Genomic DNA, 57,671 nt, shown 5'->3' on the forward strand with positions numbered 1-57,671 from the left:
GATTGGCATGATGTTTGGTGGTTGATTGTTATCCATGATTGGCATGATGTTTGGTGGTTGATTGTTATCCATGATTGGCATGATGTTTGGTGGTTGATTGTTATCCATGATTGGCATGATGTTTGGTACTTGAATATTTGGTGGTATTACTTGTGGAATAACTACATTTTCTTTCGATACATTTGGTGACACAATATTCCCTACGTTTTCTTTCTTCACTTGCGGTGACACGATATTTCCTACGTTTTCTTTCTTCACTTGCGGTGACACGATATTTCCTACGTTTTCTTTCTTCACTTGCGGTGACACGATATTTCCTACATTTTCTTTCTTCACTTGCGGTGACACAATATTCCCTATGTTTTCTTTCTTCACTTGCGGTGACACAATATTCCCTACATTTTCTTTCTTCACTTGTGGTGACACGATATTCCCTACATTTTCTTTTTTCACTTGTGGTGACACGATATTCCCTACATTTTCTTTCTTCACTTGTGGTGATACTATATTATCTTTTTTCGTTTGCGGAGAAATAATATTGTTAGGTTTCATTTTAGTAATTTGAGGAGCTATTAACTCGCTTCCTTTTTTAATTACATCTGAAATTTTATATTCTTTTTTCGGTTTTATTGGTGGTTGTGGCGGCTGTGGTAATACATTTATCGAAAACTTTGTGTTTTCTTTTTCCGCCGGTTTTTGTTTTTCTATCACAGCTGGTTTTTGAATAACAGACGGTTTTTCAATTGGTTTTTCAATTGGTTTCTCAATTGGTTTTTCTTTTTGAACTGGCTTTTCTTTCTGTACTTCTTTTTGCGGCTTCACTTGCATTTCCTTCTGCGGTTTTACCTGTACTTCTTTTTGTGTTTGTTGCATAGCAGGCTGCTGTGTAATTGGTGCTGTTTGATACGTAACTTCTTCCTCATCTTCTATTCCAAGTGGAGTTGGTGTTGCTGCAAATTCTTTTTGCTGCACTTCTTTTACGTATTGTTTTGGATGTGCTGAACCTGCCCCAGCATGTTGTTTCACATGAACGCTGTTTGATGGTACTTTAATTTTCATACCTGGCATGATTAAATCTGGATTACTAAGTTGTGTATTTGTTTGTTTCAACGTATCAAAATCCACTCCATACTTTTTCGCAATTTTCCAAAGGGTATCCCCTTTTTGCACAATATGAATTTTCAAATTTTCCCCCTCCTGTATAACTTATCTATAAGTAACAAATCTCATGAAGTAACCCTTTCACGTTAACTTCTTTTCACTTTTATCACTTCTTCTATTTTCAATATAGTTAGAAGTGGAATAAGTATAGAAAAATCACAATGATTTCTTCAAAACAATGTATGCCCATTTCGTTCTCGTTATGATTATATGCATGAAAAAAAGCAACGGGAATCCCGCTGCTTCACACGCGCTCTAACATACGATTTAATGCGAGAATTGCTTCTTCCGTGACTTGTTTATCTACGCTAATAACGTTAATTTCTTCTCCTCTTTCTACCGTTTCAAGCACCCATAATAAGTGTGGCAAGTCGATTCGGTTCATCGTTAGGCACGGACACATAAATGGATTAAGTGAAACAATTTCTTTATCTGGATGTTGCTGAATAATTCGGTTCACCAAATTCATTTCTGTACCAATTGCCCATTTGCTTCCAGATGGGGCTGCTTCAATCATATCAATAATATATTTCGTTGAACCCGCATAATCCGAAGCAGCTACAACTTCATAGCAACATTCCGGATGTACAATAATATTCATATCCGGATGATTTTTTCGTACGTTCTCAATGTTTTTCACAGTAAAGTTTTGATGAACAGAACAATGCCCTTTCCATAAAACCACTTGAATTTCTTCTATATCTCCATCGTACTCTAATGAACCTGTATGTGGGTCCCATACTGCCATTTTATCTAACGGGATACCTAAATCGTATGCTGTATTTCTTCCTAAATGTTGGTCTGGTAAAAAGACGAGACGTTCTTTTTGTGTAAACGCCCAAGATACCATTTGTTTTGCATTAGAAGAAGTTACTGTTGCTCCTCCGTTACGACCACAAAACGCTTTAATCGCAGCTGTAGAGTTTACATACGTTAACGGAATCATCGTATCTCCAAATAATTTTGTGAGCTCTTTCCATGCCCTTTCTGTTTGTTCAATGTCTGCCATATCTGCCATCGAACAACCTGCACGCATATCTGGTAAGATGACAACTTGTTCATCTGTCGTTAACATATCTGCTGTTTCTGCCATAAAGTGAACGCCACAAAATACAATATATTTTGCCTCTTTATTACTCGCTGCAACTTGTGCAAGTTGCAGTGAATCCCCTGCTGCATCTGAAAATTGTACAACTTCATCTTTTTGATAATGATGCCCTGGAATAAATAACGTTTTCCCCATTTTTTCTTTAATTTCACGAACACGCTTTTCCATATCTTCCGTTGACATCGTGTAATAACGCTCTGGTAACACCGTTTCAATTGGCTGTACTTTTTCTAAAATACTCATATACCGTTCTCCCCCTCTAAGCCACTTTCCTTACTCCTCAATATTGAAACTAATATCAAGTGCTTTCACTGAATGCGTTAACGCTCCAAGTGAAATATAATCTACCCCTGTTTTTCCGTATTTCGCTAAATCTTCAATTGTAATGCCTCCTGAAGCTTCCGTAACGATGGCGCTTGGCACAATCTTTGAAAACTCCCGAATCTCATCTGGCGTACGATTATCGAACATAATAATATCCGCACCAGCAGCTACAGCCTCTCTCACTTGTTCCTCAGTTTCTGTTTCTACTTCTACTTTCACCATATGTCCTAATTTTTCTTTCACCGATGTAACAGCTTTTGTAATCGATCCAGCAAAAGCAATGTGATTATCTTTAATCATGACACCATCATATAAACCGAAGCGGTGGTTAAATCCACCTCCGCACACGACTGCATACTTATCAAACATACGTAGTCCTGGCATCGTTTTTCGCGTATCGCAAATGCGTGTATGACTGCTATCTAAAGCAAGAACAGCTTTACGTGTCATCGTCGCTATCCCGCTCATGCGCTGAATAACGTTTAATATAACGCGCTCTGCTGTTAATAACGACGCGATTGGGCCTTGAACCGTTGCTATTATTTCGCCTTTTTCTACAAGATCCCCATCTTTTTTATGCAGCTCAACTTCAATTCTCTCATCAATTAATTTAAATCCCGTTTCAATTACTAAACGTCCCGCAAAGACCCCTGTATCCTTCGCAAGAAACGTTCCTTTCGAAAGCAAGTTATCTGGAAAAATAAGCTGAGATGTTACATCTCTTTCTCCTATATCTTCTAGAAAAAATCGATTTAATGCTTCTTTAACTTTTATCGTGTTCATAAAACCCCTCTTCCCCTCATCACACAAATTGTAGTTTTCTTTTTACTCGAACGACCTCTTTCTTTACTGCATTTCTATCTGGATAATCACTTCGATAATGCCCACCAATGCTTTCTTCTCTTTGCAGAGCTGATATGACTATAAGCTCACAAACCGTTAACATATTTATAAGCGTGATTTCTTCATTTGTAAGAGCATTATGTTGCAATATCATATTGCGAACACCGTACTTACTAAGCCATTTCCTTGCATAAGATAAACTTTGCTCTGTTCGCACAATCCCAACATATTTCATCATGCATCCTTGTATTTCTTCTTTCGCCGGTAAATCATTGAGAACGATAAATTTTTCTTCCTTCTCAGCCAATACGTTTGATCTTTCTTTTGTCGCTTTAGATAAAATGTGTTGTCCGATTCTTTTTCCAAACACAAGACCTTCTAATAATGAATTACTTGCTAATCTATTTGCGCCATGCACACCATTACAAGCTACTTCACCAACTGCGTATAAGTTCGGAATGGATGTTTCCCCATCACAATTCGTTTTCACGCCGCCCATATGAAAATGAGCACCGGGTACGACCGGAATGCGTTTTTCATTTATATCGACACCATTCCTTTTACATATTGATGACACGGTCGGAAAGCGTTGCTCAAAGTCTTGAATCATTTCGATGTTTAAATACACTTTTTCACCCGCAAGTAGCTGTTCATGAATAGCTCTTGCCACTACATCACGAGGCGCTAGATCCTGTTCTGAATGTATATCCATCATAAAACGCTGCCCTTTTCCATTAATAAGGACAGCTCCTTCGCCGCGGACCGCTTCAGAAACGAGGCCGCAACATCGCCCACCCGCGTATAACATCGTCGGATGAAATTGTATAAACTCTAAATCTACAAGCTTCCCGCCCGCGCGGTATACCATTGCAAGTCCATCACCAGTAATTGTCTTATCATTAGAAGTGAAGGCGTATAAACCGCCAATTCCTCCTGTTGCTAACACCGTATAATTTGCATCGTAACGCTTCAGTTCTCCTTCACTATTTCGTGTTAAAACTCCAGCACATTTATCATTTTCTATAATAAAATCGAGCACCATTTCCTGTTCTACTACCGTAACGTACGGAGCTACTTCTTGAATGAAATGCTCTAATAAATTCTTTCCTGTTGCATCGCCACCTGCATGTAAAATACGGCGTTTTCGATGTGCTCCTTCTTTTCCAAGATGAGGACCCGTTTCATCTCCATCAAATTTCATTCCATCGTCAATGAGATTATTTATTTCTTCCAGTCCTTCCTCGACTAAATAACGGACCATTTCTTCATCGTTATAATGACATCCTGCTACTAACGTATCTTCAAAGTGATCATGAGGATCATCATATGTAGCAACAGCTGCCGCAATTCCACCTTGGGCTAAATGTGTATTATTATTACGTTCTGTCCCCTTTGTGATAATAATCACATTCTTTTCGTGACAAATCTCTTTTGCAACACGAAGTGCCGCAACGCCGCTTCCAATAATTAAGACATCTGCACTTGGCATAATTGTTGCCCCCTACTTTACACTTTTCAACTGTCTTGACACCTATATTTACATAGTTTTAAAATAATGACAAGAGTTTTTTTATAATTCTTATTTTCACTACCATTTAAAAAATACAAGAAATGTAACTCTTACTAGAGAGAGGAACTTACACGATGATATATCTTGACTATGCAGCTACTACACCTATGAGCAAAGAAGCGTTACAAACATATATGAGGGCAGCAACACAATACTTTGGAAACGAACAAAGTTTACATGATATTGGAGGAACAGCCTCTTCCTTATTACAAGTTTGCAGAAAAACATTTGCAGAAATGATTGGCGGAAAAGAACAAGGGGTATTCTTCACAAGCGGCGGATCAGAATCGAACTATCTCGCCATTCAATCCCTTCTAAATGCGAAAAGCGGAAAACATATCGTTACGACCCCTATGGAACACGCATCCATTCGAAGTTATTTTCAATCTTTAAAAACGAAGGGCTATACGATTACAGAAATCCCTGTTAATAAAGGTGGGCTTATTGATTTAATAGATTTAGAAGCAGCTATTACAGAGGATACTGTTCTAGCAAGTATACAGCACGGAAACTCTGAAATCGGAACCGTTCAAAACATAGCAGAGATTGGGGCAATTTTAAAAAAACACAATGTTTTATTTCATACGGATTGTGTGCAAACGTTTGGTAAACTTCCTATCCATGTTTTTGAGATGGGGATTGATAGTTTGTCTGTATCAGCACATAAAATATATGGACCAAAAGGTGTCGGCGCTTGCTATATAAATCCGCAAGTTCGCTGGGAACAAATATTTCCAGGAACTTCTCATGAAAAAGGATTTCGCCCTGGTACAGTGAACGTTCCCGGCATCGCGTCTTTTTTAACAGCTTCTGAGAATATATTAAAAAATCAACAAGCAGAGAGCTTGCGTTTTAAAGGGTTACGATCCTACTTTTTAGAGCAATTACAAACACTTCCGCTAGAAATTGAAGTAGAAGGTCATTCTGCTTCTTGTTTACCACATATTATTGGGGTTACAATAAAAGGAATAGAAGGTCAATATACAATGCTAGAGTGCAACCGCCGCGGTATTGCTATTTCTACCGGAAGTGCTTGCCAAGTCGGTAAACAAGAACCTTCGAAAACAATGCTTGCAATTGGAAAAACGTATGAAGAGGCAAAACAATATGTCCGCTTCTCTTTCGGACAACAAACAACGAAAGATCAAATTGATACTACTATTCATGCACTACACACAATTGGAAATCAATTTTATAGAGGTGTTAAATCATAATGAAACAAAATGAACAAAAAAAGATTTTAGGTGAAGAAAGACGACAGCTTATCCTTCAGTGGCTTCTTGCTGCAAATGAACCATTATCGGGAAGTGAACTATCAAAAAAGACGAACGTAAGTAGACAAGTTATCGTGCAAGATATTTCCTTGCTTAAAGCAAGAAATGAACCAATTATTGCAACTGCTCAAGGATATTTATATTTAAAACCACAAACGAAACAACAAACTTTTGAACGCGTAATCGTATGCCAACATAAACCAGCAGAAGTACGTCAAGAGCTTACAATGCTTGTTGACCACGGCGTTACGATTAAAGACGTAAAGGTTGAGCATCCAGTGTACGGTGACTTAACAGCATCCATTATGGTAAGTAATCGCTTTGATGTAGAGCAATATTTACAGAAAATCGAAAACACAAATGCTTCTTACCTGTCGCAGCTAACAGATGGTATTCACTTACATACAATTGAAGCAGATTCTAAAGAAAAGTTAGATGCCGCTTGCGATGCACTAGATAAAGCTGGATTCCTCGTTTATTAATGTAAAGCACAGAGTTTTTATAATTCTCTGTGCTTTTATTTTGTAAGTGATATAATATTGTAATCAATTGTAAAGGAGATCGAATATGGGAATTGAACTCGTTCACTTTAGCACTGGTAAACCGAAACAAATGAAATATGGCGAAGATAAAGAAATGATAACAGGTATATGTAAGGATCCTACAGAAGAAGCTTTTCTCTCAAAAGACGGATTTCGTGGTGATGATGTAGCGGATTTAAAACATCATGGTGGGCCTGATCGCGCTGTTTGTGTATACCCATATGAGCATTACGCACTATGGGAAGAAGAATTTCAAACTACGCTCCCAGCTTCTACATTTGGTGAAAACATTACCGTAACAAATATGTTAGAGCATGATGTTTGCATCGGAGATACATATCAACTAGGTGAAGCAATCATTCAAGTAACACAAGCTCGCGTACCTTGTAGCACTATTTCAAAACGCCTCGGTATTCCTGGCATACTGCCGCGCATTGTAGCAACTGGATTTACTGGCTACCTATGCCGCGTTCTTCAAGAAGGTATCGTGCGTAAAGATTCTAAAATAACATTACTAGAGCGTCATCCAAGTAATGTTTCTGTTCTTTTCTCTAACGCAATCTATTTCCATAATAGAAAAGATAGAGATGGTCTTGAAAAAATTCTTGCTGTCCCAGAACTAGCTGATATTTGGCGTAGTCAGTTAGAGGATCGTCTTGCGAAGTTAAAATAAAAAATCCCGCCTTCTGCAGGTGGGATTTTATTAATTACTACAACCAATAAGAAGAATAACTCCCAAGCACCGTAACAGAAAAACCAAGTGCTTCAAGTTCCTTCGTTACACCCGGCAATAATACGTCATCGTATGCTTTATCGACATCGATTAAGAAAAAGTAATTTCCAAGACCTGTTTTCATCGGGCGAGATTCAATTTTAGATAAATTTAATTTTCTCCATGCGAAAGCTGATAACACTTGATATAGCGCTCCTGCATAATCTGCAGGTAACGTTATCATAAGCGTCGTTTTCTCTCCGCGATTTTCTCCGTTATTTGGGAGTACTGCTTTCTTTTTCTTATGGAGAACAAGGAAACGTGTATGATTGTTTTTATGCGTATGAATACCACTTCTTACAATTGTTAATCCGTATTTTTCTGCTGCTGCTTCATTTGCAATAGCGGCGATTTTTTCTTCAGGATGTTCTTTCACATATTGTGCCGCAGCACTTGTTGATGTCATATCTCGAACGGTTACCCCTTTTAATTCTTCATTTAAAAACTTATGACATTGTGCAATAGCATGCGGGTGAGAATGCACTGCATATACTTCTTCCCACACTTCTGCATACTGCGGATGTACAAGTAAATGCTGCTGAATCGGTACTGTAATTTCCCCTACAATAGAAAGCGGCTGCTCATGTACAAGGTAATCAACCGTTATATTTACCGAACCTTCAATCGCATTTTCTAGCGGTACAACTGCGAAATCTACATTTTCATTTGCAGCTGCATCTATACAATCTGGAATCGTTCGATACGGTACATGCTCTGCTTCCGGAAAAAAACGACTCACCGCCATATTTGTAAATGTTGCCTCTGGTCCTAAATATCCTACTCGAATCATCGTCTTTTCCCTCTCTTTTTCGTTTTCTTACTGTTATACCATACTTTTTTATATTCTTCTATGTAAATTTTGAATATTTAAAAAAAGACTAGCATTCGCTAGTCTAAATGTTTCCTATATTCTCTTTGGGCGAAGAAGAAATAAATGATGCATGCAGCGATGTAAAACAAAATGAATACGCCCACTTTTCTTAATGATCCGTCCATAAAGACAGTATTATGAAACGTATATAACGCAACTGCACTATGCATACTTCCTACTATAATAGGCGCAAAAAATAGCATACATAATTGCCAACGAGAAACCTTCCACACTTCTTCCTTCGTCATTCCAAGTTTAGAAAGTGCCCCGTATTGCTTTCGATCCGATGCAATATTATGAAACCATTTAAAATATACGATGCTACATGAAGTAAGAAAGAATAATATACTAATGAATGAGCCTACAAATAGAGTAATATCGCCGAACTCTTTCATATTCACATATAACTCCATATTACTTCGAAATGCATCATTTGTATCTTGGTTCATATGTTTTCGTAAATCAGCGTTTAATTCCTTCGTATTTTCGATAGCTGGTAATGTGTAGCCTCTATATATCATTTTTTCAGAATCCGGAATTGTATTTGCTATACTTTCAAAATCTTCATCATTCATGACGAAAAAAAGACCATTAATGTGCGAAGGGTGATAGTTAAATTGTACCCCTTCTTTCTGACCGTTAAATGCGAAGGGATGCGTTTGATTCATTACTTGTAATTGAATCTCTTTTTTATCATATACATTCGGATGGTTACGCTTATTATAATAAACAAGTGTAACAGTTCCTTTTTTAGGATGATACGTTTTCTGCTTTTGTTTTCTTGCCTCTTGATTATATTCACTTTCCTTTATAAGCGGCGCTACCTCTGTTTCTCCCTTATTGGACTGAAAAGATGCATACACTCCAACAAAGCTCATAGATTGAAAATCATCATACCCATATTGATGCAGTAATTTTTCAACTGCACCTTCCTCAAAGACTTCATGAGCAGAAGTACCTTTTTCTATGTACGAAAACGAGTGTACTCCTCCGTCCCGCCACATATCTTGCATACTAGAAAAATATAAGAACACGGTACCTGTCGCCGTAACTACAAAAGTCGTTGCCATAGACAACAGAAAGAAAAAGCGACCATTTTCCTTCATTCGATGTGACAATTGATTCACTATAAATAAATACGGATATGTATACATAATTTTTTTATTTCTCTTTATTACTTCTAATATTTGTGTAACGCCATGTGTAAACGAGAAATACGTCCCAAGAGAAATTAATATAACTACCGGAAAAAAGTATAATGCCATCGTTGCCATCGTCACTTGTAGCGCTAACGCATATCCTATCCCTAAACAAGCAAACCCGAATAAACAAAGCCACTTTGATGTTTTCTTCTCTCTTTTATCTGTGCGAAATTCTTTTAATAACCGAATGATTTTTATATTCCATATACGTAAAGCACTTATAAAAGATAAGATAATAAAGACGATCATATACGTAACAAATGTTACACCAATCGCTTTCACGTCAAATATGACAGGGAGTTCTTTCGGAAGACGCATTAGCATGCTAAACACCATGAAAAAGAGTTTCAAAAAGATCATACCAAGCCCAATACCGAAAATATTAGCAAATATCCCAATCAATATTTGTTCGGCCATAATCACTCCTATTACGTTAGACTTCGTTGCGCCCATTAACATATATAACCCTAATTCTTTCTTACGTGCTTCTATGAAAATAGAAGTAGAATACAAAATAAATACGACGAAAAAAGAAATAATGATAACGTTACATATGATAAGTCCCCAGCGGACGTTTTGATACCACATCGTCTCTTGCATATACGGATGTACAATAACAGACATATATGCAAAAGACGCAAATATTGCAAAACAACTACTCAAGAAAAACACTTTATAATTACGCCAATTTCCCTTTATATTTTGTAGCGCTAGTTGCCGAATATTCATCTATCGTCCTCCTGTAACTTACTACATAGGCAAAAAGCTAGAGGTTTCCCTAGCTTTTTACGTGTTTTAAATATCCTCTTTGCGCGATCATAAAGTAAATCGCAGAGGCTAAAATGTATGCTCCAATTACAATCGCACCTGATTTCCATAAATCGATATAAAGCATTTTCCCTAACGTATGAAGGGCAAATCCACTATGAATCGCACCAATCAAAATTGGGATAAAGAAGATAACGCCCATTTGTCGAAGCGCAATTTTACGTATTTCTTTATCTGTCATACCAATTCTCTTCAACGATTTAAACTGAATACGATCTTGTTCTTTATCATTAAACCATTTAAAGTATGTCATACTACAAGCAAAGAAGAAGAACAGTACTGCTACGAAGAAGCCGATGAACATTGTAATTGCTCCTGCTTCTCTTATATTTTTATAAGCAAGCACTGAGCTTTTCAATTCTCCTTGTTTTTCTGGTGCAATTTCCTTCTTCAAATCTAGCACAAGCTCTTCTGTACTTTTCCAATCTTCAATATAATAACCATAATATTTCGTCTTTTCTTCATCTGGTACGAGCTTTGCATATTTCTCAAAATCTTGATCATTCACAATGAGATAATTGTCATCATTAAACACCGAATATGAAGTTGGTTCATTTAGCTGAACAAACTGTTTTTGGCCATTCATTGTAACTTCATATGGCTTCGTACGATCTATCTTCACTAAATCATTCGTCATATCACTCATGATCATCGTCGCACTACCTGGTGCATTATGAACTTCGCTAATTTCTTCCCTTTTTTGTTTACGCACTTCCGCATTATATACTTTCTCTGAAATAATGGCAGTTGGTACTTCATGCTCACTGTTAAAAAACGTTACCTTCTGCGTTGCAGGTAGTTTTACAAAATTTAATTCTCGTGCATCTTCAAATCCATGTTTTTTTACAATTTCTTGTACTGTATCTTCATTAATAATGTTATGTGTATTTACTCCCTTTTCCTCATATGAAATAGCATGAGGCGTAATATCTACCGTTTTCGCACTCATATTTTCAAAATATACGTACAGTGTACCAACTGCTGAAGATACAACCGCCGTAATGATAGAAATGACAAATAGAAAACGAGCATTATCTTTCATTTTATAAATAAGATTGCTAAGGACGAACATGTTTGGATATGTATAAAATGATTGTTTTCTTTTTTGCAACGCTTTTAATATGACTGTACTACCTTGTGTAAACAGTAAATATGTTCCGCCAATTGTCAGCCCTACAATCGGTAAAAAATACATCATGAAATTCATAATTGTTACTTGGAAACAAAGGACATATGCAGCAATGATACATCCTATACCTGCTACACATAACCATGTAAATGCAAAAGGCTCCATTTTTTGTTTTCTTGCTTCTCTTAACAAATCAATAATTTGCAAGCGTCCTACTGTCCAAACACTAAACAATGATAGAATTAAAAAGAGAATAAAGTATATACCGGCTGTAATAAGAACTGCTTTACTATTCCATACAAGTGGAAGTGTTTTATCTATTTTCAATAATACACTTAATGCTTGGAAGAAAAGTTTGGAGCAAAGCATTCCAATCCCAATACCTACTACAATCGCAATACTACCTAACATCATTTGCTCTAATATAATCATTCGGCCAAGTTGAGATTTCGTTCCACCTATTAATGTTAGTAGACCAAATTCTTTTTTTCTTGCTCGTAAAAACGTTGAATTTGCATATAAAATAAAGAGTGCTGAGAAGATGACTACAATATAATTCATCGATTCTAATCCTTTTGTAACCATCGTCTTCATACTAATATTACCGCTTACTATATCTGGGTGATAAATAAAAGAAGCATACATGAAAAATACGACAATCGATAAACAACTACTAATAAGAAACGCTTTATAATTACGCCAATTTCCTTTTACGTTATTAAGCGCGAGCTGGCGAAAGTTCATGATATTCTCCTCCTAGCATCGCAAGTACGTCCAAAATTTCTTGGAAAAAGGCTTGTTTCGTTCTCCCTTTATGTATTTCCGAGAAAATTTCTCCATCGCGTATGAAGAGGATACGTTCGCAATAACTAGCCGCTACTGGATCATGCGTTACCATTGCAATTGTCACTTTCTTTTGCTCATGTAAATCTTGCAGCGCTCCCATTAATGATTTCGCTGATTTTGAATCTAAGTTTCCAGTTGGTTCATCTGCTAAAATTAGCGTCGGTTCGTGAATAATTGCTCTTGCAGCTGCTGCACGTTGTTGTTGTCCGCCTGATACTTCATATACTTTTTTATTTAAAATTTCTTCGATGTTTAAAAACTTCGCAATTTCCAACACTTTCGTATCAATTTCATTTACAGATTTCTTCGCCATTACAAGCGGTAAAATGATGTTTTCTTTAATCGATAACGTATCAAGTAAGTTGAAATCTTGGAAGATGAATCCTAAATGTGTACGGCGAAACTCTGCTAATTTTGCAGCACGCATTTGATTAATTTCTTCCCCATTTACAAGCACATGACCTGAAGTTTGCTTATCAATTGTTGCTAATAAATTTAAAAGTGTTGTTTTTCCGCTTCCTGAAGGACCCATAATCCCTACAAATTCGCCTTCTTCAATTTTAAAATTTATATCATTTAAAGCAGTCGTCGCTACTGAACCTTTCGATTGATACACCTTTGTTAATCCTTTTACTTCAAGAACACTCATTTCTAATCCCCCTATGTGTTTTCTTCTTACATTTACTATAAGAAAAATAAGAAAAAGAAACGAGTGATTTTCCTTACAAAACGTTTTGTTATCTTACAGTTTTGTCATTTTTCTCATTAATGTATGATATTCTTCATCTTTTGCAAATTGGAACGTGAATGTCGTTCCTTCTCCTTCAACCGATTGCACATAAATTCCATGATGTAAATTATCACAAATTTCCTTTGTAATATATAACCCCATCCCAGTCGCTTCTCTCGTTTTACGGCCATTTACCCCCGTAAAGAATGGATCAAATATACGCTTTACATCTTGCTCTGGAATACCAATTCCATTATCCCTAATATGTAATAACACCTTTTGATCTTTCTCTTCAATTTGAAATTGAATTTCTTTTTTCCCTGCTTCTGAAATTTTTGTATACTTAATTGCGTTTACAACAATTTGACCGATAGCAATACTCAGCCATTTTCTATCCGATGCAACCATACAAGCATCTTCTTCAAACATCACTTTCGGAAATACAGAAGATTGAATGAAAGACTTTCTATTTTCATTGATAATGCCTCGAATGACATCTATCACATTTACTACTTCTACTTTATAATCTTTTGCAAACTGCTCTAGTCTTGCCATATGTAACGCTAAATCTAAACCATTTAGTATGCGGTTATTTTCTTCACGAATACTTTCAACTGTTTCTCTCGCTTCACGATGCTCTTTACCAAACTTCTGCAATACTAATTCAATAACAGATACTGGTGTTTTCATTTGATGAATCCACTGGTTCATAAATATCATTTGCTGTTGCTCTTTCGCATGCTGTTTATGAACTTCATTCATATATTGCTGCCTTAACAACGTAAAAGACTCAACGACCATCTCTTGCTCTGACGTATAAGAAGTATCGATAAGTAAAGAGTCATGTAATGTATTTCCACTGGCAACATATTGTTCTATTCTCTTTAAAAACACACTTCGTTTTCGGTAATCGTAAATAAGGTATACACTAAACACAACTGTCCCTAATAAAAGTCCATATAACCACGTACTCCAGTCAAGTGACCGCTTTTCTAAAAGACTTTGTAACTGCAATACGAGCCCAAATAAACAAAGGCTTATAATGTAAGAAAGGATTAAGGAAAAACGATCTATGAGGTAACTTTTAACCTTCATGCCCTTCGCCCCACTCAGTTAGAAGAGCATAACCATACCCACGCTTTGTGACAATTGCATTTTTAATACCTAGCTCCTCTAATTTCTTCCTTACACGCTTTACATTCACAGTTAATGTATTATCGTCAACAAAAGCTACTTCATCCCATAAAGCCTCTAGCAACTCTTCACGCGTTACGTATTGATTTGCTTGTTTCATTAAACATTCTAATAAATAAAACTCATTTTTTGTCAGTTCCGTTTGTTGCCCTTTCCATTCTACTGTGTGCTGTGATGGGAATAATAACAACCCATTAACACCTAAACAATCACTTTCCGCTGCCAAAGCATACTCACCATATCCACGGCGAAGTGCACTCTTCACCTTTGCCATTACGATATCTAAATGGAATGGCTTCGTAATATAATCATCTCCACCATTCTCAATCGCCATCACTTGATCCATTTCGCCTGTTCTTGCAGAAACAAAAATAATCGGTGCATTCGATACAGTACGGATTTGACGACACCAATAGAAACCATCAAAGTACGGTAAATTAATATCAAGTAATACGAGATGAGGATTTATTTTCACAAACTCATCTTTTATTTGACGTAAATCGCTCGTCCTAAATGATTGATAGCCATACCTTTCTAAATGTTCCTCTAATATTTCTGCAATTTTTTCATCATCTTCCACAATTAATATTTTATACATGTTCTTTTTCTCCCCATAAAATATTGTTCTAAAATTACTCCTTTTCCCATTATAAAATGAAAATTTAACCAGTGGGGATTTTTTCCTGTACCAATCTGACTTTTACGGAATAAAAAAAAGACCGCCATCTTTCGGCAGTCTTAATCGATAAATTCAAATTCATATTCAAGAATTTTTACAATATCTCCGTCTTTTGCACCACGTGCACGAAGCGCTTCATCAATACCCATTCCGCGCATTTGACGAGCGAAACGACGTATAGATTCATCACGTGAGAAGTCCGTCATTTTGAATGTCTTCTCGATATCGTAACCAGAAATAACAAACGTGCCGTCACTTTCACGTGTAATTTCAAATTTAAGACCTTCAGCATCAAATTTGTACATTACACTTGCTTCAGACTCCTCGACAACATCGTACATTGGGAATTCTGGTGTTGTTTCTAATAAGTTCGCTACTTCAAATAGTAAATCACGAACACCTTGTTTCGTTACAGCTGAGATTGGGAAGATTTTTACTTCGTCTCCCACTTTCTCTTTAAATGCTTGTAAGTTTTCTTCTGCATCTGGCATATCCATTTTGTTTGCTACAACAACTTGTGGACGCTCTGTTAAACGCATGTTGTATTCTTTTAATTCATTATTGATTGTGACATAGTCTTCATATGGCTCACGGCCTTCTAAACCAGACATATCGATAACATGCACAATTACACGTGTACGTTCGATATGACGTAAGAATTGGTGTCCAAGTCCAACGCCAGCATGTGCGCCTTCAATTAGTCCAGGAAGGTCAGCCATAACGAAGCTGCGGTTATCACCAGTTTCAACAACACCAAGATTCGGAACGATTGTTGTAAAGTGATACTCTGCAATTTTCGGACGCGCTGATGATACAACAGATAATAATGTAGATTTACCTACACTTGGGAATCCAACAAGTCCAACGTCTGCTAGCACTTTAAGTTCTAGAATGACATCACGTTCTTGACCTGGTTCCCCGTTCTCAGCGATTTCAGGTGCTGGGTTCGTAGCTGTTGCAAAACGTGAGTTACCACGGCCACCACGGCCACCTCTTGCGATTACAGCTGTTTGTTCATGCGTTACTAAATCGGCAAGGATTTGACCTGTTTTTTCATCTTTTACTATTGTTCCTGGTGGAACCTTTACGATTAAATCTTCAGATTTACGTCCGTGCTGACCTTTACTCATTCCGTGCTGACCACGATCAGCTTTGAAATGACGTTGGTAGCGGAAGTCCATTAATGTACGTAAGCCTTCCTCAACAACGAAAACAACATCTGCGCCTTTACCACCGTCGCCACCTGCTGGGCCACCTTTAGGTACATACTTCTCACGACGGTACGCAACCATTCCGTTACCACCGTCGCCGCCTTTTACATATATCTTGACCTGATCTACAAACATTATTTCACCACACTTTTTTCGATTGGTTGTAATATAACTGAGACTTCTTCGTCTCGTACTGTATAAGAAATGGAATACCATTTATTGTTTTGGTTCGCAAGCCAATTCTGTAGTTCTTCTACACTCGTTAGCTTACCACGAAAATCAAAAAAGAAACGAGCATTCTCCGCGTCACATTCAATTGTGATACAAACATAATTTTCAACATATACGTCTAAACTATGCTGAAGCATTGAGAAAAATTGATTCGTCCATGTACATACAGTCTCATCTAAGTGAGATAAGTTATGTAATTTCCCTAATACTTCGTACTCCAATAAGCACGGCTGCTGTTTCCAATTATATGTTAAAATCCACTCTGAAAATAAAGGCATTGATAGCCCCATCAGATTGGATTCTTGTCTCGCTTCTTGGACAAAACGATCGATGAGCCGATGAATCTCCTCCACTTTTCCAAGGGAAAGGTTTCCTTTAACCATCTGCATACGATTGAGCCAATCATGTCTTGAATGACGCAACGCATCTATAATTGTCCATTTTTCATTCATTTAGATACCCCTTAATATAGAAAAACTCTAACCTGCACTCAGGTTAGAGTTTTCCGTGAGTTCTTATGCTTCTTGAGCAACAGGATATACGCTCACTTGTTTGCGGTCACGGCCAAGACGCTCAAAGCGTACTACGCCGTCAACTTTCGCGTATAAAGTGTCATCGCCACCACGACCAACGTTAACACCTGGATAAATTTTTGTACCGCGTTGACGGTAAAGAATTGAACCACCTGAAACCGTTTGACCATCTGCGCGTTTAGCACCAAGACGTTTTGACTGAGAGTCACGACCGTTCTTTGTACTACCTACACCTTTCTTAGATGCGAAAAACTGAAGATCTAATCTTAACATACGTTACACCTCCTGCACTTTTTCTATTAAACGGATATACTTTCCGTAATCAAGTTCGATCGTCTTAAGCGAAACAACCAATCCTTCTAAAAGTATTTGTGCTTTTTCTGCTGCATGAACGTCTAAATCATTAGGCAATTCATACGTCAAGAATCCGCCATCACTTCCGAGTTCAATAGTTGCCTGCACATTACAAAGTTCTTCCACTGCATTTATAGAACCAAACACAACCGCTGTAGTTCCAGCACAGACAAGGTCTTGTCCATGTGGTGCATAATTGGCATGTCCAGTCATTTTAAATGATTGGATACTTCCTAATTTCGTGCGACTTATCGTAATTTTAATCATGTTAACCAGAATTAAGCGTTGATAGCTTCAACAACTAGCTTAGTGTAAGGTTGACGATGACCTTGTTTCTTACGATTGTTCTTTTTCGCTTTGTATTTGAAAACGATGATTTTCTTAGCGCGACCTTGTTTTTCAACTTTCGCAGTAACTGTTGCACCTTCTACAACTGGGCTACCAACTTTAACGTTTTCGCCACCAACGAAAAGAACTTTGTCAAAAGTAACAGTTTCACCAGCTTCAACATCTAATTTTTCAATGTAGATTGCTTGACCAGCTTCAACTTTAATTTGTTTTCCACCTGTTTCGATAATTGCGTACATACTTGCACCTCCTCTTAATTACTAAGACTCGCCAAAAACGAGGTAGACATAAATGTCTTTAGGGAACCTGTCTTGTGCGGTTGTAGCATATAGCCGTTTAGGTGCTATAAACTATAACATAAAGATGTTATCATGAATCATAGACTATTGTCAATAAATGTTCTGCTAACTATTTTTTCCGTTCTACAATTTCTTTCTTACTTCCAAAACGGATAATAGCATACTTTTCGATAATATCATCTTTGAAATAAATTTCAAATGGAATATTTTTTTGTAATTCTTTTTGTAAAAATTGTTTTTGCAGTTCTGTAGACGCTGCAATTAATACTGCCTCATCTTCTATATTTCCATATGTGATTAGTTCTCTCTCTAGCTCATACGCAATTGTTTCATGCGACAAAACATAACCCGTCGCTTTGCAAGATACACACTCTTCTAGTAATACGTCACGTAAAGAATGTTTTTTGCGTTTGCGTGTCATCTCCAAAATCCCTAACTCAGTAAATCCAAGTACTCTTGTATAAGTACGATCATCTTTCATAGCAGCTATGAGACATTCTCTTACTTTTTCTTTATCTTCTCTTTTTTTCATATTAATGAAATCAATTAATATCATACCACCAATATCACGAAGTCTTAATTGGCGTGCAATTTCTTCAGCCGCCATCTCATTTGTACGAAGTACTGTATCTTGTAAATTTTGTTTTCCAGTAAACTTGCCCGTATTCACATCAATTACAGTCATCGTCTCCATTTGTTCTACAATTAAATATGCACCATTTGGGAGCCAAACAATTTTTTGAAGTGCTTTCTCGATTTCACGATTTATACCAAAATGACTGAACATAGAAGACTTTTCATTATAAAAAGATACTTTTTCTTTCCCAATCTTATCTTCTAATTCTTTTACTATACTTCTTGTATCTACAACTACTTTTTCAATTGTTTCAATTGGGTTCTCTTGAAATACACGGTCTAAAAAGGTCGCCGGTCGATGAAGTAATAAGGGTGCCTTTCCTTGGCCCTCTTTTCTTTTTAACTCTTCATATAACTGTTGTAACCCTTGCATTTCAGCCTGTATTTCTTCAATTGCTCCTCTTTCAGAAGCAGAGCGGAAAATGTATCCTCCCGTTCCTTCCACTTCAATTTGGAGTAACTCTTGTCTTCTTTTATTATTTTTTATTTTCCGAGAAACAGCGCGCATCTCATCAAACGGCATATAAACAACATATTTCCCTGTAAATTCTATATTCGCTGTCAATTTAGGACCTTTCGTATCAATTGCCTCTTTCACAACTTGTACGAGCACCGCTTGCCCTTCATGTATACGGTAGGAAGGTGGTACATCATCATAAGAAAGGTACGCATGTTTTTCTAAACCGATGTTAACAAAAGCTGCACTCATTCCAGCTATTGTTCTTACGATACGTCCAACATAAATATGTCCGACGATTTCTTGCTCTTCATTACGTTTCCATAAAAATTCAACAATTTTTTTCTTCTCTTCAATTGCTACTCTCTTTTCCGATCCAGCGTAATTCATATATAACGTCTTCAAAATTATTTCCTCACTTTATAATCTTCTTTGCTTTTACAATAATAAAAGGTTAGTGCTATCGTCAACACTAACCGATTAATTCTTCAACAGATGAAGTTGTTCGTTTTTCAGTAAAATACGCATAGAGCAATTCATTCTCATCCAATGTGTAATTCTCTTTATATTTTCCACGGACGATAATAGAGTGCTTATATCCTCTACGAAATTTTGTGAAGATCGTATATAAACGATCGTCTGTTTGCACCTCAATAGGTGCAATCTTTTCAATTCCCCTTTTATTCCCGTAATAGCGTTCTAATAAGAAACGCATAAACGCATATCGTCTTTGTTTCCATTCTTGATATAACGACACTGCCAAAAATATGAGTAGTACCCACATCATAATATTGTTGCTATTCCAAAGTAACTGCCATCCTAATATTACACCAAAAAAAACACATGACAATTTCATCATCTTTCCATGTGCTTGTAAATAAGGAAAACGATATGATAATACATTAAACAGTACTTTCCCACCATCAAGCGGCCAAATAGGTAATAAATTAAATGCTAAGATCACTATATTGTTCCACATAAAGAAATAATACAACTCCGCATTCAGCCAACCTGCTTCAAACAATGCATAACCAACCAGCATCATCCAAAGATGTTGAATAGGTCCTGCAATTACGACAACAAGTTCCTCTTTTAATGACTTATTTCCATGTTCCTCAAGCTCAGCTACACCGCCAAACGGTAAAAGCTGAATCCTTTTAATGCGCCAATTATAATATGCTGCTGCAAAAGCATGCCCAAGTTCATGAATGAGAACAATGCAAAATAACAATAGTAACTCTTTAAAACGCGCCGTAAAAATACCAATGACAATAATAACCCAAAACAATGGATGCACTGAAATCTTCGTTAAGACATCCCTATATTTAATCAAATGAAATCACCTGAATCGGGTCAATAAATTTTTCATTCTTTTTTATTGCGAAATAAAACTTACCATTCTTATTATTTTCATCATTATTCACCGTACCAATTTTTTGTTTCTTTGAAACGTAATCATATAAATTTACTGACATGTCGTTTAAGTTTGCATACCATGACTCCGTGCCATCTGCATGTTGAATTTGAACTGTATTTCCAAGTTCCTCTTTCTTGCCTGCAAAAACGACTAGCCCTTCATTCACTGACTCAACCGTTGCATTTGTAGCTGTTTGGACAAATACACCTTGGCCATTTTTTTGAAACCCTTGCATCACCTTTCCAGAAGCAGGCATTGCATAATCTTTTTGCTGAATAGTTCCTTCCTTTTTCTCATTAGGTGAATAGAATACGAGAGGTTTCCCAAACTGCTTTTCATACCACTTCGCTATAGTAGCAAACTGAAATTCCTCTTTCATCACTTTTTCTGTAACAGCTTTAGCCCCATCGAAAGAAGAAGGAGCATTCTTATATAAAATAGCAACCGAAAGAACTAATATTGCTGATAATAAAACTTTGAAGAAAAATATTTCCTTTCGAAATAAAGGGTGAATTTCCTTTTCTCCTTCTTCAATAAATACTGTTTCGCTATCAAAATTCCCTCCAGCAAAATATTGCTCTTCCTCCATCCTTTCTTGCTCGGCCTTCCGTTTCGCAATCCGTTTTTTAATTTCTTCTACACGTCTATTCTTCATACTGTCTCCTTTCTTTCGGCAAGCTAATTTAAATAGAAACAGTTGTATACAGTTTGTACATATGTATGAGCTAAGAAAGAAAGATATTCGTGTGAAGAAAAAAGAAAGCACTTCGCATATGTGCGAAGTGCTCTTAACGGATTCCAAAGAAGTTTTTCACCTTTGCAAATACCGATACTTTTTCTTGTTCAAATGCTTGTAATGGTACATTCTCACCTAACAAGCGTCTTGCAATATTACGATAAGCTATCGCTGCTTTTCCGCTCGGTTGCAACGCCACAGGTTCACCTGTATTTGTAGCTCGAATAACTTCATCATCATCTTCGACAACCCCAAGAAGCTCGATTGACAATGTACGTACGATTTCATCAACATCTAACATATCCTGTTCATGAAGCATATGACTACGCACACGGTTAATAACAAGTTTCGGTGGTTCAATATCCTCTTTTTCTAAAAGCCCGATAATACGATCCGCATCGCGCATTGAGGATACTTCTGGCGTCGTAACAACGATTGCTTTATCCGCACCAGCTACCGCATTTTTAAATCCCTGCTCAATCCCCGCAGGACAATCAATTAATATGTAATCATAATCTTGACGTAATACTTGTATTAATTCATCCATTTGTTCAGGTGTTACCGCTGATTTATCACTCGTTTGTGCTGCAGGTAATAAATAAAGATCATCAAAACGCTTATCTTTAATAAGAGCCTGAGGTAAACGGCAACGCCCTTCAACGACATCAACAAGATCAAATACAATACGGTTTTCCAGCCCCATTACTACGTCTAAGTTTCGAAGACCGATATCTGTGTCAATTAAGCACACTTTCTTTCCAGATAACGCTAGGGCTGTACCAATGTTCGCAGACGTTGTAGTTTTACCTACTCCGCCCTTTCCAGATGTAATTACTATTGCCTCTCCCACAGCTATACAATTCCCCTTTCTAACTTTGTTAAATTAGGTCTAAGATGAGTGAGAAGTTGCAGGCGATCGACAACAATGTGATTGTTCTCATTAATATACGCACATTCTGCCGTCTCCGCTCCGTCTTCTTTCTCTTCCGGAGCCCGCATTGCCACGTCACTAATTCGAAGTTGCATCGGGTTCATAATAGATGCAGCAATAACAGCTTCTGCATCTCCGTCATAACCCGCGTGTGCAATCCCTCTTAATGATCCCACGACAAAAATATTCCCCCCAGCGATAACCGTTCCGCCTGGATTAACATCTCCAATTAACAATAAATTTCCTTTTACATGTAAAACTTGTCCAGAGCGAACAATTTTGGAAATAGGGACAATTTCTGTTTCTTCTTTCCAAGCTATTGCTTCCGCTTTAGTTATAACATCACTTTCAATTGAATCCACAACGAGATTCTTCTTATTACGAATTAACGTACGAATCTCTTCTTGTTGGACTTCTGTTAAATAACGATTGCCTACTTTCACGTGCACTTCAATTAAAGAGTGCCCGTCGCCACCATAGTAATGCGTAGAAAGCTTTTCGTCCAATTCACTCAGCAATTCAGAGAATGAACAACAATCATCTAAATGAAGCGTTATCCCGTCTTTTGTCCCTTTTATCGTTACATTTTGTTGCTTTTTTTCTTCCACTAAAGTTCACCCCACCGATTCAATTCGACATAAAATTAGAAAATCCTTTTTTCTTTTTCTTCCATCGCTTTTGAAAGACGCGTTAAATATCGTCTCAGTGGGAAACAAACTATTAATAGAAAAATTCCATTTAGCAATAAAGTAGCTAGGAGACGATCTGTGAAAAAGACGTACGCTGACATATGAGTACGTCCTAACAAAGTTAAAAATCCATACACATAATACTCTAACGCTGCAATGCTAGCTAATACAATAGAAACAACAATAAATAAATTCAATTGTAATACCTTCATCACACTATAGACTAAATAAGCTAAAATCGGATAAGCAAATATGTATACACCGACAAGTTCTGTGTATACGGTATCAAATAAGAAACCAAATAATAGTCCGTAATAAATCCCTTGGACCGGACTATAATACACTGTAATAAAACATAACACAATTATAAAGAAATGTGGTGTTGCTATACTGTCTTTCCAAAAAACCGCTGTTGGAACAACCGTAGCAAACATATTTTCAAATAGAAAAACAAAAAGGAGCAAAAGAGGAAGAGCTGCTCTTTTCAAAATCTTCATCATCTCTTCTTCTCCTCCTATTCTAATGGCGCTGAAGGCATTTCACGTTTAGCAACTATAATATGCTCTACGTCATTTAAATCAGCGGCAGGTTTTACATAAGCTGTTTTTGTTAAGCCATATGGATCTGGCTGAACATCAACGATTTTTCCGATGACAAGCCCTTTCGGGAAAATATCACCAAGTCCTGATGTTACAACTAGTTGATCTTTTTCTACCGGTGCCTCAGAGCCAATCTTTGTGAAAAGAAGTAATTGTTTTTCTTTATCGTAACCTTCAATCAATCCAAAGATTTTCTCTTGCCCTTGTACGATAGCAGAAACACGATTTGTTCTGCTCATAGAACTTAACAACTCTACTGATGATGTAAACTGAGATACACTTTTCACTCGTCCAACTAAACCTTGTGAAGTGATTACAGCCATATCTTTTTTAATTCCTTGCTGTGCCCCTTTATCAATCCCAACTAAATCGTACCATTTATCTGGATTACGAGAAACGACAGTGGCTGGAATTTCAGTATAATCGCTCATTAGCTGTGTTTTACCAGTTAACTCTTGTAATTTCTTTTTGTCATCTTCTAATTGCTTTACGTCACCTGATAACTTTGCATAGTTATCTAATTTTGCTTTTAATTCTTTATTCTCTTCATACGTGCGCTTTACATCTTCTACGTTTTCGAAGAATCCGGCAACATAATTCGCTGGCTTTTGGAATACACGTTCTACAACACCGACAGTATCTTTTATAAACTGCTCTGGCCATGTTAAACTGTTCCGTTCTTTCAATGAAATTCCAATCAATGCCACGAGAAGAATAATACTAACTAACAAAACAATTAATCTTTTGTTTAAGAAAAACTGTGGCACGTTCACACCCTCTTAATTTTACTGATTTTTATTTTGCAATATTATCGAGCAGCAGTTTTGAAAAGATCGATATTGTCTAATGCTTTACCCGTTCCAATTGCTACGCAATCTAATGGGTCTTCTGCAACAAGAACTGGCATATTTGTTTCTTCACTAATAACTTTATCTAAGTTACGTAGTAATGCCCCACCACCAGTTAATACGATACCGCGGTCCATAATATCTGCCGCTAATTCAGGCGGAGTTTTCTCTAACGTATTTTTAACTGATTCTACAATCGCATCTACTGTATCTTTTAATGCATCTGCAATTTCTTCTGGTTGAATTAGTACTGTTTTTGGTAAACCACTTACTAAATCACGACCGCGAATTTCCATAGGCTCGATACCTTCTGGCTCGCCTGCAGAACCAATTTCTAATTTTAATGCTTCAGCTGTTCTTTCACCGATCATTAAGTTATAGCTTTTCTTAATGTACTGAATAATTGAATCGTCCATATCATCACCAGCAACACGAACTGATTGACTTGTTACAATACCACCTAAAGAAATGATTGCAACTTCTGTTGTACCGCCACCGATATCAACAACCATACTACCAGTTGGTTCCCAAACAGGTAAGTTCGCACCAATTGCTGCTGCAAATGGTTCTTCGATAGGATAAGCATCACGAGCACCCGCTTGACGAGTTGCATCGATTACTGCACGTCTTTCTACAGCTGTAATACCAGATGGTACACATACCATTACGTATGGTTTACGAGAGAAGAATCCATTTGATTTTTGAGCTTGTTGAATGTAATATTTCATCATTGTTGCTGTTGTTTCGTAATCAGCAATTACACCGTCTTTCATCGGGCGAAGTGCCACAACGTTTCCTGGTGTACGACCAATCATTTGTTTTGCGTCGCTACCTACAGCAACGATTTGTTTCGTATCAGTTTGTAACGCTACTACTGAAGGTTCACGTAAAACTACACCTTTTCCTTTTACATATACAAGCGTGTTCGCAGTTCCTAAATCTATTCCAAGATCGCGAGTAAAGCCACCAAATCCAAACATATTATTTATCTTCCTTTCTTGTTTTCACGGACTCATTTTTCTTACTTTATATGATAAAAACAGTACGTTTTTTATATCTGTATCCTTTTTGTAGATAATTTTCTACAAAAAACTCATAAATCACATTATAAAACAAAATAAGTAAAAAGCATAGTCTTAAATATGACCTTTTTCCTTTAAACTCACGAATTTATGGTCACCTATTATAATATGATCAAGCACTTCAATTCCGATAATTCGACCACATTCTACCAAACGTTTTGTTACTTCAATATCTTCTCGGCTCGGCGTTGGGTCTCCTGAGGGATGGTTATGAAGACATATGATAGAGGCTGCTGCACGGCGAAACGCTTCTTTAAAGTAGGGTAAGAACCCGGCGCCTTACTTAGTTTCTTAAGCAGGTTTCCAAGAACTCCCCCCCAAACCGTACGTACTCCTCTCAGAGTATACGGCTTTCCATTTATCAATCTAACTTCCCATTGTGTAAGTCATGGTGGCATTTCACACACATTGCGATTGTTTTTCGATTTCTTGCAATCATGGTTTGTTCCCATCGTTTTTTTCCTTTTAGATTCTTAAGTTTGTTGACATGGTGCATTTCTAATGGAACATTCTCTATACCACACCATTCACATTTTTCAGCTAAAAGGCGTTCAATGAGACTTGTTTTGCCACCAAATTGAACTGTATTCGGTTTTATATCAACCTCTTCATTATTAATCTTTGTATTCTTTTCCATTTTTTGCTCTATGAAGTATGCAATACGTTGCCCATCTTTCGTCTTGTAACGAATACCAAAGTTTCCGTTTATAGAAAATTTGTTGATTATCTGGCTAACGGTACTTTTATATTTATTAGCATAAGTTTTTATCATGCTGTATTTCATTGTTTGACGGAAAGATTGCAGAACATGCACATTACTAGCTAGTCGATAATAATTGTACAGTCCTCTTATTTCAGCATTGTATTGTCTTATGATTTCTATGTCATCATTACGGAGTAAATACGGTCTATGAATCGGTTTCCATTGATTATTTTTCCCAAGACTTAATGCACCAAGGTCAATGAGTTTTTTGATGTATTTTTCGTGAGGTACAAAGAGTTTGGCTTGAAAATTAAACTTTCTTTTTTGTGTGCCGTTAGGCATTTTCATTGTTTGCCAATCCCTAGCTACTCTAATGTCATACCCGAGAAATCTCGCATTCTTTTTACTATGTGTAATCAGCGTCTTTTCCGCACTTAGTTCAAGTTTTAGTTTATCAGCTAGAAAAATCGTTAAATCCTTCTTGATTTCTTCTACCTCTTCTTTACTTGCTATAACACCAATAAGAAAATCATCTGCATATCTCACATATTTCATTCTACGATAGTTCGGGTCAAACAGATCCTTACTGTCATGTTTGATTAACTCTTTGTAGAGTTTTTTTATTTCATTGGCTCTTACATCTCTAGTTTCTTTGTTTAAATTTGACCATTCACGTTTATTTTTATGTTTATGATAAGTTATTTTCGACGCTAGATTATGATAGGTTAGATTATGTCTGCGTTTATCACCTTTGTTGAATATCGATGTATATTCTTCAACGTATTTATCCAATTCATTAAGGTAAATATTAGAGAGAGTTGGGCTAATGATACCACCTTGTGGAGTTCCACTGAATGTTTTATGAAATACCCAGTCTTCCACATAACCAGCGCGTAGAAATTTCCAAATCAAGTTGATAAATTTTTCATCCTTGATTCTTCTTCTCAAGATGTTGATAAGAATGTGATGGTCAATATTATCAAAGAATCCTTTTATGTCACCTTCGATAAACCAGCGAGTGCCAGTAAAGGTATGTTTGATTTGTTTAAGAGCCGTATGACAACTTCTGTTTGGTCTGAAAGCATGTGAGTTTTCAGAGAATGCAGGTTCGTAGATACTTTCAAGAATTTTTCTAGCTACTTCTTGAACTAATTTATCCTCAAAAGTTGGTAAACCTAAAGGTCTTAGTTTTCCATCCTTTTTTGGAATATAAGTTCTTCTTGCGGGATTAGGTTGATATGTTTGATTTCTCAGCTTTTCAATAAGAGTATCTATTCTTTTAACACTCATGCCGTCTATAGTATCTTCATTTACACCTTTGGTGTTACTTCCTTTATTAGGATAGATTTTGGCATATGCGTCTAGGAAAAATTCAATGTTATATAAATTCCGATACAGTCGATTAAATGTGTAATTTTCTTCAATCGCCTTGGAAGTTAGACTGCTTAATACTACTTTTGGATTTCTCATAGAGCCTCACGCTCCTTCCCAATTTTGCATTAAACTAGATAAACTACTCTCCTTCGCCATGTAATAGGCTTTCCCTATCTCGGACTACTACGAGAGTTCCGTTGCCTTATTGGATATTTAGACACGATTGTCATAGCCTTTGTGGCGTTCCAACTTAGGCAATCCCCATTTAGTCATTTAGAAACGTAGGCATTCATAGTTTCGGATGTGACTTTCGCTCGTTTCTTCCATACAGAAGTTGGTTAGAATAGTATCATTTCATGCTCCTCGAAGTTTTTAAGGAACATGCATATTCTGTTCAGCGTTTATCGTTACCTCCCGCTGAAGGTCCACGTGGTCCCCCTTGAGCTATCATTTAAGCAATCCAGCTTTCATCCTTGTCTATGAGTTTCATCTCGCCATTCAGTCGTGCCTTGGTAACTAGACAACTTATGGCTTTTCCAGCATGCTACACTCCCCGTTTGGTTTCCCTTACGGATAAGCTGGTTGATGATAGGGTGAAGATTATGATATTTCCCTACTGCTTTGCCAAAGCAGATTCTCTAAATGCCCTTATGGGCGCACAACTTCCCTTGGGTGTACAATTGATGTGTTTAAACTTCCAATAAAAATCTTTTGCCTATGTATAACTTGATTTTTTGTGTTCAGATATAAGCACACAAAATGCTCCTGCTGCAGGAAGCGCATTTCTTCCATCATGTATCTCGCACAATCTTCTGGGCTTCGAATGCTATATCTATTTCGATATTCTAAACGCACCATTCTTCTACCTAGTTCAAAGGCAGCCATCAGCTGAGATGCCTTTGCAATTCCAACACCATGTATACTGATCAGCTCTTCTAACGTTGCATCTTTCAACATACGTAAGCCATCAAAGTGATGCAAAATTTTATCTGACAACTTTAAAACCGTCTCTTCTTTAGAACCTGTTCTAAGTAACACTGCAAGGAGCTCCCTATTCGATAAACTTCCAGCTCCTTCTAACAATAAACGCTCCCGTGGCTGTTCTTCTCTGACAACATCACGAATACCGTTCATCTCTCCACCCCTTTATTTGTTCTCTCAAAGAAAACCCCATGCACTTTTACGCATGGGTTACATCAATATCAAATTGTTTCAATTCCCGAACAAGACGTGCAATTGGCAAGCCGACTACACTGTAGTAATCTCCTTGAATATGTTGAACAAAAATAGACCCTTTGCCTTGAATCCCATAACTTCCCGCTTTATCAAGAGGTTCCTTCGATGCAACATATACATCAATTTCCTCTTCTGTTAATTCCCAAAACGTAACTTCTGTACGTTCATAAAAAGTAGTCGTTTTTTCTTTTGATATAATTGCAACACCAGTATACACTTCATGTGCTTTCCCTGATAATAATTGTAACATTTCTTTCGCCTCATCCTCATTAGAAGGCTTTCCAAGAATACGCGACTCATATGTAACAATTGTGTCTGCACCTAACACAATGTGATCACTATTAGTTTCTGCTACCGCAGATGCTTTTTGCAGAGCAAGAGACATAACAATATCAGAAGGTGATGAATACGCACCAATCGTCTCTTCTACTTCACTTACAACGATTTCAAATGGCACACCAGCTAATTCAAGCAGTTCCTTCCTCCGAGGTGACCCTGAAGCTAAAATAATTTTTCTCATATTTTCTCCTTCCTTTCTCACATGAAGCAGAACAATTTACATCAATCGTATCAAAGGAATAGTTTGTCCACAAATGAAAGAAATATTATTTTCCCTAAACAAAATAATATTTCTTTATTAAATACGATTATATTCCTGCCATAGAGAAAGCACTTTGCTCTAAATTCAAAAGAAAAGAAAGAAGCACCTATACCTCTTCCTTCGCCATTTCATTATCCTATCATTTCACTTTTTGTGAAACAATTTTTTCATACGAAAGTATACCATCAATAATAACTTGATTTAATTTCGTCAAAGATTCCTTATCACCTTTCCCTTCTTTCACTGTTTGTACAGCTACTGACGTATACATATACAGTTTCTTCGCTTCTTCCTGCTTCATACTTTTCCCTTCTTTTTCAATTGCTTTCCATTCTTTTTCAATCGCTCCTATATCTTTTTCATTACTTTTTCCACTAGCCTGTACGTTGGAAACATATTTTGCTAAATGAGTATATAATGGCTGTATTTTTGTTAAAAATGCTCCTACTTCTTTATCATCTTTAAGTAACGCTTTATCTGTTATATCCCAGTTCTTTTTCAAAACGGAGACACCATCATTTTTATACTGAGTCATTAATTGATTTATGGCCTGTTCATCGCTAGAAATACCAACAACTAATGCATACTTATCACCGCTCGGTTTCAAAGCTGCAATTCCTCCATTACCTTTCCACTCTTCAAGAGCAGCCTGTCCCTTTTCTTCAGAAGAATAAATCCCTCCTTGAACAAAAAAGAATTTCAGCGGATCTAATGACGTTCCTACCTGTGCTTTTTGTTTTTCCTCTTTTGGTGCTGGTGTTTGTTCTGCCGTTCCACCCACCTTTGATTCTTCATTCGGAGTCTGCTTAGAAGCTGTTACTTCGCTTCCCCCTGTCGTCCCTTGTCCAGTGACATGAAGCATTCCCATCCCCAACGCCGTACCAATAATAATCGCAGTTGCAACGATTGCAATTATTGTATTACTCCACTTCTTTCGGTATTTTTCCATAGACACTGATTTCGCTTTTTGAAACGGAACGACGTTTTTCGGTCTCTCACTTTCTACTACCATCCAGTCAAATTCATCTTTCTTCTTTTCCTCATACTTCGCTTCTGTTCCATTCACTTTCACTGAGATCGTTCGTGATTGCTTGTCCATACACTCACACCTCACCTCTTATCGTTGTCCGCATCATATCATATTCATTTCACAAAAAAACGAGATATTTGTCAGAGGAATTCGCCAAATTATCCTATATAATTATCTTATATGTATGCATTTGACTTCATTTGTAGAACAAAAAACTAGATAGTAAATACTATCTAGTTTTTTTCGCGGATATACTTTCGAACTTCAGAAATGAAATAAAGAGAACCTGTTATGATAAACACATCATTTTCTCCTATCATTTCAATCTTCGTATCAATTGCCTCTTTCCAATTCTCGAAAACTAATTTTGACTCTTTTTGTGAATATGATGCAAGCTTGCCAGCAGAAATAGCACGATCAAAGGCGAATGTTGTAAAAATAATTTCATCTGCAATAGTTTCTAATTGACCTACCATATTATGCAGTTGTTTATCACCAAGAGCTGTAAATAAAACTATTACAGTTTTATCTTTATAATGTGCCTCTACTGTTTTCACAAGACTTTCAATACCTTCTGGATTATGAGCACCATCAATAACAATGTCCGGATTACTTTGTAATTTTTCAAATCTCCCAATCCAGTATGCTTCCTGTAATCCAGCTCTTATTTCTTCGTCCTCAATTAAAAATGATACATATGTTTTCAGGTACATCACTGCCATAAGTGCTAATGCTGCATTTCCTACTTGGTGAATACCTTTCATTGAGATTTGCACATCTTCAAATGCGGCGAAAGGACAAGTAAAATCAAACTGTTCTCCATCTTCGTTAGACTTTTTATGTAGCGCTGTAAACTGCTTGCCCACTTCATATAAGTTTGCATTATTTTCCTTCGCAACCTTTTGAATGACTTGCAACGCTTCCTCATCTTGTACACCAGTAACTACCGGAACACCTGACTTAATAATCCCTGCCTTTTCGTATGCGATTTCTCCTAGTGTATTCCCTAAAATATGCATATGATCATGACCGATATTCGTAATAATTGTAAGAACAGGATGAATAACATTCGTAGAGTCAAAACGGCCCCCAAGCCCTGTTTCAAATAAAACAACATCACAGAAATTGACTTTACCGAAATAACAAATTGCCATAACAGTAATAATTTCAAACTCAGTCGCTTCCCCTAAATCCGTCTCGTCTAGTTTTTCAACGACTGGCTTTACCATCTTTACAAGTTCAGTAATCTCTTCATCTGCAATTGGCGTTCCGTTCACACTAATACGTTCATTAAACGTTTCAATATAAGGAGAAGTAAACGTTCCTACCTTATATTTCGCGCCTTCTAGCATATAGCGCATATATGTTAAAGTTGAACCTTTTCCATTTGTACCAGCAAGATGAACGCATTTTATATGGCGCTCTGGATTCCCGAGTTCTTCTAGCATCCAGCTCATTCTTTCTAATCCTGGTTTAATACCAAACTTCAATCGGCTATGAATCCACCCTATCGCTTCTTCGTATGTATGTATCACGTATGCTTTTCCCCTTTCAAAAAAACCTTCATCATTCTATTATACGCAAAGAAAAGAGACTCACCAATATAGTGAGTCTCTGAAAAATATTTTATTTTTCAAGATCTGCTAGACGTTGACGAACTGCTTCGCGTTTTTCTAGGTAATCTTGCTCTTTCGCACGCTCTCCCTCAATAACTGCTGCAGGAGCTTTCGCTACGAAACCTTGGTTTGAAAGTTTCTTCTGTACACGTTCTACTTCTTTATCGAACTTCTCAAATTCTTTTTCAAGACGTGCTCTCTCTTCATCAAGATTGATAAGATCAGCTAACGGTAAGAATAACTCTGCACCTGATACGATTGCAGTCATCGATTTTTCTGGCGCTTGTAAATCTGTTTTAATTGTTAATTCACTTGGATTACAGAAACGCTCAATGTAAGAGCTGTTTTTCGTAAGTTGAGCAAGTACAGCCTCATCTTTTGCTTTAATTTGCATTTGAACTTTTTTGCTCATTGGCGTATTTACTTCTGCACGAATGTTACGAACAGAGCGAATGATATCAACTAGAAGGTGCATTTCTGCTGCCGCTTCTGTATCTTGTAAATCTTCGCGAACTGTTGGCCATGCCGCTACTGTAATAGACTCACCTTCATGCGGTAAATGCTGCCAAATTTTCTCTGTTACGAATGGCATGAATGGGTGTAATAGACGCATTGTTTGGTCTAATACGTAAGCTAAAATAGAACGAGTTGTTTTCTTAGCTGCTTCATCTTCACCGTATAGTGGAAGTTTCGCCATTTCGATGTACCAGTCACAGAAATCATCCCAAATGAAGTTGTATAATGAACGGCCAGCTTCACCGAACTCATATTTATCCATGTTACGTGTTACGCTTTCGATTGTTTCGTTTAAGCGGGTTAAAATCCACTTATCTGCAACTGATTTTTCACCAGTTAAATCGATTTCTTCATACTTCATGTCATCCATGTTCATTAATACGAAACGTGATGCGTTCCAAATTTTATTAATGAAGTTCCAAGTAGATTCTACTTTTTCCATGCTGAAACGTAAATCTTGACCTGGTGCACTTCCTGTTGATAAGAAATAGCGCATCGCATCTGCACCGTACTTCTCGATAACATCCATTGGGTCGATACCGTTACCAAGAGATTTACTCATTTTACGTCCTTGCTCATCACGAACTAAACCGTGAATTAATACATCTTTAAATGGACGCTCGCCTGTAAACTCTAAACCTTGGAAAATCATACGAGATACCCAGAAGAAGATGATGTCATAACCAGTTACTAATGCATCTGTTGAATAGTAACGTTTAAAGTCTGCTGAATCTTCATTTGGCCAACCAAGTGTTGAGAACGGCCATAACGCTGAGCTGAACCATGTATCAAGTACGTCATTATCTTGATTCCAGTTTTCAATATCTGCTGGCTCTTCTGTACCTACGTATACTTCACCAGTTTCTTTATGATACCAAGCTGGGATGCGGTGTCCCCACCATAATTGACGAGAAATACACCAGTCATGAATGTTTTCCATCCAGCGTAAGTATGTGTTTTCAAAACGATCTGGTACGAACGTTACTTTTTCTTCTTCTTTTTGTTGAAGTTCTACTGCTTTTTCTGCAAGTGGAGCCATTTTTACGAACCATTGTGTTGATAAGTAAGGCTCAACAACCGCTCCGCTACGCTCACTATGACCTACTGAATGCATATGAGGCTCGATTTCTACTAATACGCCAGCCTCTTGTAAGTCTTTCACTAACGCTTTACGGCATTCGAAACGATCCATACCGTTATACTTACCAGCTTTTTCGTTCATCGTTCCATCTTCGTTCATTACTAAGATGCGTGGTAAGTCATGACGGTTACCTACTTCAAAGTCATTCGGATCATGAGCTGGTGTAATTTTTACAACGCCTGTTCCGAAGTCTTTTTCTACGTACTCATCAGCAATAATCGGAATCTCACGGCCTACGATTGGAAGTGTAACTGTTTTTCCGATTAAATGTTTGTAACGATCGTCTTCTGGATGAACTGCTACCGCTGTATCACCAAGCATCGTTTCTGGACGAGTAGTAGCAAGGCGAATGTGACCAGATCCGTCTGTTAACGGGTAGTTCATATGGTAGAATGCACCTTGAACTTCTTTATGAATTACTTCAATATCAGAAAGAGCTGTGCGTGTTGCTGGATCCCAGTTGATAATATATTCACCGCGGTAAATTAAGCCTTTTTCGTATAATTGAACGAATACTTTATTAACCGCATCAGATAAACCTTCGTCTAATGTGAAACGTTCGCGAGAATAGTCTAGTCCTAAACCAACTTTCCCCCATTGTTGACGAATGTGAGAAGCATATTCTTCTTTCCATTCCCAAGCTTTTTCAAGGAATTTCTCACGGCCAAGATCGTAACGTGAAATACCTTCTTCACGAAGTTTCCCTTCTACTTTCGCTTGTGTTGCGATACCAGCATGGTCCATTCCTGGAAGCCATAATACATCATAACCTTGCATACGCTTTGTACGAGTTAAAATATCTTGAAGAGTCGTATCCCAAGCATGACCTAAGTGTAACTTACCAGTTACGTTCGGAGGTGGAATTACAATCGTATACGGTTGTTTCTTCTCGTCTCCTGTTGCTTCGAAATACTTGCCTTCAAGCCACCATTGATAAAGGCCTTCTTCAACGGACATATGATCATATTTAGTTGGTAAATTCTTTTCCGTGTTTGACATTATTTTCCCTCCTTAAAATAAAAAATGCCCCTCATCCAAAAAAGGACGAGGGACATCGCGGTACCACCTTTATTTACAAACAAATTCAGAATTTGCTTATACTCTTAATTTGATAACGGACAAATCCGTCTTTTCCTAATGAGAACTGTTCCGTTCAGAAAAGATGCTCCAGGGCTACCTTCTAACATAACTATCTAGAGAATCTCCCAGCTAATGATTCTCCTCTCTGAAGACGTTTCATGTTATACTCTTCCCCTTCAAGGCATTTATATGATTGTTAATTATTATATACAATAGTGTAAAAAACGAAACCTTATTCGTCAAGATAAATTTAAGACTACAACTTTTTGGGCGAATACAAAAAAAGATAAGTAGCATCCTCTACTTATCTTCTTTATCCCGCTATTTGCGGGCAGTAAGACCTCTACTGATTAAAGCTTCACTTTATCCGTTCCCTTGCTGGGCAGCTTGTAATTGTGACAGGAAATATTCTATATTACTAACGAGCCAATGCGATTGTTGCAAGCTCTTTACTCCGCGCATTTCATTTCCCTCATTGCGATTCTCTCTTCTTTTCTTATAAGATTGGATTTGCCTGATAAATTGCGATGGATATGTCATATAAGCAAACATGAGAAGTTGCTCTTCTTTCGTAAACGGAAAATTCTTTTGATACATTTGATACCATTCAAACCGATCACTTCTCGCAATTGGATATGTGTTTAAAGACCGTGAATAAAAACCTACTATATCTTGCACAGGCGTTGCAAACTTCGATTTTTCTAAACTAATAAAATAGCCATTCCGCTCATAGTCAAATAAAAAATGATTAAGTGACACGTTACCATGTACAAAAGTAATACGTGTTTTTTCCTTTTCTTTCATCGCATCGTTCCACTCATTTAATTGCTTCGTTGCAAATTCCCGCGCCCTCATTACATGATGATAGTACGTACAATATTGCAATTCAAACGGAGACATATACCACTTCGCTTCAGACTCTACAAGAAACTCTTCTAACATCTCACCATCATTCTCCCAGCGATCGGATATATTCGTATAATGCTTTTCTAAATCCTCTTCTGTATACGTTTCTTCTTTTACCGTTTTTTGATGCAACGTTCCAAGTGTTTGAAACATTTTATGGTATTGATCATTATCCTCGCCGTTTCCTTCCGCACGCTCTAACCAAGGCATTAAGTAATAATTATACGTTCCGTCACTTAAAATATAATTTCCATCCGTCGCGTGGTATATAGGTACATAATTCGAAAAACCCTTCTCCTTCAAATATTGAACATGATGCAAAAAATTATTCCGCTCTAACTTTCTATCTTCTATTTTCTTGAGCGCATATGGACCTTGATTCGTGTAAATCTTCGTTACACTTCCGTGCTCTTCCATGTGCTGCGTATCTAATCTATACTGCCTCACAATAGGTTCATAGCGATTTCGCAATTCAATATCCATACGAATTACCCTTTCTATTCAAAACATATCCTCTAGGAAATTAAGGAAGTGTAGACACTCACTCCCTTATTTCGCTTTTGCTTTCGAAACGGGAATATAAATAATTTGCCCTGTAGTTAAATATATATCTTCTGTTTGGTTTACACGGTATAAGTTTTGTATAGACGTTTCATAACGTTCTGCAACAGATTCGATTGTATCTCCTTCTTGCACGAAATACATTCTTAACTTTGTAAATTCTTCTTCCGGTTCTTTCGTAAATAATTTCGTTAAATAAAGCGCATTTTCATCTCGCTGTGAGTACACTTCTTCTTGTTCTTCCTGCTTTTTCGCTTTTTCTTTCTTGAAATCTTTTCGTCCGAACAATTCAAACTGTGGCGTTGTTTCTTTCTCCTCTTCACGCTCCACAAATTCATGTTCTTCTATTTCCTCTTCCTCTAATTCCTGCTCTTTTCTTTCCTCTAGTTGGAACGGTTCAAATGCATAATCTTCCCACTCATCCGATTCCTTATAGGCTGGTTCTTCCACATGCGGCGTGGGTCTATTTTCATCCTCTTCCGCTGAATCATCTTCTAACTCAGCATCCGCCGTCTCTTCCTCTTCATCCTCGATTCTTTCCTCATCACATAAACCTGTAATAGATATATCCGCCAGTAATTGTAAGCAACCATTTTCCTTTAACTCATAATCAAATTCCTCAATTGATACATATAATTCTTCAATTACTTTCACCCGATTTCTCGGAATTGATATTTCAAGCGGAAAGGAATGAACAAGTTCATTAACCCCATCTTCCCTTGTTTCTACATAATCAATTGACTTTGCTGGTGATAACTCTCTTAACGAATAAGCTGAATCATCTTGCCTTGCAACATACTCTCCCGTTAAATCTAACTGCCCTCTCACAATTACTTCATGATCGAGCTCTTCTATCTCAACGTCTGGATCTAACGAAATTGACAAAAGTTCTTCGACTTCCTGTCCTTTTTGGAACCAAACAGATTCTTTTAATGAAAATCGTAATGAATGATCTAGTGCCACTTCTTTTCCCCCTCCCAAACTATATGTCATTACAGATTTATGTTTCTACAGCCTACTTTATGAATAAAAAAATCGCTCCCCTTATGGAGAGCGATTTTCTTTCATACACTATGCTTTTAATTTTGACATTGCAATTTCAGCCGCTGCGATCGTTGCTTCAATATCTGAATCACTATGTGCTGTCGATAAGAATAAACCTTCAAATTGAGAAGGTGGTAAAAATACACCTTGTTCTACCATTTCACGATAGTATGCTGCAAAAAATTCTAAGTTCGAGGATTTCGCTGCATCATAATTAATAACCTGCTCATCTGTAAAGAAAATACCAATCATAGAACCTGCACGGTTAATGTGATGCGGGATACCATGCTTTTCAGCTGCTTTACGCAGTCCAGCCTCTAACATTTCTGCTTTACGCTCAAATTCTACATATGATTCTGGCGTTAACTGCACTAACGTTTCATAACCTGCTGCCATTGCAAGTGGGTTACCTGATAAAGTACCAGCTTGATAAATCGGCCCACTTGGCGCAACTTGGCGCATAATTTCTGCTTTACCACCATATGCTCCTACTGGTAAACCACCACCGATTACTTTACCTAAGCAAGTTAAGTCAGGAGTTACGCCGTAGTAACCTTGTCCACAATTGTAAGCAACTCGGAATCCTGTCATTACTTCATCAAAAATAAGTAGTGAACCGTTTTGCTCTGTCACTTCACGAAGTCCTTCTAAAAATCCTGGCTGAGGAGGAACAACGCCCATATTTCCTGCCACTGGTTCTACAATTACACAAGCGATGTCATCACCGAATTGTTCGAAAGCATATTTTACACTTTCTAAATCGTTGTACGCTACTGTAATCGTATTTTGTGCTACACCTTCTGGTACACCAGGGCTATCTGGTAAACCTAGCGTCGCTACACCAGAACCCGCTTTAATTAATAAAGAATCACCATGGCCGTGATAACAACCAATAAATTTCAAAATTTTGTTACGGCCTGTATAACCACGAGCTAAACGTAGTGCACTCATTGTCGCTTCCGTTCCAGAGTTAACCATACGCACAATCTCAATCGATGGTACGCGCTCAATAACAAGTTTCGCTAATTTATTTTCAATTTCTGTTGGTGCACCGAAGCTTGTACCTCTTTCAGCGACAGATTTTAACGCTTCAACAACTCGATCATTTGCATGTCCATGAATTAAAGGACCCCATGATAATACGTAATCGATGTATTCATTCCCATCGATATCATATACTTTAGAGCCTTTTCCGCGCTCCATAAACAACGGATTCATACCAACAGACTTAAAAGCACGGACAGGGCTATTTACGCCTCCAGGCATTAAATCTTGGGCCTCTTCAAATGCTGCAATCGATTTATCAAACTTTTTCATTATTTAGCGCCTCCTTCTTGTAACCATCTTGCTGCGTCTTTCGCATGATACGTAATAATTAAGTCCGCTCCTGCACGCTTCATGCTTATTAATTTCTCTAATACAACTTCTTTTTCATTAATCCAACCATTTTGTGCTGCTGCTTTAATCATAGAATATTCACCACTTACATTGTAAGCAACGACTGGTAAGTTAAAGTTATTTTTCACATCACGAACGATATCTAAGTAAGAAAGAGCTGGTTTTACAATTAAGAAGTCTGCCCCTTCCATTACATCTGATTCTGCTTCACGGAATGCTTCCATACGGTTTGCTGGATCCATTTGATATGTTTTACGATCACCGAACTGCGGTGCACCGTGCGCAGCATCACGGAATGGTCCATAAAATGCTGATGAATATTTTACAGCGTACGACATCACTGGTACGTGTCCAAAACCATTTTCATCTAATGCATGGCGAATTGCCGTTACGAATCCGTCCATCATATTTGATGGCGCAATAATGTCTGCTCCTGCTTTTGCTTGACTTACAGCTGTTTTCGCAAGAACTGCAAGAGACTCATCATTTAAAATAATCCCATCTTCAATTACACCGCAATGACCATGACTTGTAAATTGACATAAACATGTATCGGCAACTACTACTAGTTCAGGGAACTCACCTTTAATTTGCTTAATAGCACGCTGTACAATTCCATGATCACAATATGCTGATGATCCAACTTCATCCTTTTCAGCAGGTAAACCAAATACAATAACAGAACGAATACCTAAATCAACGACCTCTTGCATTTCAGCTTGCAATAAATCTAAAGACATTTGATATACGCCTGGCATAGAAGGAACTTCATTACGAACATTTTCACCTTCTAGTACAAAAATAGGGTAAATAAAATCTTCTGTATGTAAAAACGTTTCACGCACAAGCGCACGCATATTACCGCTTTGTCTTAAGCGACGATGACGATTAAATTGTAAAGAGTTCATAGATTTCTATCCCCATTCTTTTATTTTGATTATGCATGTAAAGTAGATTCACAAATGCATTGTATTAACGATTCTATTGTGTATTTTTCTGGCACGATAACTTCTGAGAAATAACTTCTTGCCTCTTTTGCTGTTATCGGTCCTATACAAGCAATTGTACATTTTTTTGTCCATTCTCTCCAGTTTGTACCCTCAAGTAAACGAACAAAACTATCAACAGTTGAAGGACTCGTAAATGTAATAATATTTACTCTCCCTAATTTCAACGCTGTTATCAGTTCTTGTTTTTTCTCTACATTTGCTTTCGTACCGTATACGATTAGCTCATCTAGAAAAACACCAAACTCCCTAAGTCTAACTGGGATTACATCTCTTGCTAAGTTCCCTTTTGGAAATAAAATACGCTCGTTTCCACTTAATTCTTTTAGAAACTCTTCGGCAAATACTTCTGCAACAAATGAGGTCGGAACAAAATGAACTTGATAGCCCCTTTTTTCTAACTCCAATTTTGTTTTCACGCCTACTGCAGCAATCTTAATTGCTGCAGGGAGTTTCGTTCTCAAATCATCTAGAAAAAAAGCTACACCATTTTTACTCGTAAAAATAACCCAGTCATACGAATGTAGTTGCTCTGCTATATGTTGAATTTGCCTAGAAGACGTACCCTCCATACGCAAAAGCGGAATTTCCAATGGAATTCCGCTCTGTTCTTTCACTGCTACACTCATTTGTTTCGCTTGATGCTGGGCACGTGTAATCAATACCGTTTTACCAGCGAGAGCATTCATACTTATTGTTGCCCCTTATTTGCAGCAAGAATGAGTTCTTTTGCGCCTTGTTTAATTAAACGGTCCGCTGCCTCTAGTCCTACTTCCACTGAATCAGTGCCTGCTACTGTCTCTTTCAATAAAACAGAACCGTCCATAGAACCGACAAGCGCTGTTAATTCAATTGCATCATTTTCTGTAAGAGTTGCGTATCCAGCGATTGGAACTTGGCATCCACCTTCAAGTTTATGAAGAAATACTCGCTCGGCTGCTACTGTTCTTTCTGTTACGGCATCATTCATATGCGATAATAACTGTAATAAATCCTTATCGTCCTCACGACATTCAATCGCTAATGCCCCTTGTCCTACAGCTGGTACACATAACGTTTCATCTAAATGTTCTGTAATAACTTCCCCGTCCCAGCCCATTCTCTGTAATCCAGCTGTCGCTAAAATAATTGCATCGTAATCTTCATCTTTTAACTTACGTAAACGTGTATCGATATTCCCTCGAATCCACTTCACTTGTAAATCTGGTCTCGCAGCTAGTAGTTGTGCACTACGTCTCAAACTACTCGTTCCTAAAATTGCGCCTTCTGCTAGGTCTTTAAATGATTCTCCGTTTTTTGAAATAAAAGCATCACGAGGGTCAACGCGCTTTGGTGTACAACCAATCGTTAATCCATCTGGAAGTACAGCTGGCATATCTTTCATACTATGTACTGCCATATCGATTTCTTTCGTAAGTAACGCGTGTTCAATTTCCTTAACAAACAAACCTTTTCCGCCTACTTTTGAAAGAGTAACATCTAAAATAACATCACCTTTTGTGACGATTTCTTTCACTTCAAATTCATATGGTAAACCTAGCGCTTTTAACTGATCAATAAACCAATTTGTTTGTGTTAATGCTAGTTTACTCTTTCGTGAACCTACAATAATTTTGCGCATAATTTTCTCTCCTCATTATAAATACCAAAAGTGGAAATTGGATAAACTGCTCAATAGAAAAATGTTAACTAGTATTACGAGAAATGCCCCGATATTCCACAGCACAATTTTCTTACCTTGCAACACATCTGCCGCTCGTAAATATAAACCTGTGCAATATACAAATAGAACGACAAAAGACCCGATTACTTTCGTATCATACCAATGGAAATTATCCAATTTTGTATATCCCCATATGCATCCTAATATAATTGCTAATAAGAAAAACGGAACAGAAAATAAATTTAATCCGTAAGACATAGATTCAAGCTTCGGCAAATTGCCTAATCTTCTTAATCTCGCATTCCATTTTTTCTTTTTTAATAGTCGATATTGCAATAAATACATAATAGAAAAAATAAACGATACAGTAAACGTTGCATAAGAAATAATCGCCATACCGACATGCACGTATACAAGCTCTGAAACCAATTGCTCCGCAAGTACTGGCGACATCTTTCCGAGCGGTGTAAAAATAGAAAAAGCGCTTACGCCAAATGCTACAACATTTGTAAAAAAGACTAAAAAGTCAATGCGCATAAATCGGTTAATGACTAATGACATCGTAATCAATAACCAAACATAAAAATAAATCCCTGATAATAAAGTTAAAATAGGGTTCGTTTCTGAATCCGTAGCCCTAAGCAACATAAAAATAGACTGCAGAACCCATACAATCGAAAGTAACCAAAAAGCAAATCGGTTCGCCTTTCGGTTACTTTGGAAATAATCTATAAAATATAAACTAATGCTACAAGCATATAAAATAATTGCAATATGATAAATAATACTGTTATTAAAAAAACTCATCCGATCATCCTTCCAAATTATAAAGATGGAACGGATGGTGTCCACGCTCTTTTATGTTTTACTTCTTCCGCACGACTCTCTACTTCTTCCATTTCTAAATCAAAAATCTTCGCAAATAAAGCTAGTTTTTCCGTCGCCCCATCTTCAGCAGCTATTTCCTTCGCTACTAAAATTGGATCTTTTAACAATTGATTGATAATACTTTTCGTATGCTTACTAATTACTTTTTTCTCACGATCACTAAGAGTTGGTATTTTTCGCTCAAGACTTTCCATCGTGTCACTTTGAATCGCTAGCGCTTTATCACGAAGAGCCGATATTAATGGCACAACACCAAGTGTACTTAACCACGTTTTAAATAAAACCATTTCCTCTTCAATCATAAATTGAATTTTCTCTGCTTCTTTCAAACGCTCAGCACGGTTTGCTTCCACTACACCTTGCAGATCATCAATATCATATAAGAAAGAGCCTTCTAACTCATCAATCGCAGGATCAATATCACGTGGTACTGCAATATCAACCATAAATAACGGACGACCAGAGCGCATTTTCTCTACTTTCGTCATCATCTCTTTCGTAATGACGTACTCTGATGCACCCGTTGAACTAATTAAAATATCCGCTTCTAATAATGCACATTGCAATTCACTTAAAGGCTTTGCATGTCCCATATATTTCTCAGCCATTACTTCTGCTTTTGAAAGCGTCCTATTCATAACTGTTACTTTACGAGCTCCACTTCCATATAAGTTTTGCAGCGCAAGTTCACCCATTTTACCAGCACCAAGAATAAGCACGTGACAATCTGTTAACTCGCCGAATATTTTCTTTCCGAGCTCAACAGCGGCATAACTAACAGACATTGCACTTTCACCAATGGTTGTTTCTGAGTGCGCACGTTTTGCTAACGTAACCACTTGCTTAAACAATTCATTAAAAATTGTACCTGTCGCCTTTACTTGTTGTGCTTCTAAAAAGCTATCTTTTATTTGACCTAAAATCTGCGTCTCTCCAACTACCATAGAATCTAAACCGCACGTTACGCGGAATAAATGATCTATTGCACCCTCTTGTTCAAAAATAGTTAAGTATGGTGCGACTTCTTCTATTTCAAGCTGAAACCAATCAGCTAAAAACTTCTTAATATAATACCGTCCCGTGTGTAATTGATCGACAACAGCGTAAATCTCAGTGCGATTACAAGTTGATACAATGACATTCTCTAACACGCTCTTTTGATTTTGTAATGTAATCATTGCTTGCTCTAGCTCTGCTGCCTGAAATGTGAGTTTCTCACGAAATTCTACAGGGGCTGTTCGATAATTTACACTAACAACAAGAATATGCACGCAGCATGTCCCCCTTCACCCGTTTTATCACTTTATCTACTATCATAATACAACTTTCCTCTTATGAATCTGACAATCGTGTGAACAACCGATTATTTTTTTATTTACTCTCCGTATGTAATGAAGGAGATTCCGTAAAACTAATTAAAAACTTCTACTTTATAATGATTATAAATTAATAACTCTATTTGTACGTTACCAAAAAAAGTCCTCATAATCAAGTGATGGAAACTATTCCATATAAATTATAACATCATCTTTCCTATCTTCTTTCATCATGAAGGAAAATATGTATGATTGTTCCAAAATACAATACACACTTTCTCAATACAATGTATTTGACATCTTATTTCTTTTTCGTTATATTGATTTTACAAAATTAAATTGTGCACAATTTAAAAATCACAAGGAGTTGCTTATGAAAGAAAATCCTTTACATCTAGATAACCAACTTTGTTTTTCTATTTACGCTTGTTCTAGAGAGGTTACTCGTTTTTATCGACCGTATTTAGAAGAAATGGGCATTACGTATCCCCAGTACATTACTTTACTCGTACTATGGGAGCAAGATGGACTAACAGTAAAAGAAATTGGAGAACGTCTATTTTTAGATTCTGGTACGTTAACACCTATGTTAAAACGAATGGAATCATTACAACTTGTAAAACGTGTTCGTTCCAAAGAAGACGAGCGAAAAGTTTGTATTGAATTAACAGAACAAGGTAAAGATTTAAAGGAAAAGGCTTGTTCATTACCAACAACGATGGCTACAAATTTAGGAATTACAGAGCAAGAATATCGTTCTTTACTAATTCAATTAAATAAACTAATTGAAACAATGAAAACAATTAATGATCGAAAAGGGGAATAAAGATGGATAAATTATATACTGCTTCAGTAACAGCAACAGGTGGAAGAAACGGGAAAGTAGTTTCAGATGACGGCATATTAAATCTTGATGTAAAAATGCCGAAAGCACTAGGTGGTGCAGGCGGAGAGGCAACAAATCCAGAACAGCTATTTGCTGCCGGTTATGCAGCTTGTTTTGATAGCGCATTGCAACTTGTCATTCGTACAAAGCGTGTGAAAGTGGAAAGTACAGAAGTAACTGCTCACGTTTCTATCGGAAAAGATACAGATGGTGGTTTCGGGCTATCTGCTGTACTTGATGTACATGTCGCTGGCGTTTCTCATGCAGAAGCACAAGAACTTGTAGAAGCCGCTCACGGTGTATGTCCTTACTCGAAAGCAACAAGAGGAAATATTGAGGTTACATTAAACGTACGTTAGTATATATAAAGAAAAAAACGCGCGACATTCGTCACGCGTTTTTTGTTTTTGTCATTTTATGAATCGCTTTCCACGCCTCTTCTTTTCCAAGTCCTGTTTCAGAAGAGAATAGAACGATTTCATCGCCAATTTCAACAGCAAGCGTTTCTTTTACAACTTTTAAATGCTTTTGCCATTTCCCTTTCGGAATTTTATCGGCCTTCGTTGCAATAATAATTGTTGGGATTTCATAATGCTTTAAGAAATCATACATCATCACGTCATCTTTTGTTGGTTGGTGACGTAAATCAACTACTAATACAGCTGCGTCTAATTGCTCACGTGTTGTAAAGTACGTTTCAATCATTTTGCCCCATGCCGCGCGCTCCGATTTAGATACTTTCGCATATCCATAACCTGGAACGTCAACAAAATGCATCATTTCATTGATTAAGAAAAAGTTCAGCGTTTGCGTTTTCCCTGGTTTAGAAGAAATACGCACTAACTTTTTACGATTTAAAATTTTATTAATAAAGGAAGACTTCCCGACATTTGAACGACCTGCTAATGCAATTTCTGGTAAATCACTGTCTGGATATTGTTCTGGTTTAACAGCACTAATTACAATATCTGCTTTTGTTACTTTCATTGTTTCACTCCTACTAATGCGTGCTCCAATACTTCGTCTAAATGAGATGCAAGCACAAACGTAAGATTTTCTTTTACGCTTTCTGGAATATCATCTAAATCTTTCTCGTTCTCTGCTGGCAAAATAATTTTTGTTAAGCCTGCGCGATGAGCACTTAATGTTTTTTCTTTCAATCCACCAATTGGTAATACACGACCTCGAAGTGTAATTTCACCCGTCATACCAACTTCTTTACTTACAGGAATACCTGTTAGTGCAGAAATAAGTGCCGTTGCCATCGTAATACCTGCTGACGGTCCATCTTTTGGAACTGCTCCTTCTGGAACATGAATATGAATATCATTTTTCTCATGGAAATTTGGATCGATCTGAAGCTCTTCTGCACGAGAACGAATATAGCTAAATGCTGCTTGTGCGGATTCTTTCATAACATCCCCAAGTTTTCCTGTTAAAATTAATTTCCCTTTACCTGGTGCTACAGACACTTCAATCGCAAGTGTATCGCCACCTGCTGCTGTATACGCTAACCCGGTTGCCATTCCGACTTGGTCTGTTTTCTCTGCTTGTCCATAACGGAATATATGTTTACCAAGTAAATCTACAATATTTTTCTCTGTCACAACAATACGTTTACGTTCTGCTGTTACGATAATTTTCGCTGCTTTACGGCAAACTTTTGCGATTTGGCGCTCTAGCGTACGAACACCAGCTTCACGTGTATAATAACGAATAATTTCAAGAAGCGCTTCATCACGTACTTGTAAATTACCTTTTCGTAAGCCATGCTCTTTTAATTGTTTCGGCAGTAAATGCTCACGAGCAATATGAACTTTTTCAAGCTCTGTATAGCCAGCAATCGAAATAATTTCCATACGGTCAAGCAGCGGTCCTGGAACACTTGAAAGTGTATTAGCAGTTGCTACAAACATAACTTTCGATAAATCATATGGTTCTTCAATATAATGATCACTGAAGTTATGGTTTTGTTCTGGATCTAACACTTCAAGTAATGCTGCTGATGGATCTCCACGGAAATCGTTAGACATTTTATCAATCTCATCTAATAAGAAGACTGGATTAACTGTTTTCGCCTTTTTCATACCTTGAATAATGCGTCCTGGCATTGCTCCAACGTACGTACGACGGTGACCACGAATTTCAGATTCATCACGTACGCCACCAAGAGATACACGGACAAAATTACGATTCAATGATGTTGCAATTGAACGCGCTAATGAAGTTTTCCCGACCCCTGGAGGGCCTACTAAACAAAGAATAGGTCCTTTTAATGAGTTCGTCAATTTTTGTACAGCTAAATATTCAAGTACACGCTCTTTCACTTTTTCAAGACCGTAATGATCTTTGTTTAAAATCTCTTCAGAATGAGCAAGGTCAATCATATCTTCTGTTGCTTCTGTCCAGGGAAGCGCCAGTAACCAATCAATATAATTGCGAATAACACCGCTCTCCGCAGAACTCGCTGGTAACTTTTCATAACGATCTAATTCTTTCAGTGCAGCCTTCGTTGTTTCTTCAGGCATTCCCGACTGTTCAATTTTCTCACGAAGTTCTTCAACTTCCCCGCCCTTACCTTCTTTATCGCCAAGTTCAGTTTGAATCGCCTTCATTTGCTCACGTAAGAAATATTCTTTTTGCGTGCGCTCCATTGAACGTTTCACTTTTTGTCCAATTTTCTTTTCTAAACTAAGTAATTCTTGCTCATCTTGAATAATTGAAATAAGTGTATGTAATCGTTCTTTCACAGATACAATTTCTAAAATCTCTTGTTTCTGCTTCGTTTTAATCGGCAAATGAGAAGCGATTAAATCAGCTAGTCTTCCTGGTTCTTCTACATCAGCTACCGTTGCAAATGTTTCATTTGAAACTTTTTTCGAAACTTTAATATATTGTTCGAAATGCTCTAGTAACGTACGCATAAGAGCTTTCTCTTCTAAATCATCTTCTACTTCTTCAGTTACCGTATTAATAGCAACTTGCACTACATTTTCTTCTTCAATAAACTCCACTACTTCTGCTCTATGTAAACCTTCTACAAGGACACGAAGCGTACCGTTCGGCAATTTTAACATTTGCTTCACTTTCGCCACTGTACCTACACTATATATGTCATCTTCTTTCGGATCATCGATATTCATTTCTTTTTGCATTGCTAAAAAGATGATATTTTCATCCATTGCCGCCTGCTCTAGTGCTTGTATCGATTTATCACGTCCTACATCAAGATGCAGAACCATCGTTGGATATACGAGAACGCCTCTTAATGGTAGGAGGGGTACGATTCTTTCATTCGTATTCATACTAGACATAGCACCTCCATAATAAATTAAACTCCTGTTCAACTATTTTATATTACAATACATCTAGATGCAATTGCAGAGATTCTCAGCAATTGTAAATCCCTTGTTTTTTCTCCCTTATGAAAAGAAAAAAGACTCCGCTTAAGCATACAAACTTAAACGAAGTCTGGCAAATTTTATTATTATCCATTCTCACATTGATTGTGCATCTGTTTCGTCTCCAGCTGTATGTACATCAAGCCCACGATGCATATTTTCCTGCATAAACGTTAGCTCAAATACTTCTTTTAACTTACGAACAGGAATGATTTCAATTCCCTTTATTGTATACAAAAAAGGTTGCATGTTTTCAGCTGGAATAATAACTTTCTTAGCCCCTGCTTTTTTCGCTGCTTTTATTTTTGCGTACACACCGCCAATAGGCTTCACTTCTCCGTGTATACTTATCTCACCTGTCATCGCTACTTCATTATTCACATACGTACGATGCACCGCTGAATATACACCTGTTGCCATAGCGATTCCTGCCGAAGGCCCATCAATCGGGATACCACCTGGAAAATTAATATGTATATCGTATCCTTCCGGCAATACATCTAGAGAACGAAGTACTGTTAATACATTATCTACAGAACCTTTCGCCATACTTTTACGGCGAATCGATTTCGTTTGACTACCAATACTTTCCTCTTCTACAATTCCGGTAACATTTACCGATCCTTTATCTTTTGCAGGAATAGCTGTTACCTCAATTTCTAATAAAGCACCTGTATTCGGTCCATATACAGCAAGTCCGTTTACAAGACCAATTCTTGGAATAGGGTAAATACGTTTTTCATATTTCGGTGTAAGCTGACTAGAATGAACAACCCACTCTATATCTTCATCTTTAATGAAAGAGCGTTCCTCATTTATCGCCATACCAGCAGAAATTTGTACAAGATTAATTGCTTCTCGTCCATTTCTTGCATACATTCCAATCATTTCAATACCGTTCTCACCTATCTGCATTTCCACTTTATCAGCTGCATTCTTCGCTACTTTTTGAATTTCTTCTGTGTCTAACTCACGGAAGAACACTTCTAAACAACGCGACCGAATTGCAGGAGGAATTTCCTCTGGCGAACGCGTCGTTGCACCAACTAAGCGAAAATCGGCTGGTAAACCTTTTTGAAAAATATCATGTATATATGTTGGAATCATCGAATTTTCTTCACTATAGTATGCACTTTCCAAAAACACTTTCCGATCTTCTAACACCTTTAGCATTTTGTTCATTTGAATCGGATGTAATTCGCCAATCTCATCAATAAACAAAATGCCTCCATGTGCATCTGTTACAGCACCTTTTTTTGGCTGCGGGATACCCGCTTGCCCCATTGCACCCGCACCTTGATAAATCGGATCATGGACTGAACCAATTAAAGGGTCTGCAATACCACGTTCATCAAATCTTGCTGTCGTCGCATCAAGTTCGATAAATGTTGCATTCGTACGGAATGGAGATTTCGGATTTCGTTTCGCTTCTTCTAATACAAGACGTGCTGCCGCTGTTTTTCCAACACCTGGCGGGCCATATATGATGACATGTTGCGGATTCGGACCACAAAGAGCCGCTTTTAACGACCTAATCCCGTCCTCTTGCCCTACAATATCTAAAAAGGATGTAGGGCGTACCTTTTCTGCAAGTGGCTCTGTTAAAGAAATCTCGCGCATTTTACGAAGTTGTTCTAATTCTTTTTTCGATTCTCGATCAATTGAAACTTTTTGTGTTCGTTGATTTCGAAGTAAATGCCAAAAATACAATCCGACAATTACACCAAAAACAAGTTGAACAACTAAAAATATATTTGTCCAGCTCATCATTTATTTCCTCCCGCTATGTTTTACCTTTTAGTATTTCCTGGGAGGAATCGTGCTAAACATAAAGAAAAACAGCAATTATAAAAATTGCTGTTTCTTCTTCGCATTATGCAGATGTTTTTGTATCAAGTACAGTACCGTCTTGTAACACCAATTTCGGCGGTTCGTTATCAGCTACTGTTTCTTTCGTAAGAATACACTTCTCGATATCTTTGCGAGATGGAAGTTCGAACATTACATCAAGCATCAAGCCTTCAATAATAGAACGAAGTCCACGAGCACCTGTTTTACGTTCAATTGCTTTTTTCGCAATCTCAACTAGTGCACCTTCTTCAAACTCTAACTCAACATCGTCAAGCTCCAATAGTTTTTGGAATTGCTTAACAAGTGCATTTTTCGGCTTCGTTAAAATATCTACAAGAGCATCTTCATCAAGCGGCTCTAGGTTCGCAATAACTGGAAGACGACCGATAAACTCCGGAATTAAACCGAATCTTAAAAGATCCTCTGGTAAAACGTGAGATAAAACATGCTTCTCATTTACATCAGCATTTTTCTTCTCAGCACCAAATCCAATTACTTTCTCACCAAGGCGACGTTTAATAATAGGCTCGATGCCATCAAACGCTCCACCACAAATGAATAGGATGTTCGTTGTATCAATTTGAATAAACTCTTGATGCGGGTGCTTACGACCACCTTGAGGTGGAACGCTTGCTACAGTACCTTCTAAAATTTTCAGAAGTGCCTGCTGTACGCCTTCACCAGATACATCACGTGTAATTGATGGATTTTCGGACTTACGTGCCACTTTATCAATCTCATCAATATAAATGATTCCTTTTTCCGCTTTCTCTACATCATAATCAGCTGCTTGGATTAATTTTAGTAAGATGTTTTCTACATCTTCCCCTACATATCCAGCTTCTGTTAAAGATGTTGCGTCCGCGATTGCAAATGGAACATTTAAAATACGCGCTAATGTTTGTGCCAATAATGTTTTACCACTACCAGTTGGCCCAATAAGTGAAATATTACTCTTCGCTAATTCTACATCATCAATTTTGCTGTTAGAATTAATACGTTTGTAATGGTTATATACCGCTACCGCTAGTGCTTTTTTCGCGTTATCTTGTCCGATGACATACTCATCTAAGATTTCACGAATTTCTACCGGTTTCGGTACATCCTTGAATTCTACTTCTTCGTCCTTCGCAAGCTCCTCTTGTACAATTTCAGTACAAAGTTCGATACACTCGTCACAAATGTAAACACCTGGACCTGCAACTAGCTTTCGAACTTGCGTTTGTGTTTTACCACAGAAAGAACATTTTAATTGACCTTTTTCATCATTAAATTTAAACATATTTTCACACCCCTTACAAAGTGCTAATCTCTTGCCTTCGTATGTACACGATAAATGTATCGTATGTAAATACATATTATGTCACTACGTGGCGAGAAATACAAATAATATGACTAGTTATGTACAAATAAAAAAATTTTTAAACTTTTGAAATATGTATATTCGACTTACAAAGGAACTTTTCCTTCTTCATCTAAAAGTTTTATAAATATATTTCTATATTTATAAAACAAGGCACGATTAAAATCGCGCCTTGTTATTTTATTATGCAGCGTTGTCTACTAAGAAGTCTACAGCTTTGCGCACTTTAAGATCTTCAGCTAAAGCGTCTACGCTTCCAAGAGCTTGCTTGATAGCGTCTACTGGCATACCGTACATTTCAGCCATTTTTTCAACTTCTGCAGTTACTTCTTCTTCAGTAACTTCGATGTTTTCAGCTTCAATGATAGCTTCAAGAACAAGATTGATTCTTACACGTTTTTGTGCATCCTCTTTCATTTGCTCTTTTAATTTGTCAGCGTCAGTACCTGTGAATTGGTAGTAAAGCTCAAGGTTCATACCTTGTTGGCTTAAACGTTGCTCGAATTCACGAACCATACGATCTAACTCAGTGTCGATCATAGCTTCTGGAATGTCGATTTCAGCATTAGCAGCAGCTAATTCTACTACTTCGTCACGTACTTTGTGCTCAGCTTCGTGCTTTTTGCCTTCTTCTAAGTTTGTGCGAAGTTTCGCTTTTAATTCATCAAGAGTTGCAACCGCTTCGTCTGCTTCTTTAGCGAACTCGTCGTTTAACTCAGGAAGTTCTTTTGTTTTGATTTCGTGAATTGTTACTTTGAATGTTGCTGGTTTGCCAGCTAATTCAGCAGCATGGTACTCTTCTGGGAATGATACTTCAACGTCTTTAGACTCACCAGATTTAAGACCAATTACTTGCTCTTCGAAACCTGGGATGAAAGTACCAGAACCGATTTCAAGAGAGTAGTTTTCGCCTTTTCCGCCTTCAAATGCTTCGCCATCAACGAAACCTTCGAAGTCGATTACAGCTGTATCACCGTTTTCAACAGTTCCTTCTTCTTTAACAACTAGTTCAGCTTGACGTTCTTGTAAAGCTTTTACTTCGTTCTCTACATCTTCGTCAGTTACAGTTGTTTCAACTTTTTCTATTGCTAAACCTTTGTAATCACCTAATTTAACTTCAGGTTTCACTGTAACTTTTGCAGTGAAAATAAGGTTAGCATTTTTTTCGAACTTCTCGATGTCGATTTCAGGATGAGCAACTGGGAAAATACCAGCTTCATCGATTGCTTCACCGTATGCTTTTGGTAAGATGATATCTAAAGCATCTTGGTATAAAGATTCAATACCAAAGCGTTGTTCGAATAACGGACGAGGCATTTTCCCTTTACGGAAACCTGGTACGTTAATTGTTTTTACTACTTTTTTGAACGCAGCGTCGATAGAGTTGTTTACTTCTTTAGCATCAACTTCGATTGTTAAAACGCCAACGTTACCTTCTAATTTTTCCCATTTTGTAGACATTTATTCTTTCCCTCCAACTATAATAATGTATGCACATACCTCTATAGATTAAAATATTCATTATCTCTTTTTTGAAATAACAAATGCACAAATAATCCTCTAGCAAAAGCTTTCAGATATAATGTTCCAATCTACTAATTGTCTAAAAGACAATTACGGTATATTTTGTTCGAGAATAATATGAAACATATTAAGTAAGAGAATTACACTTCTCTTCTCTTACAAACAGGCAGATTTCTGCCTTTTGCAACCCTTACATTATAACATAGAATATGCTCGTTTCAATAACTGAACAATTCTTTTTCATAATTATACGGGCAAATATCCTTCTCTTTCAACACGTAATAACCATTGATAGGCAATATGGAACTCTTCTAATTCAATATTGTATGCTGTCATAAGTTCTTCTTCATCAATAGCCAATCCGAAACGCTTTCTTCCAATTCTCTCTAAAACAGCAGCCCAGATTTCTACTTTATCCATTAATAGAGCGAATGGGAAAACAGCAATTTGCAATTCTTTCCAATATGTAACCATCGCATCCAATATATCCGGATAATTTTGCTCTAATCGACTTGATAATTTATGTATAATGTTATCGGATTGCTCCTCATTATGACCTGTAAATGCTGGAATTACCTTGATCGTATTTCCAAACTTTTCTACTTCTATCTCTTCTTCTACTTGATTTTCTATCATTTTATACAAAATAGAAGTTTTCAAATAAGGGTGCTGCTGTTCGTCTATTAAAAATTTCTTTAAAACAGGTAATGCAAGATCCAAGTCTTTTAACGAAAGTTGCTGAATCACCCTTAACTTTTGCCCAAAGTTTTCACCAAAAATTCCATTAGTAAACTCATCCAAATCAAAATTAGAATCCACTAATGACGCATCTTCCTCATTTAGCATCCCTTCTGCAAATAAAGCGAGCTGCGCTAATTTTTCCTTTTGCTCCGGCATTATGTCTTTCGTTTGCAGAACCTTTTCAACAGTTTCAATAACACCTTCGTAATCATTTGTTTGAACTAAAATAGTCACATACGTTTCAAGAATATCACCAAATAATACAGCTCCTGTTTCAAGCAACTGTTCACATTTGTCTTTCGCTTCTTCCATACGTTTTAATTCTAGCAAACAAATAACTGAAGCTAATTCCGTTTGTTCCGTTTCCGCATTATACTGACGTAATATTTCAAAGCAACGCAATGCATCTTCGAATTTCCGCTCTTTCAGCGCTAAAAAACCTTCATCAATATAGCGTTCTGATAGTTGAGGAAACAATACGACCGTATTTTCTTTTTTAACCATACGTCCGCCTCTTTTTCTTGATTTTAGTGATCTTCAAAGTAAATATATCAAATGCGTAATGAGAACACAACATCCCAAAAATATTTGTTTGAAATATAGAAATATTTAATTTTTATATTTCATTATGAATAAATCCTTACTAAAAATTAAAATTGTATAAATAAAAATCCTTAGCAACAGGCGCAAAGGATTCATCATCAATGGAAAGCTTTTATAATTGTGGGGTATATTACAAGGGTAATAATTTGGAGAACAATAATTGCAATAACAATCATGCTAAAATAGAAGGTAAGTTTACTTCGCTTCATTAGAAACATAATAATAAGCATCGTACAAGCAAATAAACTTAAGAAAAACAAACTCGTTGTCGAACTTAGTATACCACTCGGGACAAAGAACAATAAAACTACACTACAAGTACCTATAATTCCAAATAACCATTCCATTCATTCACTCATTCCCTTTCCCTCTCATGGCGGTTTTTTCTAAGCTATTAAATGCTTCACAACATCAACTACGTACGTTAATTTCTCATACGCTACAAATCCAAATGCTACTGTTAAACCTGTTACGATTAATCCTTTCATCATTTCTTCCTCCTCGTTTTATCGTTGTTATCTTCATTATAGAGGATTCGTAACGTGTTACCATCGAACTTCCTTACAGTTACCTTACAGAATTGTAAGATTTCAAAAAAAGACTTAAAATCGTGTTAATATATTTTTGTACAATTAAGAATTTAATTTACAAGGGGGATTATATATGTTTAAAAAAATGGCTGCTGATGTTTTAGGATTAAGTGATGTAGGTTCTGTCATTACGCCGCAAGATTATGATAAAGTTGATGCTGATGATTACGTGATGCATGAAGACGGGGAGAAAATTTATTTTCTAATTAAATCAAAATCGGATGAATACTGTTTCACAAACAAAGGACTAATCCACCTAGATGGTACAAGTGCGACAAGCAAAAAGCGTACACTACGCCGCTTTAGCTACAGTAAATATCCCATTAAAAACGTAGCACTTGAAACTGCGGGAACGATTGATTTAGATGTAGAAATTAAGTTTCAAATGGGAGATGAGCATTACTCAATTGATGTTCATAAAAAACATATTGAAGAATTAAAAGATTTATATAAAGCTCTTCTTAAAATCGAAGAAATTTCATACGACAACGACATTACATTACAATACGCTCATAAAAGTTTAGATATGGCTTCTAATACTTTCAGCCGCATTACAAATGCACAAGTGAATCTGGCAGAGCAATTCAAAGAGATGAATGAGATCGCCTTTAACTGGCTCGTTGATACGAAGAAACAATATAACGTGAAAGACTACGGTTTTGTTTTTGAAAAGTTTATTAATAACTAAACAAAAAACCTTGTTATCAAAAGATAACAAGGTTTTCTTAGCGTCCCAGGAGAGATTCGAACTCCCGACCGTACGCTTAGAAGGCGTATGCTCTATCCGGCTGAGCTACTGGGACATGGAGCGGGTGAAGAGAATCGAACTCTCGACCAGAGCTTGGAAGGCTCTTGTTTTACCACTAAACTACACCCGCATATGTTATTTTCATTTTCATTACCGCCGATGTCCTATCGACAATACTTAGTATATTCGCAGCTCAACATAAAGTCAACACTTTTTTAAAAAAGAGGATAATTTTTCTTATCCTCTTTTAAAAACTGCTTGTTCAACTAGTTGTCCGTCTAATGTTTCAAAGCGAACATCTATATGTTTTTCATCCATTTCTAATAAGACAAATGTCTTTTCTACACGCTGACGGGGCAATAAAATACTTCCTGGGTTAATAAATAAAACTCCGTCAATGAATTCCGCACCTAATACGTGAGAATGTCCGAAGCATGCCACTTGCGCACCTACCTCTTCTGCACGGTACGCTAATGTTTGTAATGTCATTTTCACGTTATGACGATGCCCGTGCACGACTACGAAACGAATACCATCTACATCCGTTACAATTTCGTCTTGAAAGTTAGCATAGTCACAGTTCCCTTTTACAACGTGGAAACCTTGCAGTTCTTCATGAGCAGGTGTTAGCTCTGAATCACCGCAATGAATCATGACATCTACTTTCCCTTTATATTTCTCTTTTAAATGCTGTAATTCCTTCACAGAGCTATGACTATCGCTTACGATTAAAGCTTTCATCAATCTCTCTCCCTTATTCTCCTAAAAACCATTCCGGGATTTTTTCTTCTAACTTACGAAGAGCATGCCCGCGGTGACTAATGGCATTTTTCTCATCTGAACTTAGTTCCGCCATCGCTTTTTTATATTCTTCCACATAAAAGATTGGATCATATCCAAAACCGTTTTCCCCGCGGCGCTGTTCTAAAATGTATCCTTCACACGTTCCATTCACAATTACCGGTTCTTTATCGGCTTCTGGGAATGCAACTGCTAATGCACAGTAAAAACGAGCTTTACGTTTTTCAAAGTCGATGTCAGTTAGCCCTTGCAAAACTTTATCGATATTCGCTTGGTCATCTTTCGGTTCTCCAGCAAAACGAGCTGAATACACGCCTGGTTTTCCATTTAAAGCATCCACAATCAGACCTGAATCATCTGCAATTACGATAGAATCCAACTGTTTACTCAGACTATCTGCTTTTAAGATTGCATTTTCTTCAAATGTTTCACCAGTTTCTTCGACTTCTTCAATATGAGGAAAATCGTGTAATGATTTCACTTCTAAATCAAATCGCTCAAATAACTCAGCAAACTCACGTACTTTCCCCATATTTTTTGTCGCAACAACAACTTGCTTCATATTTTCCACCTCTACTCTATATGAGATACGATGTCACCTAACGCTTCTTTTTGCATGTCAATCAGTTGGAAAATGCCTTGTTCCGCAGCATCAAGCAGTTCATTTAACTGTGCTCTGCTAAACGTCGCTTCTTCTCCAGTTCCTTGCACTTCAACAAACTGACCTTTTCCAGTCATAATCACATTCATATCAACGTCCGCTTTAGAATCTTCTGCGTAGTTTAAATCTAAAACAACACCTTGCTCTTCAACAATCCCTACTGACGTTGCTGCTAAATAATCTTTCACTGGAATTTTAGATACTTTTTCTGCTTGTAATAACTTCTCAAACGCTAATACCATTGCTACATATGCACCTGTAATAGAAGCTGTTCTCGTTCCACCATCTGCTTGAATAACATCACAGTCAATCCAAACTGTTCTCTCGCCAAGTGCTTCTAAGTCAACTACCGCACGTAATGCTCGTCCAATTAAACGCTGGATTTCCATTGTACGTCCAGTTACTTTCCCTTTACTTGACTCCCTGATTGTACGTTGTTCTGTTGCACGCGGAATCATTGCGTATTCAGCTGTTACCCAGCCCTTTCCTTCTCCACGCATAAACGGTGGTACACGCTCTTCAATTGTCGCTGAGCAAATTACCTTTGTATCCCCAACTTCAATTAACACTGATCCTTCTGGATGTTTTAAATAATTCGTATGAATATGTATATGGCGTAATTCTGTTTTCTCTCTACCATCTACTCGCATAAAATAACCTCCTCATAACTGCTACTCGTTAGTATAGCCAAATTTAAATGTATGATATGTATACAATAAAAGAAGGAGAACCCAAAAAGCAATTCCCCTTTCTTACATAAGTATATCAAATTATTCGTGATTAAAAACCACCTGTATTCACGTTTTCTGGACGATTCACAGGTTTTGTTAACTTTTCACCCTTCTCATCCATAAGATTCGCTTTCCCATTCACTTGAATAGAAACATTTTTCACACCCTGTTTTTCCGTTAAAGATAAAACTAATGATTTCAATACGTAGTTTGAAATCTTACTTTTATCTTTATTCGCAAATATATT

Annotated in this window: 52 protein-coding genes, 2 tRNA genes, 3 pseudogenes and 2 other annotated features (1 of these 59 running past the window's edge); of the genes and pseudogenes, 6 read left to right on the forward strand and 51 right to left on the reverse strand. The window is 37.1% G+C overall.

All coding sequences use genetic code 11. The annotated features are described in order from the left end of the window. From exsA to nadB, 4 genes and pseudogenes are all read right to left on the reverse strand, one after another. Positions 1 to 1,185 (reverse strand): annotated as a pseudogene (gene exsA, locus MR065_RS17570) (spore coat assembly protein ExsA); the annotation flags it as partial. A 220-nt stretch (positions 1,186 to 1,405) separates the two neighbouring features. Further along, positions 1,406 to 2,512 (reverse strand): quinolinate synthase NadA, encoded by a 1,107-nt coding sequence (gene nadA / locus MR065_RS17575; protein ID WP_242214566.1) that lies wholly within the window; start codon positions 2,510 to 2,512, stop codon positions 1,406 to 1,408. A 30-nt stretch (positions 2,513 to 2,542) separates the two neighbouring features. Further along, complete coding sequence (gene nadC, locus MR065_RS17580; protein WP_242214567.1) at positions 2,543 to 3,376, reverse strand: carboxylating nicotinate-nucleotide diphosphorylase; 834 nt, start codon at positions 3,374 to 3,376, stop codon at positions 2,543 to 2,545. 19 nt (positions 3,377 to 3,395) lie between these two features. Further along, the gene (gene nadB, locus MR065_RS17585) at positions 3,396 to 4,925 is read right to left on the reverse strand and encodes an L-aspartate oxidase (protein ID WP_242214568.1); all 1,530 of its coding nucleotides are present in this window, start codon (positions 4,923 to 4,925) and stop codon (positions 3,396 to 3,398) included. A 155-nt stretch (positions 4,926 to 5,080) separates the two neighbouring features. Here nadB and MR065_RS17590 point away from each other — a divergent pair, with 155 nt between their 5' ends. The 3 genes from MR065_RS17590 to MR065_RS17600 all read left to right on the forward strand — a co-directional run bounded on the left by MR065_RS17590 (position 5,081) and on the right by MR065_RS17600 (position 7,495). Next, a complete protein-coding gene (locus MR065_RS17590; protein ID WP_242214569.1) occupies positions 5,081 to 6,220 on the forward strand; it encodes an IscS subfamily cysteine desulfurase in 1,140 nt (379 codons plus the stop codon). Continuing rightward, positions 6,220 to 6,762, forward strand: coding sequence for a transcription repressor NadR (locus tag MR065_RS17595; RefSeq protein WP_242214570.1), 543 nt, complete (start codon positions 6,220 to 6,222; stop codon positions 6,760 to 6,762). The genes MR065_RS17590 and MR065_RS17595 overlap by 1 nt, the downstream gene beginning before the upstream one ends. A gap of 85 nt (positions 6,763 to 6,847) precedes the next feature. Continuing rightward, a complete protein-coding gene (locus MR065_RS17600; protein WP_242214571.1) occupies positions 6,848 to 7,495 on the forward strand; it encodes an MOSC domain-containing protein in 648 nt (215 codons plus the stop codon). Positions 7,496 to 7,532: 37 nt separating this feature from the next. On the opposite strand, the gene pheA is transcribed toward MR065_RS17600, so the two are convergent. From pheA to hemA, 34 genes and pseudogenes are all read right to left on the reverse strand, one after another. Then, positions 7,533 to 8,384, reverse strand: a complete 852-nt coding sequence (gene pheA, locus MR065_RS17605) for a prephenate dehydratase (protein WP_242214572.1) — start codon at positions 8,382 to 8,384, stop codon at positions 7,533 to 7,535. Between the two features lie 98 nt (positions 8,385 to 8,482). Next, the gene (locus MR065_RS17610) at positions 8,483 to 10,396 is read right to left on the reverse strand and encodes an ABC transporter permease (RefSeq protein WP_242214573.1); all 1,914 of its coding nucleotides are present in this window, start codon (positions 10,394 to 10,396) and stop codon (positions 8,483 to 8,485) included. Positions 10,397 to 10,445: 49 nt separating this feature from the next. Beyond that, on the reverse strand, positions 10,446 to 12,368 hold the full coding sequence (locus MR065_RS17615) for an ABC transporter permease (protein ID WP_242214574.1): 1,923 nt from the start codon (positions 12,366 to 12,368) through the stop codon (positions 10,446 to 10,448). Further along, positions 12,343 to 13,119, reverse strand: coding sequence for an ABC transporter ATP-binding protein (locus tag MR065_RS17620; RefSeq protein ID WP_088230692.1), 777 nt, complete (start codon positions 13,117 to 13,119; stop codon positions 12,343 to 12,345). The genes MR065_RS17615 and MR065_RS17620 overlap by 26 nt, the downstream gene beginning before the upstream one ends. 93 nt (positions 13,120 to 13,212) lie before the next feature. Continuing rightward, positions 13,213 to 14,295, reverse strand: coding sequence for a HAMP domain-containing histidine kinase (locus MR065_RS17625; protein ID WP_242214575.1), 1,083 nt, complete (start codon positions 14,293 to 14,295; stop codon positions 13,213 to 13,215). Further along, the gene (locus MR065_RS17630; protein WP_097905995.1) at positions 14,285 to 14,992 is read right to left on the reverse strand and encodes a response regulator transcription factor; all 708 of its coding nucleotides are present in this window, start codon (positions 14,990 to 14,992) and stop codon (positions 14,285 to 14,287) included. The genes MR065_RS17625 and MR065_RS17630 overlap by 11 nt, the downstream gene beginning before the upstream one ends. A 140-nt stretch (positions 14,993 to 15,132) precedes the next feature. Beyond that, positions 15,133 to 16,419: a GTPase ObgE gene (gene obgE, locus MR065_RS17635; RefSeq protein WP_097905994.1), complete on the reverse strand. Its 1,287-nt coding sequence runs from the start codon at positions 16,417 to 16,419 to the stop codon at positions 15,133 to 15,135. After that, positions 16,419 to 16,967 (reverse strand): sporulation initiation phosphotransferase B, encoded by a 549-nt coding sequence (locus MR065_RS17640; RefSeq protein ID WP_193410479.1) that lies wholly within the window; start codon positions 16,965 to 16,967, stop codon positions 16,419 to 16,421. Before MR065_RS17640 ends, obgE begins: the two co-directional genes overlap by 1 nt. Before the next feature lie 63 nt (positions 16,968 to 17,030). Continuing rightward, positions 17,031 to 17,321, reverse strand: a complete 291-nt coding sequence (rpmA, locus tag MR065_RS17645) for a 50S ribosomal protein L27 (protein WP_000944957.1) — start codon at positions 17,319 to 17,321, stop codon at positions 17,031 to 17,033. A gap of 3 nt (positions 17,322 to 17,324) precedes the next feature. Further along, the gene (locus tag MR065_RS17650; RefSeq protein ID WP_002112038.1) at positions 17,325 to 17,669 is read right to left on the reverse strand and encodes a ribosomal-processing cysteine protease Prp; all 345 of its coding nucleotides are present in this window, start codon (positions 17,667 to 17,669) and stop codon (positions 17,325 to 17,327) included. An 11-nt stretch (positions 17,670 to 17,680) separates the two neighbouring features. After that, positions 17,681 to 17,989 carry a 50S ribosomal protein L21 gene (gene rplU / locus MR065_RS17655; RefSeq protein ID WP_000270907.1) on the reverse strand — a complete coding sequence of 103 codons (309 nt, stop codon included), beginning with the start codon at positions 17,987 to 17,989 and terminating at the stop codon, positions 17,681 to 17,683. A 14-nt stretch (positions 17,990 to 18,003) separates the two neighbouring features. Further along, positions 18,004 to 18,081, reverse strand: a sequence feature (ribosomal protein L21 leader region). A gap of 77 nt (positions 18,082 to 18,158) precedes the next feature. Next, a complete protein-coding gene (locus MR065_RS17660) occupies positions 18,159 to 19,547 on the reverse strand; it encodes an Rne/Rng family ribonuclease (protein WP_098266235.1) in 1,389 nt (462 codons plus the stop codon). Between the two features lie 67 nt (positions 19,548 to 19,614). Then, complete coding sequence (gene spoIVFB / locus MR065_RS17665; RefSeq protein WP_097905991.1) at positions 19,615 to 20,475, reverse strand: stage IV sporulation intramembrane metalloprotease SpoIVFB; 861 nt, start codon at positions 20,473 to 20,475, stop codon at positions 19,615 to 19,617. Next, positions 20,468 to 21,214, reverse strand: coding sequence for a stage IV sporulation protein SpoIVFA (gene spoIVFA, locus MR065_RS17670; protein ID WP_097905990.1), 747 nt, complete (start codon positions 21,212 to 21,214; stop codon positions 20,468 to 20,470). Before spoIVFA ends, spoIVFB begins: the two co-directional genes overlap by 8 nt. A gap of 133 nt (positions 21,215 to 21,347) precedes the next feature. Further along, entirely contained in the window at positions 21,348 to 22,145 is a 798-nt protein-coding gene (gene minD / locus MR065_RS17675; RefSeq protein WP_097905989.1) for a septum site-determining protein MinD, read from the reverse strand. Positions 22,146 to 22,147: 2 nt separating this feature from the next. Then, positions 22,148 to 22,834 (reverse strand): septum site-determining protein MinC, encoded by a 687-nt coding sequence (gene minC, locus MR065_RS17680; protein ID WP_097905988.1) that lies wholly within the window; start codon positions 22,832 to 22,834, stop codon positions 22,148 to 22,150. A gap of 35 nt (positions 22,835 to 22,869) precedes the next feature. Further along, positions 22,870 to 23,415: a rod shape-determining protein MreD gene (gene mreD / locus MR065_RS17685; RefSeq protein WP_098989012.1), complete on the reverse strand. Its 546-nt coding sequence runs from the start codon at positions 23,413 to 23,415 to the stop codon at positions 22,870 to 22,872. A 14-nt stretch (positions 23,416 to 23,429) separates the two neighbouring features. Then, positions 23,430 to 24,281, reverse strand: coding sequence for a rod shape-determining protein MreC (gene mreC, locus MR065_RS17690; RefSeq protein ID WP_098989013.1), 852 nt, complete (start codon positions 24,279 to 24,281; stop codon positions 23,430 to 23,432). Between the two features lie 41 nt (positions 24,282 to 24,322). Next, positions 24,323 to 25,342 carry a cell shape-determining protein MreB gene (gene mreB / locus MR065_RS17695; protein WP_000466737.1) on the reverse strand — a complete coding sequence of 340 codons (1,020 nt, stop codon included), beginning with the start codon at positions 25,340 to 25,342 and terminating at the stop codon, positions 24,323 to 24,325. Positions 25,343 to 25,498: 156 nt separating this feature from the next. Beyond that, a pseudogene (radC, locus tag MR065_RS17700) lies at positions 25,499 to 25,702 on the reverse strand (DNA repair protein RadC); the annotation flags it as partial. A gap of 103 nt (positions 25,703 to 25,805) precedes the next feature. Continuing rightward, a complete protein-coding gene (locus MR065_RS17705) occupies positions 25,806 to 27,617 on the reverse strand; it encodes a reverse transcriptase domain-containing protein (RefSeq protein WP_242214576.1) in 1,812 nt (603 codons plus the stop codon). 558 nt (positions 27,618 to 28,175) lie between these two features. Next, positions 28,176 to 28,655 (reverse strand): annotated as a pseudogene (gene radC, locus MR065_RS17710) (RadC family protein); the annotation flags it as partial. Positions 28,656 to 28,701: 46 nt separating this feature from the next. Beyond that, positions 28,702 to 29,277, reverse strand: a complete 576-nt coding sequence (locus tag MR065_RS17715; RefSeq protein WP_242214577.1) for a Maf family protein — start codon at positions 29,275 to 29,277, stop codon at positions 28,702 to 28,704. 220 nt (positions 29,278 to 29,497) lie between these two features. Further along, positions 29,498 to 30,457 carry a stage II sporulation protein B gene (locus MR065_RS17720; RefSeq protein ID WP_242214578.1) on the reverse strand — a complete coding sequence of 320 codons (960 nt, stop codon included), beginning with the start codon at positions 30,455 to 30,457 and terminating at the stop codon, positions 29,498 to 29,500. Between the two features lie 164 nt (positions 30,458 to 30,621). Continuing rightward, positions 30,622 to 31,923 (reverse strand): bifunctional folylpolyglutamate synthase/dihydrofolate synthase, encoded by a 1,302-nt coding sequence (locus MR065_RS17725; protein WP_242214579.1) that lies wholly within the window; start codon positions 31,921 to 31,923, stop codon positions 30,622 to 30,624. A gap of 91 nt (positions 31,924 to 32,014) precedes the next feature. Further along, positions 32,015 to 34,660 carry a valine--tRNA ligase gene (locus tag MR065_RS17730; RefSeq protein WP_097905982.1) on the reverse strand — a complete coding sequence of 882 codons (2,646 nt, stop codon included), beginning with the start codon at positions 34,658 to 34,660 and terminating at the stop codon, positions 32,015 to 32,017. A 38-nt stretch (positions 34,661 to 34,698) separates the two neighbouring features. Next, positions 34,699 to 34,930: a binding site (T-box leader), on the reverse strand. A 174-nt stretch (positions 34,931 to 35,104) separates the two neighbouring features. After that, complete coding sequence (ysxE, locus tag MR065_RS17735) at positions 35,105 to 36,130, reverse strand: spore coat protein YsxE (protein WP_242214580.1); 1,026 nt, start codon at positions 36,128 to 36,130, stop codon at positions 35,105 to 35,107. Between the two features lie 66 nt (positions 36,131 to 36,196). Next, positions 36,197 to 37,201 carry a stage VI sporulation protein D gene (gene spoVID, locus MR065_RS17740; protein ID WP_242214581.1) on the reverse strand — a complete coding sequence of 335 codons (1,005 nt, stop codon included), beginning with the start codon at positions 37,199 to 37,201 and terminating at the stop codon, positions 36,197 to 36,199. Positions 37,202 to 37,279: 78 nt separating this feature from the next. After that, positions 37,280 to 38,569 carry a glutamate-1-semialdehyde 2,1-aminomutase gene (gene hemL / locus MR065_RS17745; RefSeq protein WP_097905979.1) on the reverse strand — a complete coding sequence of 430 codons (1,290 nt, stop codon included), beginning with the start codon at positions 38,567 to 38,569 and terminating at the stop codon, positions 37,280 to 37,282. Beyond that, positions 38,569 to 39,558: a porphobilinogen synthase gene (gene hemB, locus MR065_RS17750; protein ID WP_001087076.1), complete on the reverse strand. Its 990-nt coding sequence runs from the start codon at positions 39,556 to 39,558 to the stop codon at positions 38,569 to 38,571. Before hemB ends, hemL begins: the two co-directional genes overlap by 1 nt. A gap of 29 nt (positions 39,559 to 39,587) precedes the next feature. Continuing rightward, a complete protein-coding gene (gene hemD, locus MR065_RS17755; protein WP_242214582.1) occupies positions 39,588 to 40,346 on the reverse strand; it encodes a uroporphyrinogen-III synthase in 759 nt (252 codons plus the stop codon). 2 nt (positions 40,347 to 40,348) lie between these two features. Beyond that, positions 40,349 to 41,278, reverse strand: coding sequence for a hydroxymethylbilane synthase (gene hemC, locus MR065_RS17760; RefSeq protein ID WP_242214583.1), 930 nt, complete (start codon positions 41,276 to 41,278; stop codon positions 40,349 to 40,351). A gap of 15 nt (positions 41,279 to 41,293) precedes the next feature. Next, positions 41,294 to 42,127, reverse strand: coding sequence for a cytochrome c biogenesis protein (locus tag MR065_RS17765; protein WP_097905976.1), 834 nt, complete (start codon positions 42,125 to 42,127; stop codon positions 41,294 to 41,296). 17 nt (positions 42,128 to 42,144) lie between these two features. Then, a complete protein-coding gene (gene hemA, locus MR065_RS17770; protein ID WP_242214584.1) occupies positions 42,145 to 43,479 on the reverse strand; it encodes a glutamyl-tRNA reductase in 1,335 nt (444 codons plus the stop codon). Between the two features lie 418 nt (positions 43,480 to 43,897). Here hemA and MR065_RS17775 point away from each other — a divergent pair, with 418 nt between their 5' ends. Further along, the gene (locus tag MR065_RS17775; RefSeq protein ID WP_000662437.1) at positions 43,898 to 44,350 is read left to right on the forward strand and encodes a MarR family winged helix-turn-helix transcriptional regulator; all 453 of its coding nucleotides are present in this window, start codon (positions 43,898 to 43,900) and stop codon (positions 44,348 to 44,350) included. 2 nt (positions 44,351 to 44,352) lie between these two features. Then, the gene (locus MR065_RS17780) at positions 44,353 to 44,769 is read left to right on the forward strand and encodes an organic hydroperoxide resistance protein (RefSeq protein ID WP_000359777.1); all 417 of its coding nucleotides are present in this window, start codon (positions 44,353 to 44,355) and stop codon (positions 44,767 to 44,769) included. 31 nt (positions 44,770 to 44,800) lie between these two features. On the opposite strand, the gene ysxC is transcribed toward MR065_RS17780, so the two are convergent. The 7 genes from ysxC to MR065_RS17815 form a co-directional block, all read right to left on the reverse strand. Then, the gene (ysxC, locus tag MR065_RS17785) at positions 44,801 to 45,397 is read right to left on the reverse strand and encodes a ribosome biogenesis GTP-binding protein YsxC (protein WP_048372976.1); all 597 of its coding nucleotides are present in this window, start codon (positions 45,395 to 45,397) and stop codon (positions 44,801 to 44,803) included. Further along, complete coding sequence (gene lon, locus MR065_RS17790; RefSeq protein ID WP_098266219.1) at positions 45,394 to 47,724, reverse strand: endopeptidase La; 2,331 nt, start codon at positions 47,722 to 47,724, stop codon at positions 45,394 to 45,396. The genes ysxC and lon overlap by 4 nt, the downstream gene beginning before the upstream one ends. A gap of 183 nt (positions 47,725 to 47,907) precedes the next feature. After that, the gene (lonB, locus tag MR065_RS17795) at positions 47,908 to 49,578 is read right to left on the reverse strand and encodes an ATP-dependent protease LonB (RefSeq protein WP_141436543.1); all 1,671 of its coding nucleotides are present in this window, start codon (positions 49,576 to 49,578) and stop codon (positions 47,908 to 47,910) included. Between the two features lie 106 nt (positions 49,579 to 49,684). Continuing rightward, entirely contained in the window at positions 49,685 to 50,944 is a 1,260-nt protein-coding gene (gene clpX / locus MR065_RS17800; protein ID WP_000472285.1) for an ATP-dependent protease ATP-binding subunit ClpX, read from the reverse strand. A gap of 264 nt (positions 50,945 to 51,208) precedes the next feature. Then, positions 51,209 to 52,486, reverse strand: a complete 1,278-nt coding sequence (tig, locus tag MR065_RS17805; RefSeq protein ID WP_242214585.1) for a trigger factor — start codon at positions 52,484 to 52,486, stop codon at positions 51,209 to 51,211. A 309-nt stretch (positions 52,487 to 52,795) separates the two neighbouring features. Then, positions 52,796 to 53,794, reverse strand: coding sequence for a hypothetical protein (locus MR065_RS17810; protein ID WP_242214586.1), 999 nt, complete (start codon positions 53,792 to 53,794; stop codon positions 52,796 to 52,798). Positions 53,795 to 53,991: 197 nt separating this feature from the next. After that, the gene (locus MR065_RS17815; protein WP_242214587.1) at positions 53,992 to 54,240 is read right to left on the reverse strand and encodes a hypothetical protein; all 249 of its coding nucleotides are present in this window, start codon (positions 54,238 to 54,240) and stop codon (positions 53,992 to 53,994) included. A 316-nt stretch (positions 54,241 to 54,556) separates the two neighbouring features. Here MR065_RS17815 and MR065_RS17820 point away from each other — a divergent pair, with 316 nt between their 5' ends. Next, complete coding sequence (locus MR065_RS17820; protein WP_242214588.1) at positions 54,557 to 55,171, forward strand: PH domain-containing protein; 615 nt, start codon at positions 54,557 to 54,559, stop codon at positions 55,169 to 55,171. 41 nt (positions 55,172 to 55,212) lie between these two features. Here MR065_RS17820 and MR065_RS17825 read toward each other — a convergent pair. From MR065_RS17825 to MR065_RS17850, 6 genes are all read right to left on the reverse strand, one after another. Beyond that, positions 55,213 to 55,286, reverse strand: a tRNA-Arg gene (locus tag MR065_RS17825). 1 nt (position 55,287) lies between these two features. Then, positions 55,288 to 55,361: transfer RNA gene (locus MR065_RS17830), tRNA-Gly, on the reverse strand. A gap of 107 nt (positions 55,362 to 55,468) precedes the next feature. Further along, on the reverse strand, positions 55,469 to 55,972 hold the full coding sequence (locus tag MR065_RS17835; protein ID WP_242214589.1) for a metallophosphoesterase: 504 nt from the start codon (positions 55,970 to 55,972) through the stop codon (positions 55,469 to 55,471). A gap of 13 nt (positions 55,973 to 55,985) precedes the next feature. Continuing rightward, on the reverse strand, positions 55,986 to 56,594 hold the full coding sequence (locus tag MR065_RS17840; RefSeq protein WP_242214590.1) for an XTP/dITP diphosphatase: 609 nt from the start codon (positions 56,592 to 56,594) through the stop codon (positions 55,986 to 55,988). A gap of 11 nt (positions 56,595 to 56,605) precedes the next feature. Next, positions 56,606 to 57,343: a ribonuclease PH gene (rph, locus tag MR065_RS17845; RefSeq protein WP_001261765.1), complete on the reverse strand. Its 738-nt coding sequence runs from the start codon at positions 57,341 to 57,343 to the stop codon at positions 56,606 to 56,608. A gap of 130 nt (positions 57,344 to 57,473) precedes the next feature. Continuing rightward, on the reverse strand, positions 57,474 to 57,671 hold the 3' end of the coding sequence (locus MR065_RS17850) for a GerMN domain-containing protein (RefSeq protein WP_242214591.1). 849 nt of this gene lie beyond the right edge of the window; only the last 198 of its 1,047 coding nucleotides appear in the window; its start codon lies off the right edge, out of view; its stop codon occupies positions 57,474 to 57,476.

The sequence above is a fragment of the Bacillus cereus group sp. BfR-BA-01383 genome (genome assembly GCF_022663495.1).
Lineage (GTDB): Bacteria > Bacillota > Bacilli > Bacillales > Bacillaceae_G > Bacillus_A > Bacillus_A cereus_AU.

Coding starts and splice junctions, on each gene's coding strand:
- MR065_RS17640 (WP_193410479.1), bottom strand. CDS start 16,967: ATGAATGAAAAATGGACAATTATAGATGCGTTGCGTCATTCAAGACAT.
- rph (WP_001261765.1), bottom strand. CDS start 57,343: ATGCGAGTAGATGGTAGAGAGAAAACAGAATTACGCCATATACATATT.
- nadC (WP_242214567.1), bottom strand. CDS start 3,376: ATGAACACGATAAAAGTTAAAGAAGCATTAAATCGATTTTTTCTAGAA.
- MR065_RS17840 (WP_242214590.1), bottom strand. CDS start 56,594: ATGAAGCAAGTTGTTGTTGCGACAAAAAATATGGGGAAAGTACGTGAG.
- pheA (WP_242214572.1), bottom strand. CDS start 8,384: ATGATTCGAGTAGGATATTTAGGACCAGAGGCAACATTTACAAATATG.
- hemD (WP_242214582.1), bottom strand. CDS start 40,346: ATGAATGCTCTCGCTGGTAAAACGGTATTGATTACACGTGCCCAGCAT.
- MR065_RS17630 (WP_097905995.1), bottom strand. CDS start 14,992: ATGTATAAAATATTAATTGTGGAAGATGATGAAAAAATTGCAGAAATA.
- nadB (WP_242214568.1), bottom strand. CDS start 4,925: ATGCCAAGTGCAGATGTCTTAATTATTGGAAGCGGCGTTGCGGCACTT.
- rplU (WP_000270907.1), bottom strand. CDS start 17,989: ATGTACGCAATTATCGAAACAGGTGGAAAACAAATTAAAGTTGAAGCT.
- mreD (WP_098989012.1), bottom strand. CDS start 23,415: ATGATGAAGATTTTGAAAAGAGCAGCTCTTCCTCTTTTGCTCCTTTTT.
- spoVID (WP_242214581.1), bottom strand. CDS start 37,201: ATGACATATAGTTTGGGAGGGGGAAAAGAAGTGGCACTAGATCATTCA.
- clpX (WP_000472285.1), bottom strand. CDS start 50,944: ATGTTTAAATTTAATGATGAAAAAGGTCAATTAAAATGTTCTTTCTGT.
- MR065_RS17615 (WP_242214574.1), bottom strand. CDS start 12,368: ATGAACTTTCGCCAGCTCGCGCTTAATAACGTAAAAGGAAATTGGCGT.
- MR065_RS17705 (WP_242214576.1), bottom strand. CDS start 27,617: ATGAGAAATCCAAAAGTAGTATTAAGCAGTCTAACTTCCAAGGCGATT.
- MR065_RS17720 (WP_242214578.1), bottom strand. CDS start 30,457: ATGGACAAGCAATCACGAACGATCTCAGTGAAAGTGAATGGAACAGAA.
- lonB (WP_141436543.1), bottom strand. CDS start 49,578: ATGAGCTGGACAAATATATTTTTAGTTGTTCAACTTGTTTTTGGTGTA.
- MR065_RS17595 (WP_242214570.1), top strand. CDS start 6,220: ATGAAACAAAATGAACAAAAAAAGATTTTAGGTGAAGAAAGACGACAG.
- MR065_RS17590 (WP_242214569.1), top strand. CDS start 5,081: ATGATATATCTTGACTATGCAGCTACTACACCTATGAGCAAAGAAGCG.
- tig (WP_242214585.1), bottom strand. CDS start 52,486: ATGTCTACAAAATGGGAAAAATTAGAAGGTAACGTTGGCGTTTTAACA.
- hemL (WP_097905979.1), bottom strand. CDS start 38,569: ATGAAAAAGTTTGATAAATCGATTGCAGCATTTGAAGAGGCCCAAGAT.
- MR065_RS17775 (WP_000662437.1), top strand. CDS start 43,898: ATGAAAGAAAATCCTTTACATCTAGATAACCAACTTTGTTTTTCTATT.
- MR065_RS17815 (WP_242214587.1), bottom strand. CDS start 54,240: ATGGAATGGTTATTTGGAATTATAGGTACTTGTAGTGTAGTTTTATTG.
- MR065_RS17765 (WP_097905976.1), bottom strand. CDS start 42,127: ATGAGTTTTTTTAATAACAGTATTATTTATCATATTGCAATTATTTTA.
- MR065_RS17625 (WP_242214575.1), bottom strand. CDS start 14,295: ATGAAGGTTAAAAGTTACCTCATAGATCGTTTTTCCTTAATCCTTTCT.
- spoIVFA (WP_097905990.1), bottom strand. CDS start 21,214: ATGAAGAATAGACGTGTAGAAGAAATTAAAAAACGGATTGCGAAACGG.
- lon (WP_098266219.1), bottom strand. CDS start 47,724: ATGTCTAGTATGAATACGAATGAAAGAATCGTACCCCTCCTACCATTA.
- obgE (WP_097905994.1), bottom strand. CDS start 16,419: ATGTTTGTAGATCAGGTCAAGATATATGTAAAAGGCGGCGACGGTGGT.
- MR065_RS17600 (WP_242214571.1), top strand. CDS start 6,848: ATGGGAATTGAACTCGTTCACTTTAGCACTGGTAAACCGAAACAAATG.
- MR065_RS17650 (WP_002112038.1), bottom strand. CDS start 17,669: ATGATTAAAATTACGATAAGTCGCACGAAATTAGGAAGTATCCAATCA.
- rpmA (WP_000944957.1), bottom strand. CDS start 17,321: ATGTTAAGATTAGATCTTCAGTTTTTCGCATCTAAGAAAGGTGTAGGT.
- MR065_RS17620 (WP_088230692.1), bottom strand. CDS start 13,119: ATGAGTGTTCTTGAAGTAAAAGGATTAACAAAGGTGTATCAATCGAAA.
- MR065_RS17835 (WP_242214589.1), bottom strand. CDS start 55,972: ATGAAAGCTTTAATCGTAAGCGATAGTCATAGCTCTGTGAAGGAATTA.
- mreB (WP_000466737.1), bottom strand. CDS start 25,342: ATGTTTGGATTTGGTGGCTTTACTCGCGATCTTGGAATAGATTTAGGA.
- nadA (WP_242214566.1), bottom strand. CDS start 2,512: ATGAGTATTTTAGAAAAAGTACAGCCAATTGAAACGGTGTTACCAGAG.
- MR065_RS17810 (WP_242214586.1), bottom strand. CDS start 53,794: ATGGTTAAAAAAGAAAATACGGTCGTATTGTTTCCTCAACTATCAGAA.
- hemC (WP_242214583.1), bottom strand. CDS start 41,278: ATGCGCAAAATTATTGTAGGTTCACGAAAGAGTAAACTAGCATTAACA.
- MR065_RS17820 (WP_242214588.1), top strand. CDS start 54,557: ATGTTTAAAAAAATGGCTGCTGATGTTTTAGGATTAAGTGATGTAGGT.
- MR065_RS17730 (WP_097905982.1), bottom strand. CDS start 34,660: ATGTCAAACACGGAAAAGAATTTACCAACTAAATATGATCATATGTCC.
- MR065_RS17780 (WP_000359777.1), top strand. CDS start 44,353: ATGGATAAATTATATACTGCTTCAGTAACAGCAACAGGTGGAAGAAAC.
- MR065_RS17610 (WP_242214573.1), bottom strand. CDS start 10,396: ATGAATATTCGGCAACTAGCGCTACAAAATATAAAGGGAAATTGGCGT.
- MR065_RS17715 (WP_242214577.1), bottom strand. CDS start 29,277: ATGAGAAAAATTATTTTAGCTTCAGGGTCACCTCGGAGGAAGGAACTG.
- ysxC (WP_048372976.1), bottom strand. CDS start 45,397: ATGAAAGTAACAAAAGCAGATATTGTAATTAGTGCTGTTAAACCAGAA.
- ysxE (WP_242214580.1), bottom strand. CDS start 36,130: ATGGATATTGAATTGCGAAATCGCTATGAACCTATTGTGAGGCAGTAT.
- hemB (WP_001087076.1), bottom strand. CDS start 39,558: ATGAACTCTTTACAATTTAATCGTCATCGTCGCTTAAGACAAAGCGGT.